38 protein-coding genes and 1 pseudogene (1 of these 39 only partly in view) are annotated in these 53,540 nt (G+C 64.8%); 9 read left to right on the forward strand and 30 right to left on the reverse strand.

What is annotated here, in order from left to right:
• Window positions 1-242, forward strand: the final stretch of a protein-coding gene (locus tag ACO6VK_RS06800) for a hypothetical protein (protein ID WP_422506179.1). 892 nt of this gene lie to the left of the window's left edge; 242 of the gene's 1,134 nt are visible here — the last part of the coding sequence; the start codon falls outside the window, past its left edge; its stop codon occupies window positions 240-242.
• Between the two features lie 9 nt (window positions 243-251).
• On the opposite strand, the gene ACO6VK_RS06805 is transcribed toward ACO6VK_RS06800, so the two are convergent.
• The gene (locus ACO6VK_RS06805; protein WP_422506145.1) at window positions 252-818 is read right to left on the reverse strand and encodes a hypothetical protein; all 567 of its coding nucleotides are present in this window, start codon (window positions 816-818) and stop codon (window positions 252-254) included.
• An 864-nt stretch (window positions 819-1,682) separates the two neighbouring features.
• Between ACO6VK_RS06805 and ACO6VK_RS06810 the strand changes: the two genes are divergently transcribed.
• From ACO6VK_RS06810 to ACO6VK_RS06820, 3 genes are read left to right on the forward strand one after another with little or no spacing between them, the layout of a single operon-like run.
• Window positions 1,683-4,097 carry a hypothetical protein gene (locus ACO6VK_RS06810; RefSeq protein ID WP_422506146.1) on the forward strand — a complete coding sequence of 805 codons (2,415 nt, stop codon included), beginning with the start codon at window positions 1,683-1,685 and terminating at the stop codon, window positions 4,095-4,097.
• Entirely contained in the window at window positions 4,094-5,245 is a 1,152-nt protein-coding gene (locus ACO6VK_RS06815; protein WP_422506147.1) for a hypothetical protein, read from the forward strand. Before ACO6VK_RS06810 ends, ACO6VK_RS06815 begins: the two co-directional genes overlap by 4 nt.
• Window positions 5,246-5,248: 3 nt before the next feature.
• On the forward strand, window positions 5,249-6,409 hold the full coding sequence (locus ACO6VK_RS06820) for a hypothetical protein (RefSeq protein WP_422506148.1): 1,161 nt from the start codon (window positions 5,249-5,251) through the stop codon (window positions 6,407-6,409).
• Between the two features lie 8 nt (window positions 6,410-6,417).
• On the opposite strand, the gene ACO6VK_RS06825 is transcribed toward ACO6VK_RS06820, so the two are convergent.
• Window positions 6,418-7,581: a Druantia anti-phage system protein DruA gene (locus tag ACO6VK_RS06825; RefSeq protein ID WP_422506149.1), complete on the reverse strand. Its 1,164-nt coding sequence runs from the start codon at window positions 7,579-7,581 to the stop codon at window positions 6,418-6,420.
• Window positions 7,582-8,064: 483 nt separating this feature from the next.
• On the opposite strand from ACO6VK_RS06825, the gene ACO6VK_RS06830 reads away from it, so the two are divergent.
• Entirely contained in the window at window positions 8,065-8,445 is a 381-nt protein-coding gene (locus ACO6VK_RS06830) for a DUF3653 domain-containing protein (protein ID WP_422506150.1), read from the forward strand.
• Between the two features lie 34 nt (window positions 8,446-8,479).
• On the opposite strand, the gene ACO6VK_RS06835 is transcribed toward ACO6VK_RS06830, so the two are convergent.
• From ACO6VK_RS06835 to ACO6VK_RS06870, 8 genes are all read right to left on the reverse strand, one after another.
• A complete protein-coding gene (locus ACO6VK_RS06835; protein ID WP_422506151.1) occupies window positions 8,480-9,628 on the reverse strand; it encodes a zonular occludens toxin domain-containing protein in 1,149 nt (382 codons plus the stop codon).
• Window positions 9,628-9,918, reverse strand: coding sequence for a DUF2523 family protein (locus ACO6VK_RS06840; RefSeq protein ID WP_422506152.1), 291 nt, complete (start codon window positions 9,916-9,918; stop codon window positions 9,628-9,630). Before ACO6VK_RS06840 ends, ACO6VK_RS06835 begins: the two co-directional genes overlap by 1 nt.
• Complete coding sequence (locus ACO6VK_RS06845) at window positions 9,918-11,213, reverse strand: hypothetical protein (RefSeq protein ID WP_422506153.1); 1,296 nt, start codon at window positions 11,211-11,213, stop codon at window positions 9,918-9,920. The genes ACO6VK_RS06840 and ACO6VK_RS06845 overlap by 1 nt, the downstream gene beginning before the upstream one ends.
• Before the next feature lie 226 nt (window positions 11,214-11,439).
• The gene (locus tag ACO6VK_RS06850; protein ID WP_422506154.1) at window positions 11,440-11,655 is read right to left on the reverse strand and encodes a hypothetical protein; all 216 of its coding nucleotides are present in this window, start codon (window positions 11,653-11,655) and stop codon (window positions 11,440-11,442) included.
• A gap of 21 nt (window positions 11,656-11,676) precedes the next feature.
• Window positions 11,677-11,883 carry a hypothetical protein gene (locus ACO6VK_RS06855; RefSeq protein WP_422506155.1) on the reverse strand — a complete coding sequence of 69 codons (207 nt, stop codon included), beginning with the start codon at window positions 11,881-11,883 and terminating at the stop codon, window positions 11,677-11,679.
• Window positions 11,884-11,937: 54 nt separating this feature from the next.
• On the reverse strand, window positions 11,938-12,228 hold the full coding sequence (locus tag ACO6VK_RS06860) for a single-stranded DNA-binding protein (RefSeq protein WP_422506156.1): 291 nt from the start codon (window positions 12,226-12,228) through the stop codon (window positions 11,938-11,940).
• Window positions 12,225-13,046, reverse strand: coding sequence for a rolling circle replication-associated protein (locus ACO6VK_RS06865; protein ID WP_422506157.1), 822 nt, complete (start codon window positions 13,044-13,046; stop codon window positions 12,225-12,227). The genes ACO6VK_RS06860 and ACO6VK_RS06865 overlap by 4 nt, the downstream gene beginning before the upstream one ends.
• Window positions 13,047-13,275: 229 nt before the next feature.
• The gene (locus ACO6VK_RS06870) at window positions 13,276-13,434 is read right to left on the reverse strand and encodes a hypothetical protein (RefSeq protein ID WP_422506158.1); all 159 of its coding nucleotides are present in this window, start codon (window positions 13,432-13,434) and stop codon (window positions 13,276-13,278) included.
• A 371-nt stretch (window positions 13,435-13,805) separates the two neighbouring features.
• Here ACO6VK_RS06870 and ACO6VK_RS06875 point away from each other — a divergent pair, with 371 nt between their 5' ends.
• The gene (locus ACO6VK_RS06875; protein ID WP_422506180.1) at window positions 13,806-14,177 is read left to right on the forward strand and encodes a DUF3693 domain-containing protein; all 372 of its coding nucleotides are present in this window, start codon (window positions 13,806-13,808) and stop codon (window positions 14,175-14,177) included.
• A 1,057-nt stretch (window positions 14,178-15,234) separates the two neighbouring features.
• Here ACO6VK_RS06875 and ACO6VK_RS06880 read toward each other — a convergent pair.
• From ACO6VK_RS06880 to ACO6VK_RS06910, 7 genes and pseudogenes are all read right to left on the reverse strand, one after another.
• The gene (locus ACO6VK_RS06880) at window positions 15,235-16,077 is read right to left on the reverse strand and encodes an aldose epimerase (RefSeq protein WP_422506159.1); all 843 of its coding nucleotides are present in this window, start codon (window positions 16,075-16,077) and stop codon (window positions 15,235-15,237) included.
• Window positions 16,067-17,107: a glycoside hydrolase family 43 protein gene (locus ACO6VK_RS06885; protein WP_422506181.1), complete on the reverse strand. Its 1,041-nt coding sequence runs from the start codon at window positions 17,105-17,107 to the stop codon at window positions 16,067-16,069. The genes ACO6VK_RS06880 and ACO6VK_RS06885 overlap by 11 nt, the downstream gene beginning before the upstream one ends.
• A 15-nt stretch (window positions 17,108-17,122) precedes the next feature.
• Window positions 17,123-18,586, reverse strand: a pseudogene (locus ACO6VK_RS06890) (MFS transporter); the annotation flags it as partial.
• Window positions 18,540-21,182: a glycoside hydrolase family 3 C-terminal domain-containing protein gene (locus ACO6VK_RS06895; protein ID WP_422506182.1), complete on the reverse strand. Its 2,643-nt coding sequence runs from the start codon at window positions 21,180-21,182 to the stop codon at window positions 18,540-18,542. The gene ACO6VK_RS06895 and the pseudogene ACO6VK_RS06890, both read right to left, overlap by 47 nt.
• Before the next feature lie 53 nt (window positions 21,183-21,235).
• On the reverse strand, window positions 21,236-22,927 hold the full coding sequence (locus ACO6VK_RS06900) for a glycoside hydrolase family 43 protein (protein WP_422506160.1): 1,692 nt from the start codon (window positions 22,925-22,927) through the stop codon (window positions 21,236-21,238).
• The gene (locus ACO6VK_RS06905; protein WP_422506161.1) at window positions 22,927-24,909 is read right to left on the reverse strand and encodes a sialate O-acetylesterase; all 1,983 of its coding nucleotides are present in this window, start codon (window positions 24,907-24,909) and stop codon (window positions 22,927-22,929) included. Before ACO6VK_RS06905 ends, ACO6VK_RS06900 begins: the two co-directional genes overlap by 1 nt.
• Entirely contained in the window at window positions 24,906-27,062 is a 2,157-nt protein-coding gene (locus tag ACO6VK_RS06910; protein WP_422506162.1) for an alpha-glucuronidase family glycosyl hydrolase, read from the reverse strand. The genes ACO6VK_RS06905 and ACO6VK_RS06910 overlap by 4 nt, the downstream gene beginning before the upstream one ends.
• Before the next feature lie 111 nt (window positions 27,063-27,173).
• Between ACO6VK_RS06910 and ACO6VK_RS06915 the strand changes: the two genes are divergently transcribed.
• Window positions 27,174-28,229 carry a LacI family DNA-binding transcriptional regulator gene (locus tag ACO6VK_RS06915; RefSeq protein WP_422506163.1) on the forward strand — a complete coding sequence of 352 codons (1,056 nt, stop codon included), beginning with the start codon at window positions 27,174-27,176 and terminating at the stop codon, window positions 28,227-28,229.
• Between the two features lie 17 nt (window positions 28,230-28,246).
• On the opposite strand, the gene ACO6VK_RS06920 is transcribed toward ACO6VK_RS06915, so the two are convergent.
• From ACO6VK_RS06920 to ACO6VK_RS06955, 8 genes are all read right to left on the reverse strand, one after another.
• Window positions 28,247-30,811, reverse strand: a complete 2,565-nt coding sequence (locus tag ACO6VK_RS06920; protein ID WP_422506164.1) for a glycoside hydrolase family 3 protein — start codon at window positions 30,809-30,811, stop codon at window positions 28,247-28,249.
• Window positions 30,808-32,217, reverse strand: coding sequence for a sugar porter family MFS transporter (locus tag ACO6VK_RS06925; protein ID WP_422506165.1), 1,410 nt, complete (start codon window positions 32,215-32,217; stop codon window positions 30,808-30,810). Before ACO6VK_RS06925 ends, ACO6VK_RS06920 begins: the two co-directional genes overlap by 4 nt.
• 25 nt (window positions 32,218-32,242) lie before the next feature.
• On the reverse strand, window positions 32,243-33,577 hold the full coding sequence (xylA, locus tag ACO6VK_RS06930) for a xylose isomerase (protein ID WP_422506166.1): 1,335 nt from the start codon (window positions 33,575-33,577) through the stop codon (window positions 32,243-32,245).
• 45 nt (window positions 33,578-33,622) lie between these two features.
• The gene (xylB, locus tag ACO6VK_RS06935; RefSeq protein ID WP_422506167.1) at window positions 33,623-35,116 is read right to left on the reverse strand and encodes a xylulokinase; all 1,494 of its coding nucleotides are present in this window, start codon (window positions 35,114-35,116) and stop codon (window positions 33,623-33,625) included.
• A gap of 65 nt (window positions 35,117-35,181) precedes the next feature.
• A complete protein-coding gene (locus tag ACO6VK_RS06940) occupies window positions 35,182-36,711 on the reverse strand; it encodes a tryptophan halogenase family protein (RefSeq protein WP_422506168.1) in 1,530 nt (509 codons plus the stop codon).
• 13 nt (window positions 36,712-36,724) lie between these two features.
• Window positions 36,725-37,744 (reverse strand): cupin-like domain-containing protein, encoded by a 1,020-nt coding sequence (locus ACO6VK_RS06945; RefSeq protein WP_422506169.1) that lies wholly within the window; start codon window positions 37,742-37,744, stop codon window positions 36,725-36,727.
• Between the two features lie 3 nt (window positions 37,745-37,747).
• Window positions 37,748-38,506 carry a SapC family protein gene (locus ACO6VK_RS06950; RefSeq protein ID WP_422506170.1) on the reverse strand — a complete coding sequence of 253 codons (759 nt, stop codon included), beginning with the start codon at window positions 38,504-38,506 and terminating at the stop codon, window positions 37,748-37,750.
• A 67-nt stretch (window positions 38,507-38,573) separates the two neighbouring features.
• Entirely contained in the window at window positions 38,574-41,705 is a 3,132-nt protein-coding gene (locus tag ACO6VK_RS06955) for a TonB-dependent receptor (RefSeq protein ID WP_422506171.1), read from the reverse strand.
• A 323-nt stretch (window positions 41,706-42,028) separates the two neighbouring features.
• Here ACO6VK_RS06955 and ACO6VK_RS06960 point away from each other — a divergent pair, with 323 nt between their 5' ends.
• Window positions 42,029-43,114: a LacI family DNA-binding transcriptional regulator gene (locus ACO6VK_RS06960; protein ID WP_422506172.1), complete on the forward strand. Its 1,086-nt coding sequence runs from the start codon at window positions 42,029-42,031 to the stop codon at window positions 43,112-43,114.
• 55 nt (window positions 43,115-43,169) lie between these two features.
• On the opposite strand, the gene ACO6VK_RS06965 is transcribed toward ACO6VK_RS06960, so the two are convergent.
• From ACO6VK_RS06965 to fusA, 5 genes are all read right to left on the reverse strand, one after another.
• Window positions 43,170-44,318 (reverse strand): serine hydrolase domain-containing protein, encoded by a 1,149-nt coding sequence (locus ACO6VK_RS06965; RefSeq protein ID WP_422506173.1) that lies wholly within the window; start codon window positions 44,316-44,318, stop codon window positions 43,170-43,172.
• Between the two features lie 86 nt (window positions 44,319-44,404).
• Window positions 44,405-44,785 carry a DUF1622 domain-containing protein gene (locus tag ACO6VK_RS06970; protein WP_422506174.1) on the reverse strand — a complete coding sequence of 127 codons (381 nt, stop codon included), beginning with the start codon at window positions 44,783-44,785 and terminating at the stop codon, window positions 44,405-44,407.
• 111 nt (window positions 44,786-44,896) lie between these two features.
• Window positions 44,897-47,203 carry an arylsulfatase gene (locus ACO6VK_RS06975; RefSeq protein WP_422506175.1) on the reverse strand — a complete coding sequence of 769 codons (2,307 nt, stop codon included), beginning with the start codon at window positions 47,201-47,203 and terminating at the stop codon, window positions 44,897-44,899.
• 102 nt (window positions 47,204-47,305) lie between these two features.
• The gene (locus ACO6VK_RS06980) at window positions 47,306-48,226 is read right to left on the reverse strand and encodes a M14 family metallopeptidase (protein ID WP_422506176.1); all 921 of its coding nucleotides are present in this window, start codon (window positions 48,224-48,226) and stop codon (window positions 47,306-47,308) included.
• Window positions 48,227-48,378: 152 nt separating this feature from the next.
• The gene (gene fusA / locus ACO6VK_RS06985) at window positions 48,379-50,415 is read right to left on the reverse strand and encodes an elongation factor G (RefSeq protein WP_422506177.1); all 2,037 of its coding nucleotides are present in this window, start codon (window positions 50,413-50,415) and stop codon (window positions 48,379-48,381) included.
• Between the two features lie 577 nt (window positions 50,416-50,992).
• Here fusA and ACO6VK_RS06990 point away from each other — a divergent pair.
• Complete coding sequence (locus tag ACO6VK_RS06990) at window positions 50,993-53,191, forward strand: TonB-dependent siderophore receptor (protein ID WP_422506178.1); 2,199 nt, start codon at window positions 50,993-50,995, stop codon at window positions 53,189-53,191.
• The last annotated feature ends 349 nt before the right edge of the window (window positions 53,192-53,540 follow it).

Raw genomic sequence — 53,540 nt, forward strand, 5'->3', positions numbered from 1 at the left:
GGATCGCGCGGACGCTCTCTTATGGGCAGTCCTTTGACAATCGCGTCATGTGGCAGAATCTCGCGACCGGCGCGACCTATGACGGCGGCGGTTATAAAACCTGCAACGTCCGCTATGTGCTGATCCCGGACAGCGCCGGGATGCTGAGGGTTGCCGATGTGAATGTCTTCGGTGAAGCGCGTGGCGACACAAGAGGGTTGGGTGACGCTTGCGCCGACATCTTGAACGTGCCAAACGGCTGACATCACGGCCTATTTTCGAGCCGCGCTCATGCAAGCCGAAAGCTGGCGATACGCCAGCTGCAACTGGACAACCTTTGACCGGAACACCTCTTTCCCCTGAAATTGGATGGCGAGCTCATTGCTGTCCGGCTTTTCCTTCACCGATTTCTGCACGTCGATGGTCAGCAACAACGCCCCACTGGTCTGGCCCGGCAGGCTCACATGGGCGGCCTGAACGTTCTGCGTGGCGTGGTTGGTAGATGACAAGGTGATCGGAGCGATCTCGGACTTTGTCACCGGGGGGATTGCCTTGCTGATGAACCAAACGCCGCCATGACCCTTTCGCGCCATCCCGGCGTCGGCGGGACCGCGAAGCGAAAAGGTGGAATCTGGCGTGATGAAATTAACCGAGCAGTGGTAACCGGTGTTGACGGGTTCGCGTACCAGCACCCAACTGCCCTCAACCCCTTTGTAGAAGGATTCGCTGAACATCGGCTTATCCGGATCTGCGCCGCCGAGCAACTCAGGGGCGACCTGAGCAACGCAGGGGCTGGTCCAAGCCAGGGTGACTGCTACGCCGATCAGCCAATTCATCATCTGAAATCGTTCTCCATTCGTTGGTCCTTGACGTCCGGTTTCGTGCAATTCTTGTCCTGACCCTATGCAAGCGGCTACGGGCCATAGCTTAGCCTTCCAGGAATGCCGTGTAACGCTTTGCACGCCACGTACTTGTTTGAGGGTCTTAGCGGATCAGAGTGGGGGCAATCGGGCAGCGCGGGCGGAAAGCTGGCGATGATGTTCAAGCGCGGCGGGATCAGTCTTCAGCGCCCTCTATTCAGCCAGGATATTGGGGGATCAAGCTGATTATGAGGGTTCATCAGGGGTAGGGCAGGTGCCCGTACGTAGCCAATATGGAACAGACGGCCTGCGGAGAGAGTAGGCAGGCTTGCTAGGTGGAGGTAAAGGAGGGGCGTCAGCTCTCCTCTTAGATGAGCAATTCTGATCAAGGGTCGCAGATGCATGAGGTTTACACTTCTTACTGAAGGGAGGGTCGCAGGTGCCTTGACGCTGCAAATACCGACTTGCGCGTATGCGCGTCGGAGGAACTTGCTCGCCACGTCAAGAAAACGTCACGAGATTGGAGGCATTAGCAGCCGTTGATGGCGTGCGCTGATGTAGTAACATCCGCTCATCGATGCCTAGGGGGGCGCTGGCGTGACAGAGATTCAGCACAAGGGGCCTACTCTTGCTGTAGAGACGGTTGCTTGGCTCGTCCAAGGCGGGCCATTCCCAAAAGACCTTGTCGTTAAGACATTGGACTCAAATGGGGAGACCTATACCCAGCGCTTCGAGATCTTGGACCGAGATTGTCAAGGATTCATTGAGCCCCTCAATCATTCTCGCCGTGGCACGAAAGGCTTCGTTCTGCGGGTTAAGGAGCACTTGGACGGTGGGCGCGAGATGGCCGCAAAGCTGACTCTACCGGACGACTACGATGGGTCAACACCCCTCATCGAGTTGGCGAATGCGAAACGCCTAAAGGGCGCTGGAGGGCTCATACATCTCCCGAGCTCTGTAGGCACCGTAGCTCGCTTCGAAGGCGAACCCAGCGCCAATGGTGCGCGCGACTGGGTATGTTTCATCAGCGACTGGCTTCCGGGCCAAACTATCGAAGAGATTGTGCGCCGGACCCCAAACGTGGTGACTGCAAGCTTAATTGCTCGCGTGGCTATTGAGCTACTTACAGCAGTTCGATTCTTCGAGGCTCGTGGCCTTAAGCACGACGACCTCCATCTGGGTAATTTGATGCTTGTATCGCCTGACCCAGACTTGGTGGCAATCGATCCAGAACGCCGTGACCCTCACCTGACAGTAATAGACATTGGCAGTACGAAGGACATCGATAGGTCAACTAGAAAAGACGACGATGATTGGTCATCAGTAGCACGATGCCTGGCCACGCTCTACAACGTACTGCACCAGAACCGGCGCGAGGCGAGTCGCTATCCGGAGTTCATGAGGCATTTCCGAGCATTTATTGAGCAGATATCGGACGAGGATCCCAGCCGCTTCTTCCCCGACCCTGGAGACTATATTTCTCGGCTTCGCGAAGCCGCCGCAACCATCACCCTTCAGCCACGCCGAGGCAACCAATTCGAGCCATTTAGCGCGATCAGTGCAGAACACCTTGCGAGCGATGAGCTGCTGTTAAAGCTATTTGTTGAGAGCCTGCCTTGGATTGAATTGGTGTCCAAGGGTGATCCATGCCTACTTTTCGGCCCGCGCGGCTGTGGAAAGTCAATGGTGTTCCGCTATCTGAGCGTCCGCACACACGTTTCTGCGCGAAACGCACCAGCAGCTGCATTAAGGAAGACAGGGTTCTTCGGAGTGTACATAGGCTGCGCGAGCGATCTTGGGAATGACCTTCAATGGCTTACCAGAAAGCAAGGCAGAACGGCAGAGCGTGCGCAGGAGATTACCACCTACTTTAACCTTGTTCTAGCTCGTGAATTGTTTCGATCACTGGCCACATGCGCCCAAGCTCCTGCTGTTGCCAATGAGCTTGGATTGTCAGATACCGTGAAGATATCAATAGCAGAGCACGTAATTCAACAGTGCGGTAGCGCACTTAGCATGTTGCGAATCAAGGGTATGGATCTATTCCAATCCTGCGTAGACGCTCTGGATCAAGCGCGGTTAAATCTAAGCCGTGACCTGATCGCGTCCAGACCGCCAACGTCGCCAGCCTTACCAGCTACTTTTATCCGCGACCTGAGCAGGCATATTCTTAGTGTCGCCCCTAACTTCGATCATTGCAGAATTACGTTCTTGCTCGATGACTACACACAGTCACGATTACATGCCGACATTCAGAAGATTCTCAACACGATTGTCTGGCAGCGGGACAGTAGCTTTACGTTCATGGTGTCCTCCGAACCGTACGGCTTTGATACCACTCACTTTGACGGAGCACAGATCGACGCCAATCGTGAGTTCACGCCTATTGATGCAGGCTCATTGACTCTCGGCAATGATAAGCGGGCACAACGTCGAATATTCATTACCAATCTACTGAATAAACGATTGCAAACAGCAAAATATGAAGGAACTGCAGAAGTACTGATCGGAGAGAGCACATTCAAGGAAGACACTGACCTGGCATTGGCCATTCGCGGCGAGAAGCACCAATCTAGGAGTGGAAAAAAGACTCACTATCATGGACTGCATGTGCTCTCTGACGCCTGGAGTGGAGATGTGGCGACCATTCTTCATATCATGCGAGAAATGTTTGCGCGCGCCAAGGTCGATGCGAAGACCGTCCGGCCGATCACGGCAGAGATGCAACACGACTCTATAACTAAAATATCCAGCGGAATGCGCGCGCGCGTTCGAGACCTCCATCCATTCGGCGACCAAATGCATCGGATTATGGCGGCATTTGGCGACACGGCTGCAAGGATTCTCGTTGAAGGGAAGCTGCAGGACGTTGAAGGCAATGCATGCCCTCAGCGCCGCTATCGAATGGAGATGAGCCTCTCCCCGGGCAGTACGTTGGATGCTGAATTGTTGAAAGAGGCCAATGGTGAGCACTTGGTTGCACTGCGAAAGGAGCTTGTCAGGAGGGGAGTATTCATCGAGCACCCGGAAAGTCGAGGCAAGGAATCTCCAGGCCATCGCACAGTTCGCTGGGAGCTCCGCACGTCTGTTTTGCCGAGTTTCGGAACCTCATTGATTCGAAAGGACTACATCGACGTCAAGCGAATCGAGGACTTCGTGGAGCTTCTGATGAAGCCGGACGTTTACATGGAGAAGGTGTGGCTCCGGTACGGTGGCGACAGTGCACTCTTCGAGCATACCCAAGGGGTGTTGCTGTGAGCGCGCGCAAGCCATTCCTCGTTAAGGCTGCCAGTGTCGAAGATGCTGTCGCACAGCTTCCAACGCTTGAAGAGTGGACGGGGTCGTTCGATGATGATGTCGATCTTCTAATCGTTTCACGTGGATTCGAGAAGCGCGCTTGCGCATTCCCGGAGGACCTTACGAAGCGTGGCGCGAAAGTCCGCGGATCCATTCTTCTCGGGCGCTATAGAACCAACGCGCAGGACAACGACCACCGCGCCGAAGAGCTAATGCCTTTTCTTGACGCAATCGCAACTTCCGCCCACACCCAGTGTGATGCAGATACGCCTTCAGAGGTGCGGCAAGCTATCCATGCGGCGCTGGACAAATTGCCTGATTCAGCGCCGTGCCACGTCGCCTTCGACATCAGCGCGTGCTCGTCTACGTTCATCTTGTCGGTGCTATTGACTTTAATGGCGATGGATCGCCCCTTGAAGTTGACTGTGCTATATGCGACGGCCGCCGTCTACCACACGCCGAAGGATGACGATACCGGCCGGCCAGTTATCCAGTGGGCCGAGGCTGACCAGCGAGAACAGGGGGTTTCAGACGTGGGCATCAATGAGCTGCAGACTGGCATTCATCATGATCACCTACCTGGATTCGCCATCGCAGTTCCGTCAATGTTCGGCACTCGACTGCAACGCTGCCTAGCCTATTTGGGATTGGATTCCCTCAGCACCGAAGAGCAGGAGGTATTCTGGCTTCTTCCAGACACGGATAGTGAAGATCACAAATGGCGACACGATTCCGTTATGCGGACGGTCATGAACATCATGAGCTGCTCCGAAGAAGAGGTCGCTGCCGATCTTCCTCCCGAAGCTTTTGGGCACTGCGGAGCCCTAGATTACAAAGAATGCACAAGACTGGTCATGCGCGAAATTGATCGTCGCGCTGGAGCCAATGTTTCGATGATTCACATGGGGACAAAACTACAAGCTGTAGGCATTGCGCTGGCCCTGTCAGCGCGTCCTGAGGTTTCGTTAGCATATGCAAGGCCTGAGGCGTTTACTGCGAAGTCTTACTCCGATGGTGTTGGCACGCTGCGGAAAATTGTGTTCGAAAATTTGCGTCAGAACGTGGAGCGCTTGGCCCGCATTGGAACTTTGCAGGTCGAGGCGTGCTGATTTATGACTAAATTAAATACACCTTGCGACTTGAACTCGACCGGACAGATCCTTCTCTGTTTGACTACTTTGCGTCACCACCGCTTCGTGGAAGACATAATTAATATCGTCGGATTGCCGAAGGGGGCACATCTTCGTTTGCGTTACAGCAAGACTTATGTCTCAAATGGCGTGTGGGGTAAGGTGGAGCAGGGCGCGGTACCAAATGCTCAGATCCTGATTGCTCTCGGGGCAAGCTCTGAAACCGACTGCAACGTCGTGACGCCCCTTCGGACTGCACGCATCGTCAGCGCGAAATGCCAAGGTCAGCTTCTTGTATTGGACGTCGCGCTGTCTGACTTCGCTTACGAAGCGCAGCAAGAAGGTCAGTTTTGGTCAGAAGCGCAGTCCAAAGCAAGCGGGCTACCACAATCTTTTCGCTCATCAGAGCGGGGACCAGGTGACTACTTACAGTTGATTCAAGGCCCCCTCGACAGCTTGACGACCGGCGCATCCGTAGATGCCTGGGAAATCGTCGCCCAACGTGTGCTGGCGCAGGATGACCTTCTCCATGAGGACGCCGCCTGCATTCCGTTTTTGTACCATCTCACCGGTCTGTCCGCCCGGATGCAAGGTGCCTTAGATAAAAAAGGTGCGCTCATGATCGATTCTGGTGCAAGCGTCGCTTTCGACATGCATTCAGTGACACGCAGTCGGCAGAAGATCCTGCGCAATCCCCTTGGTGAAGTGATTCTGGAGCTTTCCCACCCCTCTGCGGCTTTCGTGACTTCGCGCCGTCTCCGCGTCGATTCTTCGCGGGATATAAAGCGTTTGCAGATGTTCACTTCCACACTGTTTAGACGCGCACATGGGCATCTATCCCTCCGACTGATCGAATTCAGAAGCGAGAAAAGTGATGAAGGCAAAGGCCAAGCGCTTGAACGGCTTACTCCGGGAGAGGATCGAGCCAAGGCAGTCATTGCGCGATACGACTTCCCGTTAGCCGTAGGACGATGGCGGCCGGTAGTTGCATCTCTTAGCTTGGCTCTTAGTTCTGCCGTTTTGGCATGGGATAAGCCTGACGCAGGTGAGCTCATTCAATCAAGCTTGATCGTTCCTGCGATCGTAGGCGGGCTCGCATTCTTTGCGCTTGCACTCGGTTTCTGGAAAGAAGGGGCCGGCTAGGCGGCAGTTTAATTTCTAAGAGCCTCCTCGAAGAGCGCATGGCTGTCGATCGCGTTCCATTGGGGGTTGCGTAACACACGCGGACCGCACCACCGCTCCTGCCAATGTTGAGTCCATTCCTCGTCATCGAAATCGATCGGGTCTGCAGTGGCGCCTCTTTGACACACATCGCTTAGGTTGCGTACAAGTGGCAAGATGAAGACTTGGCGTTGTATCCCGTGGGCTAGGCACTGACGTGGCACGCCAAGACCTAGCAAGGTGCGCATTATGTTCTGCCAGCGCACCTTTGGGCCATTCCCGAAGCCAGCCGAAACGTGCTGCCCCGTGGTTCTTAACCAGTCGGCCATCACTGGATAAAGGTGTTCCAAATGAACCGTGCCATAGCCCTTGGTGTAACCTAGGGGCTCCGCAAGTAAAGTGTCTTTGAATCGCAAGCGGTTATAGATAGAGCTACGACCAAAGGCGCTAGCCGTTGTAATGGCGATTAACGGTTGTGGCACCCGCTCTTTAAGCTGGGTTGTGACGCTATTCCCGTAGGCGCGCCAGTATGCCTGCCGGATCTGGTTGGAACACATGAGGCCTGCAACCAACTTTCCGCCGAGCAAGGGCGCATATGCGGGCATTGCACCTACGGTGTAGGCGTCAAGAGTATTGTTAACAACCGCTAGCTTTCGACCTTTCTCGACACCAAGGTAAGAGTCGCGGCACGCAAGATCCGCCGAGGGAGACTGTAGCCCCAGAATTCCGATCACTGCCTCGTGGTGGCGGTCCATCACAAGGAAACGTAAGCGGCGCCCATATCCCTTTGAGAAGGGCATTGACCAGTAGCCACGGCCAATGCGGAATAGGTCACCTTCGAGGGAACGCTGGGTCACCGGCACGAGGATTGGGTCGATCTTCGCGGGTTCGATCGCGATCGGGTTGGGAAAATAGCGGCGGTGACGTACATAGAGCCGCCGCAGTTCGGCGTACGACACTTCCCGATCATGCGTCTTTGCTTGAATGTGTAGGCGTCGCAGAACCGTCTTGTCAGATGTTCGGACCGCCTCTTGGCAAGACTTCCAGGCCTCTTGAATTCGCTCCGCAAGCGCGCCGTCGTCCACAACCGTCCCTGGCAGCCCGCATGAAGAGGGCTTGCCTGTGTCTAGAAGCAGGGTAGGGGTCACGCGCATGTCGCATTTCGCCAGCAATGCATCGATCCTGTCAAATTTTCAACAACTGTGATTTGGATGACTCAATCCTCAAGGAGGTGGGCAGCAGGATTCGCAGAAGCCCCGCCGGCCTGAAAGTATCCCACGACGCTCGAAACAGACAGTTGCTTGGTCAGTTGCATGATCGCTGGCAATGCCACGCCTTGGCGGCCGGCCTCGGTCACAACTCCTGATGCGCCCGTCGCTGTACGATCTCACCGACTGCAGCCGGGATAGGGGCGTTCCCAACCGCTGTTTCCACATCCGCCGGAAACCGGTGCCGCACCGTAGCCAAAGTCCACGGTCCCACACGAGGATGGACATCTTCTCCTGATTCCGAAAAGCCCAGCCAGCGGGGTCACTGCGGTATTTCGCATAATGTATATTATGTAAAGGCGCTGTTGGCGTGGCTGGCCCGGATCTTGCCTCCCGTCCGGTCTCCCCAGCTGAGACGGAACCTCACACATGCGTGATCGCAAGCTGACCGGCCCTTGGGCCGGTTTCTCGTTCAAGGGTAACCGACTGGTGACGCCCGAAGGTCGCGAGCTGTTGCCCGATGACCTGGCATGGCTGTCGCTAACCGCGTGTATCGCCCAGGAATGGCGCGCCATGATGGCAGATACACGCCGCGGCTATGAGCCGAAAGACAGACACGGAAAGCCTTGCAGCAGTAGGCGTCCGGTAAAGGCGATTCCTGCAGGGCGGCGCGCGGCCGTGGTCAACCTGCGCGACTACGTGAGGCGGACATACGAACAGCGGCTAACCGTGGGTGATCCCGGCCCGGGCGCCGACGCCGCTGAGGTAGTCCAGGCCGCCACGGGGCCGATGCCTCGCGTGCGCGTGTGAGGCGCCATCCGTAGGGGCGAAGCCCCTACACCCCTCATTCGCCGCCGTATCGATTCTGGCGCGACTCTGGGAACGTCGACATGGGCCGGTCGGCTACGGAGATGATGGCGCCTGACGGACTTGCCGGAGGGATCTGTGACGGCTGGACCGGTGCTAGCTGCTGAGACGCGGGACCGCGCTGCAGATCGGACTTCTGCTTGTAAGGGTTATAGATGGGACCGTACCGGGCAATGGTGCGGCATTCCGGCTGGCTCAAGTCGTAACGCGTGCCCTGCTCCGTCAAGCACGTACAGGAGCCCTCCGCGCGGTTTCCGAGACCGTCCTGACCTTCCGTGCTCGATATGCAGTAAAGCTGCGGATCGGTGGTCGTGGTTCGTTGATCATAGATCGGCGCTGTCCAAGGCATGGTGCCGAAACGCGGCAGATGCGCCCTTGCATAGTCGATTGGTGTTTCGAAGACGCGAGGCGCGTCCGCACCCGCCACCGCTCCGCTATCGGCTGTTGCGGCCGCTCGCGTCATGTCGAGTGACGCTGGGGGGGAACGATCGGTCTCATACTTCGCGATCTTGGCAGTGAAGTACCAGCGGACGGCGAATAGGATCACTCCAAGCGCGACCACACCGAGGATCACCCAGCGAATCCACATAGGTAGCTGGCGCTTAGTGGTAACCATCGTGGTGCTGGTGTAGTAGTCAAAGACGTACTTAGGACGCACCCAATCCACTACGTCATTGCAAGCGCCCTGAACATTGTTCTGGTATTGATTCCAGCGCTTGAGCTTGGTCTTCGAACGCATGATCGACGTCTGCCGAACATGAACATGCTCCTCGTACAGACCGCGAAGAAATGGATCAAGCTGTAAGCCCTGCTGCGCAATCAGGATGAAGTCGAAGCCACGATGCCGGTGGCGCGCCATCGCTTCAATGTGCGGCGGAACCTTTGCGCCGGGGTTTCGATTGGGAAGGACCGTATAGCACTCATCCAGCAGTACGACAGAGCCATCCGGCAGCTGCTCCCACTCTGCAGGGTTATCAAGATAGTGGAAGTTGGCCTTGGTGTAGTCCAGGTCCTTCACACCATGAGCGTAGATGGTCCTGCCCTCCTTCTGGAGCTTGAACGCTTTGTCCAGGGCGTAGGCGGTCTTACCGTGGCCGGGCTGACCGGTAACGAGATAGAGACCCATCAGGATGAACCCATCTTAGAGAGCATTGCCTTTTGCGCATACGTAGCAGCCCATGCCGACAGGATCATGGTGACGACGACCCCGAAACCAGTCGCGTCGAAGTAGGCAACGAGAACAGGGCCGAGGCCGGAGATCTTGCTCTGAATGAAGCCTTTGATGGCGGGCATGGCGACCTCGTGCGTGACGAGACCGATGCCGAATGCCAGGAGGACGCGCCCGATGATGCCGGGCAAGTACTGGCGCAGCGCCTGCAGCAGCATGCTGACAAGCGCACCGATGATCATGGGCATTAGGACTTACCTCCGCTGCTGAGAATGTAGGCACACGTCACAGCCGCTGACAGAATCAGTACGGCGCGAATGAGGCCGATGTAATTGCAGAAATAGGCAGGCGGCGATGCGAGAGATTGCGCGAAGCCAGACGCAACACCACCGCCCCCGCCCACCACGAAACCGATGCAGCCGCCGCCTCCGCCGCCGCCGAATCCGGAGTGGTCAAGGTCATCAACACTGAGCTTCTTGACGGTCAGGACTCTCGTGTCATTGGCGGTGGCGCCCGCACCGGGGTCCTGTGACATGCCTGCAACACTGGTCCACGCCGGCTGTGAACCGTCACCACCGCCGCTGCCTTGGGCGAGCTTCTCAACTGCACATGCGGTCCGCCACTGCATCAACAGACTGTTGTACTCAACCGCATCGCACTTTTCGCCTGTGCATACGGGCATCGTGGCGCACGTACCACCGGCTATGTTGCGGTTCTTGCGTGTGTTGCAGTCGATACGCCACTGAATCCGCGCTTGGCCGCACATGATCGGTGACCCGCTGCACGAGGGCGGCTTGTTGCAGTCGTCGCCGCCGCTGAATTCGTCCTTGGCCTTCTCACCCTCACCGGGCTCTCCACCCTCCCCGCCCTCTTCTTCCTCATCGGGTTTGCCATCGTTATTACCGTCACGCTTACAGGTGCCGTCCTTGCCGCGCGCCTCACCCTGTGCGCACTGTCCCTCACCGGGAAGGCACTTTCCGTCGGGCGACTTGATCTGCCCTGCAGGGCACTCGTTCTCCTTTGGCTTGCAAGTGCCGTCGGGCTGCATCAACTTGCCGGATGGGCACGGTTCGGGCTTGCACTCGCCAAGCGAGTTGGTCGCCCCGCCACCCGGGCACTTACCCTCATCCGGCTCGCATGAGGACATGGCCGCATTGAAGTAGTAGCCATTGCCGAACTGGGCTTTGCACTTGTCATCATCAAAGTCATTGCAGGTGCCAGGAACGGAGGTGTACTTCCCGTTGAAGTATCCGTCGCCGTTTGAGAACCACGCCTGCTTACAGCCGGCATTGCACGTCACGGAACCATTTCGCGGTTTGCCACCGGTCAGGTAGGGGTACGGGCCGTTCCAATCACCGCGCTTCTCGCACGAGTTCTCAAGTGGCCATACGTAGAAAGGATCCCGCCCACTGCAGCCAACGACCGACGCGCCGTTTGCGCTGCGACCGTAGCAAGTCAACTGAGCATAGTCGCCGAGTCGCTCGCATCTAGTTGTTACAGTCTGGCCGTTGAACAAGCCGGGGTGACCGGACGCAGCATTCATGCAGGCTTGGTAGGCCTCGCCCTGATCGCCGTACATAACAGCGGCCGAAGCGTTGCGAGGCACTAGTACAAACAGCAGCAGGAGAAGCCCGCAAGAGATCAGTTGTCCAGCGCGAGCCATAACCCCCCCAGCAGGCCAATCATCACGAAATATCCCGCGTACGCCATAACGCTCCCCTTAAATGGAAAAGGGCGGGTTTCCCCGCCCTGTGTTGCACCTGGGCTGATTAGCCGCCGGAGGCCCGCTGGCCCTTCTTGACCAGCACGACGACGGCGGACAGGGTCAGCACACCGACACCGATCAGGATGAGTTCCGCGCTGTCCATGCCGCTGGTGGCAGCCGACGCCAGATCGCCAGCGAAGGCGGGCGCGGCGGCCATTGCGGTCGTTGCAACGGCGGCAGCCTTGAGGCCGATGGAGTGCAGGTTGATCGTCTTCTTCATGTTGTTTTCTCAGTTGGGTAGTTAGCCGCCTAAGACCCGGCGACATTGCCGGATCATGTATCCGACCCCCCACATGCCCGCGATCGCAGCGGAGATGAGAAGGCCTTCTTCAACGTCAATGGGCGGCAGCAGCATCGGCGTTGGCCCGTAGAAGGGATACGCGCACTGCCCTGTGCTGGCATCGAAATCTGAGGCCTTGCAGTGCAGTACGAGAATGGTCTCTTCCATCGGAACTCCTGTGGTCCACGCCCGCGCTAAAGCACGAGCGTGGACCTTGATGGGTTACTTGGCGGGGGTGGCGGCGGCAGCCGGCATGATGGGAACCAGAACCACGCGGCGCCCGATTTCGAGGTTGTCGAAACGGCCAACGGTGAACGTGGAGGGATCGACCTGGTATTCGCCAGCCGGGTACGGGGCCTGCACGTCATCCAGCGTCAGGCGGAAGGGGTGCGGGAAATCTTCGCCGTCCTTCATGATCGCGGCGGACTGCTCGCGGAACACCATCTTGGTGTTGTTCTTGGTGGTGATTTCACGCGGGGTGACGGTGGTGCTGCGAACGATGATCTTGCTCATGCGGGTATCTCCAATTTCCAGACGATGATCCGGCCCCTGTCGGAAACGACCTTCCACGGCGAGGGCCAGAATTCGCCGGTGATCTTGTCCACGTAGCCACCGAGGGCCTTGCGGATATCGGCTAGTGCGCCGAGTACATCGCGTGCAGACTTCGGGGCTTTCCACCACCGCAGCTCACGCTTGGATTCGTTGCCCAGGCCGCCAACGGCGTGTGTGCGGAATCCCTTGGGAAACGCGGCTGCCATGTCGGGGACGAACTTGCTTGCGTACTTCGCGAGATAGCCAACCGCATTGCGGGCCTTCTCGATTTTCGTGTGACCGTGTGGCCACCACCCTGCCCTGTCCGCTTTGGGAATGAAGATGCCCCGGGGAATCCAGATCAGAACGTGGTAATGGGGCACGCCGGCTTTAGTGAGTTCACCGACCCAGAGGTAACGGAAACGCGGACGGTGTCGCCGGTAGCGAAGTCGGACAGCTCGATTGAAGAAGCCCCGGACGCGCTTAAGTGTCTCGCTAATGTCACGAGGGCCAGCGTCACTTCCGTTTCGGTAAGTCGTGGTGAGCATGTACCACGCGCCACGGAACGACCCTTGTTTCGCCTCTTGGTCATGAAGACGTGCTCCGGTAATCACTGACTTTTTCAGACGCAGCGCCCGAATATGATTCGGATCGAGCGTGAGAGACACGCGCCGCGTGTCACTTGTTGAAGAATGGACAAGCCCAAGGCGACGGCCTCCGGCCGCCGCTGAGAATCCGTGCTGCTGCACCTTGGCCGTAGCCATTTCGGTACGGCGCGCAGCGGCGTGCAGAACGCCCATTGATGCGTCAAACGCGACGACTGCAGGTGAGGCTTGAGGGGGTGCCGCGTCGAGAGTGATGCGCGCGTTCTTGCCAGTGCACGCAGCGCACAAGCCGCCCGGGAAGAAATAGGAAGTGGGATCGCCACAGAATGTGCACGAGGTCCGGCTCATTCAAACGGACCCCGGCCGTCACGCATCAACTTGAACCACCAGAAGATCGAGACAAGCACGATGGGTACGAGGAAGATCATCGCCGCACCTCGGCGGATGCCTTAGCGGCGAACTGCGCCTCCCGTTCCAGGCGTGAGGCCTCGCGCCGGAGAATGCACAACGCGGCCTTGAAGGATGCAAGGAGGCCAACCATGAAGAGGAAGCCTGCGACTGACAGCACCACGAGCAGTTCCATGCCCTACCCCTACCCCTAGCCCCTAGAACCCCGCCAGCGGCCTAGGGGGACCGGCTGGCGGGAGTGCTTAGGAATCCCTACGCACGGCCGCATGTATAGTTATCCCTGTCTCCACCTGTCAAGGAAAACCTGCCATGCAAGCTGTAAATAATTTGCTTGACACCGTGCGCGAGAAGTGCGGGGTGCCGTCAGACAACGCTTTAAGCAAAAAAATAGGCGTGACCAGAGCGCTGGTCAGCGGGTGGCGCGTTGGGCGCTATCCGGTGCCGGATGAGCGAATTGCGCAGCTTTGCGCGATGGCGAAGCTGGATGCACCCGAATGGTTGGCACGACTGCACGCAGAGCGGGCGGAATCGAAAGTTGAGCGCGCGATGTGGTCATCACTGCTGGACCGGTTGAGCGCGGCGGCTGCGGTGGTCGCGCTGATGTGCGTCACAGTACCAGGCGCGGCACGAGCTGAAACCCTTGCGGCACAAGGCTTTGCGGCGAGTGCAGCAACACATTCTGTATATTATGTTACGCGGTGCCCGGTACTACCTGGGCCTGCTCAAGCTCCCGCTGGCATCGGTCTTGCCTGTCCCCGGCTCCAAGGACAACTCGAGCATGGTCAAGGTTGTTGTCGTGGACCTCGGCGAGTTCCGGGAGCGCCATTTCTGGCAGTCTGCTGGTTGAAGCGTCTTCGTAGGGGCTGCGGCCCCTACACCCCGGCCTCATTCCTCGCGGCACCGCTGCCAGCCACCTGATGGTGCAGATACCTGCGCCCAACCATTGGGCAGCTTGCGCATCGCCTGACCACCAATGCACGCCAATCCTGATCGCCGCGCGCCATCGGAACCAAGGGGTGGCAATCGCACAACATCTTCCGACGGACCAGGCCGACCCGCGCGGCGGGCTTCGTCCCGAAGGGTCCGGGCCTCAAGGCCGTCACAGAAGCCTTTCATTCCCGGATGCGGATGCTTGGGCCAACGATAATCCTCACAGTTAAATGGCGTAGTGCTTTTTGCCATTGAATTGTGGTGAGCTTTCGGAACTGCTGCGAGCGGCTTTGGCTTGGGGCCAGTTGCTGTGTGGATCTGCGCCGCGGCTGGGTACACCATTGCCAGACAAGTGCAGAAAATGACGGCTCGGATATCCATGTCCCCCCCCTATTTGTGGGCGGCAGCATATCAAAAGGCATCAGCGAGATCTGCCACCTACCCCGCGACCCACGCTACAACGGCCAGAACTGACGAATGCCCTACGTACGCGGGAGCCTCCACGACACCTCACCGAGCTACATCTGCTAGTCCACCACCCTAACTTCCCGTGTAGCGATGGTTGAGCAGGATCTCAAGCTCGAAACAGGAAAACGGCAGCTGATCTCAACGCTCAAGACGCAGTATGTCAGCGCTCGATCCACGCACAATATAGAAACGTTCTACGTAGTTCTGTGCTGTGACGGGGGCAAGTTGCACCGCGATTTCGTTCGGCGGGTATGCGCAGAGCTGACCAGCCTGCCCGAGGTGAAAGTCATCGCGCCTGCTTGCGCGTGGGCGTTTCACGACATGGAGGCCGACAGCGTCCTGGCGTACTGCACGCGCGTCCCCGGTCGATAGCTCGACATTTAGGCTTGCACACGACGCCTTTCTGCCACTTCGCGCGCTCTACTACGACACCAGGGTTCGGCACGGAACATCAGATGCTGCAATGGTTTCATTTCTCATGCAGCTTACGGACGAGTCCGACTGAGTAGCTGCTACTGAGGGAGTGCCCAGCCGCGACCATGCAAGGCGTGTTCCCAGTCCGGGATCCACTAAGGCGTCAACTCTCCCATCCAAGCTCAACCTTCAGCTCCAGTCGCTGGCCCGGCTCCAGTCGGTTCGGCGCCAACGTAAAGCCATCAGGCGGACCAGTCTGGGGCTCTACACAGGTCGCGTGCGGTGCACCGTCGTAGACCACCCAGTGATCGGTATCCGCCCGAATCCGCAGCCGCTGGCCGGCAGATATGAGCGTCACGTCGGCCTGGTTGATGAAACAGTCATCCCACGGCCCCGGCACCGGGCTGACACAGGGCAACGTGGCAATGCCTTCGTCGTCCCGTGGATACATCGCATCGGGGGCAAACAGCAGTTGATCCGGCTTGCGGAACCACGGATGCCAGCCGAGCACGGCCGGCATTGCCTGGTGGCCCGCCTCAACGGAAAGATGGAGATGCAGGCGATCCGGCTGCAGGTGCAGGGTCTGCGTTGCGCTGCCGCCGAATGGCCAATAGTCGTCTTCGGGCAGTGCCAGTGACAGCGTGGCGGTGTCCGCGTCGAGGCTGTCGATATGCCACGGCCGTGTAAAACCGACGCCGTGAATGGCGTGCGCATCGAAGTTCGCTGGCAGTGAACATCGCCTGCCATCAAAGGTAAAGCGCCCATGCCGGATGCGCCCCGCCCACGGCACCATCGGATAGCACCCCCAGGCGATGGCTGACGCCCCCGCCCCACCCTCGTGCTCGCCCACCAGCCACTCCACACCGTCGTAGCGTAGCTGGGCAATGCGTCCGCCGGCGTCAGGTGCAAGTGCGACCTCCAGCCTGCCGGCCCGCAACCAGTGCAGGCGGCCGGCCGGCAGCGCGGCCCGCGCATCGTCCTTCGGCAAGGGTGTCTCAAGCGCCATAAGGATCGATGCTCCGGATGCTGCCGTCCGCCTCGATGTGCAGCGGCGTGCTCTTGATCGAGCGCAGGTGGGTCACGCCGCCGGACAGCAGCGCGTCGTGGTAGAACAGGTACCACTGCCCCTCGAACGCGCAGATGGAGTGGTGCGTGGTCCATCCAACCACAGGCGTGAGGATCACGCCACGGTAGGTGAACGGCCCGTACGGGCTGTCGCCCACGGCGTAGCACAACAGATGCGTATCGCCTGTGGAGTACGACAGGTAGTAACGGCCCTGGTGTTTGTGCAGCCACGCCCCCTCGAAGAACCGCCGCGCATGGTCATCGGCGCGCAGCGGCTGCCCGAGCTCGTCCAGAATGAGCACTTCCCTCGTAGGCTCGGCGAGCTGGGTCATGCCCGCGTCCAGCCGGCCGACACGCGGGCCCAGCGCGGGCGCATCGCCGGTGGGCTCGTCGTGCATCGTGTCATGGCGGTTGTCACGGTACTTCTGCAGCTGGCCACCCCAGATGCCGCCGAAATAGAGGTAATGCGCGCCGTCGTCGTCCTCGAACACCGCCGGGTCGATCGAGTACGTGCCGGCCATCGGCTCGGCTTCGGGGGTAAATGGGCCCTCCGGTCGATCGCCCACCGCAACGCCGATGCGGAACCTCCCCTGCCCGTCCTTGGCCGGGAAGTAGAGGTAATAGCGGCCGTCGCGGCTGGCCGCGTCCGGTGCCCACATCTGTTTCGCGGCCCAGGGCACGTCACGCACATGCAGTGCCATGCCGCAGTCGGTTGCCGGCCCCCCGGGCGTGTCCATCCGGAATACGTGATAGTCCTCCATGCCGAAGTGACCGCCTTCGTCGTCGAACGGCGCGCCGCCGTCGATGTCGTGCGATGGATAGACGTACAGGCGCCCATCGAACACATGGGCCGACGGATCGGCCGTGTAGATGTGGGTCACCAGCGGCTGGGAAATGGCGTGTGCTGCGAGGTGGTCAAGGCTGTTCCCCTGGCGGCGCTGCAGCAGTTCCTGTTCGATGCGCGTCTCCATGCGCTTGTCGATCCGGTAGAGGAACAGCAATCCAACCGCTACCAGGAACGGAAGCGAGCAGTACACGCTCACGGTCAGGCGGATGCCGTCCACCACGGCCTGGGGCTGCTGTTCGGCCCCGGCCTGGTAACCGTGGTGTGCGAGGATGCCGGCGACCAGCGCACCACCGATGCTCAACCCGATCTTCAACCCGCACAGCATCGCGGAGAAGATGATCGCGGTGGCGCGGCGATGGTTCTTCCATTCGGAGTAGTCCGCGACGTCGGCGATCATCGCCCATAGCAACGGGATGGTGATGCCGTAGCAGAACCCGTGCAGCATGAAGGAACCGAAGGTCACGCCCACCGCCGTCGGCGGGAAGAAGTAGAACACCAGCAGGAACACGGTGGATACCAGCAGTGCACCGCCAAACACATCGCGTTTGCCGAAGCGGTCGGCCAGGCGGCGGGATACACCAATGCCCAGGATCATGCAGAGGATGCCGCAGGCGTTGAACAGGCTGAATGCCGAGGTTGCCGGATCGGTGGGCCAGGTGAAGCCGGACAGGCCCCACCCGTTGAGTACGGCGTTCAACCCAGCGATGAAGCGGTTGAAGCCGGAGCTGTCGAGGAAGCCGGCCAAGGCAGCCTCGCTCATGTAGTGCTGGAAATAGTAGACGTAGGTGCCGCCCTTCAGGGCCAGGTTGATGAAGACCAGGATCGTGAGGGCCAGCATCACCTGCCACGGCCGGTTCCGCACCAGGTCGGTCAGATCCTGCAGCACGCCGCCGGTCTGTTCCTTGGCCGGCACGATGCGCTCGCGCGTGGTGGCGAAGGTGATCAGGAAGAAGACCGTTCCCACCACCGCGAACACGGTCATCACCCGCTCGAAGCCGAGCACGCGATCGCCATCGCCGAGGATCAGCACCAGCGGCAGCAGCAGAACCTGGATGATGAACTGCGCGATCATCACCGCCACGAAACGGTAGGCCGACAGGCTGTTGCGCTGGGCCATGCTGCCGGTCAGGACCCCGCTGAGCGCGGAGTACGGCAGGTTGTTGGCTGCGTACACGAGCATCAGTAGACCGTAGGTCACCAGGGCGTAGATGACCTTGGCGCGCTCGCCCAGTTCGGGCGTACTGAAGGCAAGCAGCGACAGGACGCCGAACGGAATCGCCGTCCACAGGATCCACGGCCGGAACTTTCCCCAACGACTGGCCGTGCGGTCGGCGGCAATGCCGATCAGCGGCGTGAACACGAAGGCGCCCATAAGGCCGATCACGAAAATGATCGTCGCCGCCGTGGCGGGCGGCAACCGGTAGACGTCGGTATAGAAGAACGCCAGGTAGGTGATCAGGGTCTGGAAGATCAGGTTGGCCGCGAGATCGCCAAGGCTGTAGCCCAGCTTTTCCCGGATCGAGAGCGTGTGGTCGGTGGTCTCCGCGCGGCGGGGATCAGTCACGGCTCTCCTCCACGGTAAATCCGGCGTGCACGCGAGCATCGGCGCTTGAGCCGCCTATCCTCACCTCGTACGCCCCCGGCGGCACGACATATGCGCCGCGCGCCTCGTCGTACTGGCGCAGCGCCTGGTGCGCATCCAGATCGAAGGCCACGGTCCGCCGCTCGCCCGGGGCGAGATGGATCCGCTGGAAGCCGCGCAGTGACTGCTGCGCATCTGCCGGCGCGGCCTGCAGGCGCCGCACATACAGCTGCACGACCTCATCGCCTGCGCGCTTGCCGGTGTTGGTCACCTCCACCTGCACCTTGAGCGTCCCGTCTGCGGCGATGCGCGGTGCATCGAGGCGAAGCCTGCCGTAACCGAACCGGGTGTAGGACAGCCCGTGTCCGAACGGATACAGCGGTGTGCCGCGGAAATAGCGGTAGGTGCGGCCTTCCATCGTGTAGTCGTCAAACGCGGGCATGGTCTGGTCCGCCGTGTAGAACGTGACCGGCAGGCGGCCGGCGGGATTGATGTCGCCGAACAGCGCGTCACCCACGGCCGTGCCGCCGCGTTGCCCTGGATACCACGCCATCAGGATCGCGGACAGATTCGCCTGGGCCCACTCGACGGCCAGCGCCGACCCGCCGGTCAGCACCACCACCACCGGCGTGCCGGTGGTGTGCAGCGCTTCCAGCAGCGCCCGCTGGGTGGCGGGCAGGCGCAGGTCGGTGCGGTCGCCCCCGGCGAAGCCCGGGTAGTTGACCGTCATCTCTTCGCCCTCGACGTCGCCGGTCAGGCCGCCAACGAACACCACCACATCCGCGCTCCGGGCGGCATCCAGCGCCTCCTCGAATGGCGGTTTCGCGCCGGGCATGCGCCAGCCCAGCCGCACGGCTGCGTCGCGCTCGGCGTCGAAGTACTCAAGGGTGAGGTCGTAGGCCCTGCCGGCCTGCAGGTCCAGCTCGACGCCATCGCCATGCAGGCGATCCCTTTTCTCCCAGTGATCCAGCACGCGCTTGCCGTCCACGTAGAGGCGGAAGCCGTCGTCGGCGGCCGCCTCGATGCGGTAGCGGCCCGATACCGGTGGCAGCAGCTGTCCGCGCCAGCGGATGCTGAAGCCGTCGTTCGGAATGCCCTGCCCCGGTGCTGCCTCACCACGGGCCAGCAGGTTGTCGGTCGGTGACCCCCGGTCCCAGCGGAACCCGATCTGGGCATCGGTGCGGACCAGCGCCGGCGTCCCGGTCAGGTCGGCCGTGCGGAAGTACTCACCGCGCAGGCCGCGTTCCGGGGAATCGGCCGACGGCCGCAGGTACGCGGCCTCGATCAGCGGGGTTGCAGCGGGATCGTCGCGCCCTTCCACCAGGTCCACCCCGCGCGCATAGCGCACCTCTACGCCCTTGGCCGCGTCGCGTATCCCCTGCAGGATCGTCACCGGTGCGGCGGGGGTGCCGAAGTAGTTGCCGAGCAGCGCCATCGTGTCATCGGCGGTCGGGCCGACCACGGCAATGCGTTTGAGGGTGCGTGACAGCGGCAGCACGCCATCGTTCTTCAGCAGCACCAGCGATTCCTGCGCGGCCTTCAACGCCAGCGCGTCGTGCGCGGGGGCCTGGTTCACCGACGCGGGAATGCGCGCCCATCGCACGCGCTCCGGCGGATCGAACATGCCCAGCCGCATCCGTGCGGTGAACAGGCGCGTCACCGCATCGTCAATCTCCGCTTCGCTGATCAGGCCCTGCTGGACGGCCGCCGGCAGCGTGGCGTATTCCTGGCCGCATTCGAGCTCGGTGCCGTTCTTCACCGCCAGGGCGGCGGCGGCCTCGCGGGTGGGCACGATGTGGTGATGTTTCCAGATGTCGACGATGGCCCAGCAGTCCGACACCACGTAGCCCTTGAAACCCCAGTCACGGCGCAGTACGTCGCGCAGCAGGAAGTGGCTGGCGCTGGCGGACTCGCCGTACACGCGGTTGTAGGCGCCCATGACGGCGTCCACCTGCCCTTCCTTCACCAGCACCTCGAATGCCGGCAGGTAGGTATCGTACAGATCGCGCCGGCTGGGGCGGGCATCGAAGTGGTGGCGGTCGGCCTCGGGGCCGCTGTGCACGGCCAGGTGCTTGGCCGTGGCGTCCAGCTTGCGGTACACCGGGTCATCGCCCTGCAGGCCATGCACGAAGGCCACGCCCATGCGCGCGGTGAGGTACGGGTCCTCGCCGTAGGTTTCCTGGCCCCGCCCCCACCGCGGGTCGCGGAAGATGTTGATGTTCGGCGACCAGAAGGTCAGCCCCTGATAGCGGCCATGCGACCCCTCGCGGAGAAACTGGTGGTGCTTGGCGCGCGCTTCGTCGCTGATGGTGGTCGCCACCTGTCCCATCAACGGCACGTCGAAGGTGGCGGCCAGGCCGATGGCCTGCGGAAACACGGTGGCCTGCCCTGCCCGCGCGACCCCGTGCAGGCCTTCGTTCCACCAGTCGTAGGCCGGCACGCCCAGACGCTCGATGGCAGGCGCGGCGTTCTGCATCTGCGCGGCCTTCTCCTCCAGGGTCATCTGCGCGACCAGCGCGGCGGCGCGGGCCTCGAAGCTGGCCGATGCATCGAGCCACGGCGGGGGCGCCGCGGCGTGCACGGCGGTGGCCAGCCCGAGGGCGGCACACAGCACCACGGTGCGGAAGACGGGGCCGCGACGGCCGCTGCAAAGGGTAGGTCTGCGCGTAATCATCTGCTCCTCAAGGCACGCTCGTCGCGTGCGAATGGTCCCAGCAGCGCGCCCACGAAGCCGCCTGCACGATCCGTACTCAACACTGTTCCATCCACGTCATCTGCGAGGGTCTGCCACCCTCGGCCATCGCCCGTGTCGAACGCGAACGCATAGCGCCCCTCGTTGCCGGCGATCTTCAGGCGCAGCGATGGGCGTGTGTCCAGTGTCCGGCTGGCCAGCGTCCGGGTCACGCCGCTACCGTCGCGCGCGTCGAGGAAGACCGTCACGCGCTTTCCGCCCAGGCTGCGCACCCCAAGGAAGTACCAGTACGCCTCGCTTTGGAAGGCGGCCAGGCCTGCCGCCACGCCCGCCCCCGGACGCGTCAGTTCAGTACTGGCCTCGAAGCGCAGATGCTGCTGGCGGCGGCCGAGGAAGGCGGGATTGCGCAGCGTATCCAGATCCTCCGGCAGGGGATGTACGGCCAAGGCCCCCGGGCGCGCGCGCAGGTCTGCCCAGGGCTGCTTGGGCACGCGCACGCGCAACCAGCCGTTGCCGAGGGTGGGTGCATCGAAGTCGTCGCGGTCGATGAAGTTGCCGGTGGACGGTGCCTGCGTGGCCTCGCCCTGCATCCACGACGGGGCCTTGACCGCATAGGGGATGGTCTGGCCAGGCGGCAGGATCACCGGCCAGCCGTCACGCCATTGCACCGGCAGCAGGAAGGTTTCCCGCCCCGTGTTGTAGTGGCGCGTCTGGTAGTTGCGGCTGGCGAGGAACACCGCCCACCAGGAGCCGTCCGGACCTTCGACCAGGTCGGCATGCCCGGCATTGGTGATCGGCAACGGCCGGTCGTCGGGCAGATCGCGCTGGGTGAGAATCGGGTTGCCCGCATACGGGACGTACGGCCCCCAGACCTCGCGGCTGCGCAGAACGACCTGGGAATGCTGCGGGCCGGTACCTCCTTCGGCATCGGAGAGGTAGTACCAGCCCTCGCGCTTGTAGAGGTGCGGCCCCTCGATCCAGATCGGGTTGCTGGCCGGGTCCACCCCGCCGTCGATCAGCACCCTGCGCGGCCCCACCGGCGCGAGCGACGGCAGGTCAAGCTGCTGCATCCAGATGGCGCGATGGCCCTCGTAGCGCGGCGGGCCGGGCGGGACGTCATTGTTCAGCAGGTACACGCCGCCGTCCTCGTCGAAGAACAGCGACGGGTCGATGCCCTCGATGCCCGTCAGCCAGTGCGGGTCGGACCAGGGACCGGCCGGATCGCGCGCGGTGGCGACGAAGTTGCCGCCGCTGTCGACCGCCGTGGTGACCACATAGAACACGCCGTCGTGGTGCGTGATGGCCGGTGCAAAGATGCCGCGCGACACGCTCAGGCCATCGAAGTCCACCTGCGTCGGGCGGTCGATGACGTTGCCGATCTGCTTCCAGTGCACCAGGTCAACGCTCTTGAACACCGGAATGCCCGGGAAGTAGGTGAAGCTGGAGTTGACCAGGTAGAACCGGCCCTCCACGCCGACGATGCTCGGGTCGGCGTGGAAACCGGCCAGGATCGGGTTGCGGTAGTACCCGGCCGGCAACGGCGTCTCAAAAGCGGCATCGCGACCGACGTATTCGAACCAGTCGAAGTACACGGGCTGCGCAGGCGTGGCCCCGAGCGGCGGCGCCGCCGCGGACAGCAGCAGGAACAGTGTGGCCATCAGCAGACGCATCAGCGGTCCTCCGCAGGGGTGAGGGTAAGGTCGAAGGGCCCTGCCGGCGCGCCACGGCTGTCGCGCAGCGTGCACACCGGGCCGTCCGCCCAGCAGTAGCGGACGCGTGCGCCTGGCCCTGCCTGCGGGCCGCGCAGGACCACATCGCGCCCGTCCAGGACGGCGTCGGCATAGGTGCAGTGCCGCGCCTCGGCATCGCAGAGTTCGAAGCCGATGGGGCCGTTTGCACCGGTCGTGACCAGGGTGCCGGCGACGTCGTCGAACACGATCCGCACCCCGCCCTGCAGGCGCGATGCCGTGCGTGCGGTGGGCCCGGACGGATCGACGGTGCGGTCGCCGTAGACGACATGCCGCGCCACGCGCGCCAGGCGCCGGGCCAGTTCCTGTTTGTTGGGCGGGTGGATGTCGTAGGCGTCGCCAATGTCGATGGCCAGCGCCAGCCCGCTGTGCGGGTCTTCCGCGGCGACCTGCCGCTGTGCCTCGCGGACCTGTGCCCAGCCACTCTCCGCCGGCGCCACGGGCGGCAGGCCGTAGCCGGCCAACTGCACCACCAGCAACGGCGTCTGCGCGCCAAACCGGCTGCGCCAGTCATCGCGCAGGCTGCGCAGCTTCGCCGCGTAGGCCAGGCCGTCCGCCGTGTTGGATTCGCCCTGGTACCACAGCATGCCGCGCACGCCATAGTTGCCCAGCGGCGCGATCATGCCGTTGTACAGCGTCGACAGGCCCGTGGCGGCATGCCACGGTGCTGGTGGCGGCGCCGGTGCACCGGGTGCGGCGCGGTACTGCCACGTGACGTCCAGGGCGATGCGCGTGCCATCGTCCAGGTGCACGGCGTGGTCGCTCGCAGGGCCTGCCAGCCCGCCGTCGCCATAGGTGTCCAGCACGTTGATCACCACCGTGTTGGCGCCGGCGTGCAGCAGTCCCGCCGGCAACGCATACGACCGCGCCTGCCCCGGGCCGTACTGGCTGCCCACCGCCACGCCGTTCACCCAGGTCATGTCGGTTTCGTCGACGGCCCCCAGCACAAGTCGCGCGCCCTGCGCCGCCTGCGCGGCGGTCAGGGTCACCTGCGTGCGGTACCAGACCATGCCGTTGTAGTCCGACAGCGCCGGCACGCCCCAACGCTCCCACGCGCCCAGCGTGGACGGTGCAGCCTGCCACCCGGTGTGGTCTGCATCTGGCTGCCAGGGCGCATCGCCGGCGATGGCGCCTTCGCGCGTTGTCCACCATTGCTGCCAGTGCCGGCCCCATTGCTGGTGCGCCGCAGCGGGATCGTGGGCATACAGCGCCAGAACATCCAGAGCCTGTCCCATGCCGCCCTGCGCGCGCAGGGCATCACCGCTGGTCCATGCCTCGATGCGCGAGCCGCCCCATGCCGCCTCGATCAGGCCCATCGGCACATTGACGGTCTGCTGCAGCTCCCGCGCGAAGTAGAAGCACGCGGCGGAGAAGTCGCGCACCGAGTCCGGCGACGCAGGCTGCCATGCAACGGGGCCCTGGAAGTCGCGCTGTGGGGTGACGGCTGCCGCGTTCGGCACGGTGAACAGACGGATCGACGGGTGCGTGGCGGCGGCAAGCTCGCTGTCGGCGTTGAGCGTGCGCCACACCGGAAGCGCCATGTTCGACTGCCCGGAACACAACCAGACGTCGCCCATCTGCACGTCACGCACGACCTGGGTCACCTGCCCCGCCCGCACCGTCATGTCATAAGGGCCGCCAGCGGCGGTGGCCGGCAGCGTTGCCTGCCACCGTCCACCGGCATCGGCGCGCGTGGTGACGGTCCGCCCTGCGAGCGCCACGGACACCGCGGTGCCGGGTGCGGCATGGCCCCAGACGGGAATCGGCTGGTCCCGCTGCAGCACGGCGTGGTCCTGGAACAGCGGGTGCAGCAGCGTGGTCGCCGCCTCCTGTGCCATTGCCGGCACGGCGCAGCACGCCAGCGTAGCCGCGAGGATGCCGATCCACCACGTTCTCGCCTTCATCGCCCATCTCCGGGTGCGGACGGAAACTGCAGGGCCTGGTACCAGGCCAGCGGGTGTGGCGGCGCGGCTTCGCCGGCCGGCAACGGCCTGCCGCTCACCGACTGGAAGTACGCCACGCTGGCGTCGCGCCACCACTGCGCTTCGCGCAGCTGGATGCGCAGAAAGGCCGCGACCTGTTCGTGCCGCTGCGCGTCCACGCCATGCGGCTGCGGCGCGCTCCCCACGGCGGTGTTGGGCGCGCCGGGGCCCAGAGTTGCCCAGGTGGCCTGCATGGCCTGCACCTGGCGCACGCCCTGCGAATAGCGCCCGACCAGTTCATCCCACAACGGCCGTCCGGAGGCCATGCGGTGGTCCCACGGAACGTGGTGGAACCACAGCAGCAGTGGTTCCGGGACCTGCGCCAGGTCGCCATAGCGGGCGGCCACCTCGGGCGCGTACTGGCTTGCGGCATTGCTGCCGCGCGCGGTCCGGTCGAAGCCGATGCCGTTGCGGTCGGCGCGGTGGTAATACACCGAGGTCCAGTCCGCGCGCGGCCCGCCATCGACCCAGGGGCCAGGCCCGTAGTGGTGCCCGCGCGCCATCAGGTGGTGCAGGCCCAGCGGGGTCATGTAGTTCACCGCGGCCTCGCGCGAGCCCATCATCATCTCAACGATGGGCTGCACCACGCGGGGGTCCTGCGCGAAGGTCATCGCCGCCCAATCCGCCGCGATGTCGCGGGCCGATTGCTGCGGGTTCCATGCGAGACGGCCGAAGGCGTACCAGTTGGCCGGGTCGAAGTGCGACCCACTCCAGGTCCGGTCGTTGCCGATGTTGGCGACGCCGGCCATGCCGGTCAGCGACTGCGCCACGGTGGCACCCTCGCCGCGCACGCGGGTATCGGACTGCAGCACTTCCTCGTAGAGCGGGCCGAGGTACACCAGGTGAGTGGCGAAGCCGAGGTATTCCTTGGTGATCTGGACTTCCATCATCAGCGGCGTGCGCGGCATGGCCCCGAACAGGGGATGGAACGGCTCGCGCGGCTGGAAGTCGATGGGCCCGTTCTTGACCTGGAGGATCACGTTCGGCAGGAAGGCCCCGTCCAGGCCGGCAAACTCCGTGTACGCCTGGGTGGCGCGGTCGGCAGGCACATCGTGGGCGTAGACGAAGGCGCGCCACATCACCACGCCGCCGTGCGCGGCCAGCGCGCCGGCCAGCAGGTTGGCCCCGTCGGCGTGCGAGCGGCCGTAGTCCTGCGGGCCGGGCTGCCCTTCCGAGTTGGCCTTGACCAGGAAGCCGCCGAAATCCGGGATGCGCGCGTAGATCTCGTCGACCTTGTCGCGCCACCAGCGTTGCACGCGTGGATCGAGCGGGTCGGCGGTGTCCAGTCCGCCCAGCTCGATGGGAGCACTGAAGCGCGCGCTCAGGTACACGCGGATGCCGTACGGCCGGAACCTGTCGGCGAGCGCGGCCGCCTTGGCAAGATAGTCCGGTGCCAGGCTCTGCGCGCTCGCGTTGACGTTGTTCAGCACCGTGCCGTTGATGCCGATCGAGGCGTTGGCGCGTGCGTAATCCGTGTAGCGTGGGTCGTGCCACTCCGGCAGCGTCTGCCAGTCCCACAGCGAGCGGCCTGCGTAGCCGCGTTCGACATGGCCATCCAGGTTGTCCCAGTGGTCGAGCACGCGCAGCCGGAGCCGGGGCGACTCGCGTACCTCAAGCGCGTCCAGCGACGCGCCCGTCTGCAGCAGCCGCAGCAGATGGAACACGCCGTACAGCACGCCGATATCGTGGCGGGCCGCCACCAGCAGCACCTCGCGCCCGTCGATCCGTGCATGCCGGAGCAGATAGCCTTCGTCGCCCAGCGATTCGATCTCGTGGCGGAGCGGCGCGATCATGGCCGAGGAGCGTGGTGTGCCCAGCACCACGGTCGCGTCGCCGGCTGCCGCGCCCGGCATCTGCGGTGCGCTGCCCAGCAGGCCGGTCAGGCCGCGCGCCAGCTCATCGCGTGCGGCACGCTGCGTGGGCGTCTGATCAGGGGCGACGATGTGGGCCAACCGGGTGCGGTAGTCCGCTGCGAGCGCAGGTTCGAGCGGCACGTAGCGCATCCAGAGGGCGTAGCCATCCTCTGCGTGCGCGTTGCCCGCGCAGGCGAAAAACACCATCGCGGCACCCAGCATCCAATGACACCGCTCGACAACCGAGCGGGCCCGCAGCGCGGACAACAAACCTTGTAAGCTCGATCCGTGCGTTGGCTGTGTCAGCGTCACAGCGAAGAACGGGAGCGCGAATTGGACAAGCCGAAGAAGTCGGTCCGCCGCAAAACCAGTGGCGTGACGATCGACGAGGTGGCGGCCCTGGCCGGGGTGTCGCCGATGACCGTGTCGCGGGCGATCAACCAGGGCAAGGTGCGCGATGCCACCCGCGAGCGCGTGATGCGCGCGGTGCGCGAACTGGGCTATACGCCCAACCTGGCCGCCAGTTCGCTGGCGGCCGCACAGCACACGCGCATCGCGCTGATCTACACCAATCCCAGCGGTGCCTACCTGCGCGAACTGCTGGTCGGTTTGCTGCGTGTGGCGTCCAACGCTGCCATCCAGCTGGTCGTCGATTACTGGGACGATCTTGACCCGACCGCCGAGCGCAAGGCAGCGCGGGCCTTGGCCGGCCGCGTGGACGGCGTCATTCTGCCGCCCCCGCTGTGCGAATCGCGGCCTGCCGTGACCGAACTCGTCAAGGCGGGCATCCCCGTCGTCGGGATCGCACCGGGTCACCTCGGCAACGACATTTCCTGCGTGCGCATCGACGACTTCCAGGCCGGCAGGGAACTGACCGAACACCTGATCCAGCAGGGTCACAGCCGCATTGGCTTCATCCGCGGCCGCAACGACCTCAGCGCGAGCGAGCGGCGTTACGACGGCTTTGTTGCCGCCCTGGGTGCGGCCGGGCTGCAGGTCGAACCCGGCCTCGTCCAGCAGGGGGACTACACCTACCGCTCCGGGCTTGCCGCTGCCGAAAAGCTGCTGTCCCACCGCCGGCCGCCGACCGCGATCTTCGCCAGCAACGACGACATGGGCGCGGCGGCGATTTCCGTCGCACACCGGCGCGGCCTGGATGTTCCCCGTGATCTGTCGGTGGTGGGCTTCGATGACACCTCGGCCGCGACGACGGTCTGGCCGGAGCTCACCACCATTCACCAACCCATCGCATCGATGGCCGATGCCGCCATCGACATCCTGCTGCGTACCATCCGCCGCCGGCACGACGACGCGCGCGTGTTGACCGATCACGTCATGCCGCACCGGTTGGTGGTGCGCGACTCGGTCGCGCCCCCACCCAAGCGGTGACCGCACACGCCGCGGGGTCATCGGCCCGGGCATGCGATGGTGGTCTCCGCCTCGTTCAAGGCCCCCAGGGCGACGCGTGACACCGAGAGCGTCATCGCACCGGCCGTGCCGATTGACCACGGGCGCTCCAGCTTGCCGACATCCGCACCGGCCGCGGCCAGGCACTTCAACGGTACGCCCACCCGCGTCCATTGGCCCACCGGCAGCGATGCCAGCGTCGGGCCGAGCGCAATGCGTGCCGAGCAACCCGTGCCGCAGCCCACCGACAGCCATGCATCGCCCTGGGGTGCGGCCTCAACCCGCAGCGTGGTCAACAGCATCAGGTCGCCGTTGCTCTCGCGCTGCAGGTCCAGAGCCGTATGCGACTGCAGCGCGGCGACCGCCTCGCCCTTGCCGGTCCAGGCGAGGCGGCGACCATCTTCCTGCGCCAGATGATCCACCCCGGTGACGTTCAGCAGGCCGCCGTCGAGGGATTCCGGCACCTTGGTGACGGTCACGCCCTGCCCCGTGCCGTTCTCCAGCCGCAGGGCCATGCCGGACCCGGCGTCACCGCGCGCGAAGAACACACCGACCGCGCCTTCATTGCCGGTCACGCCGGAAACCTCCGGCAGCGCGGCGAGATCGCCGTTGTCGGCATAGGTGAGCCCGAAGCCGAATGCGAACTGCGGGGCGTAGTCCTTCTGCCCCACGTTGTTGGCGTACTGGACCGCTGTACGCGGCCAGCTGAAACTCAGTTTCCCCTTGAAGTCGTGCTGCGCGCTGCCGTCGGGGCCGCGCAGCAGCACATCCGCAATGCCGGCGCCTTCCGACCCGGGCAGCCACGCCGCCACGAACGCGTCGGCGGCATTGATCTCGCGGTTCACCCACAGCGGGCGCCCGCTCAGGAACACCGCGACCACCGGAATGCCGTCGGCCTTCAGTCGCTTGATCAGCGCAAGATCCGAGTCGTCGCCGGCCTTGTAGGCCAGTGTCGGCAGATCGCCCTGGAACTCCGCATAGGGATTCTCGCCGAACACCACCACGGCCACATCCGGCTTGCGCGTGTATTTCCCATCCACGGCCAGCACCGCTTCGCCGCCGCCGGCCTTCGCCTGCTGCGCGATGCCCTCGAAGATCGTGTCCGCATTCGGGAAGTCCTTGCGGGTGGTGCCGGTGCCCTGCCAGTTCAGCGTCCAGCCGCCGGCCTGCTTGCCAACGTCATTGGCCCCGTCACCGGCCACCAGGATGCGTTGCTTCGGCGACAGCGGCAGCACACCGCCCTGGTTCTTCAGCAGTACCAGCGATTCGCGCACCGCCTGGCGTGCCACCTCACGATGCTCGGGCGCGCCGACCAGTGCGAACTGCCCACCGACCGCGCGCGACGACGGCTTACCCGCCTCGAACAGCCCCAGCCGCATCTTGACCCGCAGTATCCGCCGCACCGCATCGTCCAGACGCTGCTGGGAAATGCTGCCGTTCTTCACCGCGGCCAGCGTGGTGTCGTAGAAGCCCTTCCAGCTGTCCGACGCCATCGCCATGTCCAGGCCGGCGTTGATGGTGGCCGGGCAATCGGTGGTGGTGCAGCCCTTCACCTGCCCGTGGCCGTTCCAGTCGCCCACCACGAAGCCACCAAAGTTCATCCGCCCCTTCAGCGCCTCCGTCAGATACGGCCGGTGGCCATGCATCTTCTCGCCGTTGACGCTGTTGAAGGACGCCATGACGGTCTGTGCGCCCGCGGCGATGGCCGGCGGATACCCGGCCGCGTGGATGCGCACCAGGTCCGCCTCGCTGATCCGGGTATCGCCCTGATCCTTGCCATCGACCGTGCCGCCGTCGCCGAGGAAGTGCTTCACCGAGGCGATCACGTGGCGGCCATCAAGGAACGTGGGCGAGCCGACCTTGCCCTGCAGGCCCTCGACCATCGCGCCGGCATAGCTGGCCACCACGTCGGGCGATTCGGAATACCCCTCGTAGGTGCGCCCCCAGCGGTCGTCCTGCGGTACCGCCACGGTGGGCGCGAATGCCCACTCCATGCCGGTCGCACGGGTTTCCAGCGCGGTGATCTCACCGATCCGCTTGAGCAGCGCAGGGTTGCGTGTTGCCCCCAGGCCGATGTTGTGCGGGAACAACGTCGCGCCGATGATGTTGCTTTGCCCGTGCACGGCATCGATGCCGAACAGTACCGGAATCGCCTTGCCGCCCTGCGAGGTATCCATCGAGGCCTCGTAGAACGCATCGGCCAGGGCCAGCCATTCGGCAGGCGAGGCATCGTACCGGCCGCCGGGGTCGGAATTGCCCCCCGCCAGGATCGAGCCGAGCCGGTACCGGCGGAGATCATCCGGGGTGATGCTGGCGATGTCGCCCTGCACGAGCTGGCCCACCTTCTCCTCCACCGTCATGGTGGCCATCAGGTCGGCGATGCGCGTTTCCAGCGCAGGATCCTCGGGCAGTGGCCAGGCGACCTGTGGCCACGGATCCGGAGCGGCCGCCGCAGGGGCAACTGCCTTGTCATCGTTGCCGCAGGCAGCCAGCGCGAGCATCAGCGTGCCCAGCAGCAGGCCGCTGCGGACGCAGGTAAACCGTTGATTGGTCATCGCGTTCATCCTTCCATCTGCTCCAGTTCCTTGCCCTTGGTTTCGTGCACGTAGCGCAGCACGAAGAAGACCGAGATCACCGCCGACACCAGGTAGAGGCTGTACGTCGCGGCCAGCCCGATGGCGGCCAGCAGAATGGGGAACGTCACCGTGACGGCGAAGTTCGCGGTCCATTGCGCCGCACCGGCCACGGCCAGCGCCGACCCGCGTATCTGGTTGGGGAACATCTCGCCCAGCATCACCCACATCACCGGCCCCCAGGAGACGTTGAAGAACACCACGTAGGCATTGGCCGCCACCAGCGCCAGCGTGCCCATGCCCCCGGGAAGCTGCAGGCGGGAATCGACCAGCGAGCCACTGGCGAATGCCACCACCAGCAGTGCCAGCGACACCGCCATCCCGGCCGAGCCGACCCACAGCAGCGGCTTGCGTCCGATGCGGTCGATCAGCAGCACGGTGACGATGCACGCGCCGATGCTGAGCGAACCGGACAGCACATTGATCAGCAGCGCGTCGTTCTCGGAGAAGCCTACCGCCTGCCAGAGCACGGCGCCGTAGTAGAACACCACGTTGATGCCGACCAGCTGCTGGAAGATGGCCAGGCCGATGCCCACCCAGACAATCGGCCGAACCCTGCCGGTGGCCGTGCTGCGCAGGTCCGACAGCCGCGGACGGTGATGGTCGGTGGACAGCGAGGCGCCGATCTCGGCGAGCTTGGCCTGCGCCTCGGCACCGCCGAACAGCCGCGTCAACACCTGCAGCGCCTCGTCCGTGCGGCGTTTCACCACCAGGTAGCGCGGGCTTTCCGGGATGGTCAACAGCAGCGCCAGGAACAGCAGCGAGGGCACTGCCTGCATCCAGAACATCCAGCGCCACGCCGCATGCCCGCCCCACAACGGCTCGGTCGAGGCACCGGCCGAGGCCGCCAGGAGATAGTTGGACAGGAAGGCAACGGTGAGCCCGCTGATGATGGCGATCTGCTGGACCGTGGCGAGGCGGCCGCGGTAGCGCGCCGGCGCCACCTCGGCGATGTACGCCGGTGAAATCACACTGGCCGCACCCACCGCAAAGCCGCCCATCACCCGCGCGATGATGAACATGATCGACGAGGACGCCGCACCCGCGCCGATCGCCGACAGCAGGAACAGAACCGCCGAGACGATCAGCACGTTGCGGCGCCCCAGGCGGTCGGCCAGACGGCCGGCGCTGAAGGCACCGATGGCGCAGCCCAGCAGCATCGAGGCGATCTCGAACCCCTGCATCCACTCGCCGGACCGGAACGCCTGGTGCAGGCCGTCCTGCGTGCCATTGATGACGCCGCTGTCGAACCCGAACAGGAATCCGCCAATCGTCGCCACCACGCTGATCACCACAATCAGGCGGGTGTTCTCGCCGTCCCGCATTGCCTGTTTCATTGCCATTCCCCTCCCCGGTCCGGTGTCAGCGCAGCAGATGCTGGTTGAGCAGGTTCTCGTAGCGCTCCTGTTTGCCACTGATCTGCGCGGGCTCGCCGAGCGTGGTGGCCAGCGTCGCCAGGTCGGCCAGGCCGAGCGTGCCGTTCTCGAAGTCCCTGCCGGCGCCGCTGTCAAAGCTGGCATAGCGTTCCGTACGCCACTGCTCCCACGGCGAGTCGGTCAGCAGCGTGTGCGCCACCTCCAGGCCGCGGGCGAACGCGTCCATGCCGCCGATGTGGGCGATGAACAGATCTTCCAGGTCGGTCGACTCCCTGCGCAGCTTGGCGTCGAAATTCAGGCCGCCCTCCAGCCCGCCCTGCCGCAGCACGACCAGCATCGCGCCAACGGTGTCGTACAGGTCGGTCGGGAACTGGTCCGTGTCCCAGCCGTTCTGGCCGTTGCCGCGGTTGGCATCGATGCTGCCCAGCAGACCGTGGTCGGAGGCGACCTGCAGATCGTGTTCGAAGGTGTGGCCGGAAAGCGTGGCGTGGTTGGCCTCGATGTTGAGCTTGAAGTCCTTGTCCAGGCCATGCGCTTTCAGGAAGCCCGCCACGGTGGCGCTGTCGAAGTCGTACTGGTGCTTCATCGGTTCCATCGGCTTGGGCTCGATCAGGAAATTCCCCTTCAGCCCGATGCTGCGGCCGTAGTCCCGCGCCATCGTGAGGAACCGTGCGAGATGGTCGACCTCGCGCTTCATCTGCGTGTTCACCAGCGAGGCGTAGCCTTCGCGGCCACCCCAGAACACGTAATGTTCGCCGCCCAGCTCAACGGTCGCCTCGAGCGCCGCCTTCACCTGCACGGCGGCACGCGCCACCACGGCAAAATCGGGATTGGTGGCCGCACCATTCATGTAGCGCGGGTGCGAGAACAGATTGGCGGTCCCCCACAGCAGCTTGATGCCGGTCGCCTCCTGGCGCGCTTTGGCCAGGCCGACCATGTGCTTCAGGTTCTTCTCGTACTGGCCGACATCGTCGGCATCCGGCGCCAAGTCGATATCGTGGAAGCACCAGTACGGCACGCCCAGCTTGGTGAAGAATTCGAATGCGGCGTCCACCTTCGCTTCGGCGGTGGCCATCTGCGAGCCGGCCTCCCACGGGAAACGGCGGGTGCCTGGACCAAACGGATCATGCCCGGCGTTGCAGAAGGTGTGCCAGTAGCAGGCCGCGAAGCGCAGATGCTCCTGCATGGTCTTGCCACCGATTACCCGGTTCGCGTCGTAGACCTTGAACGCGAGGGGGTTGTCCGACCCCCGGCCTTCGAAGGGGATGCGGCCAATGCCGGGGAAGTATTCCGTGGCGCCGATGAAGGGCTGGTTGCTCATGGTGCGTCGTCCTGTCGTTGTGGGAGGTGTCGGCAAAGCGGGCGATCAACCGCGATACAGCGGCGTGATGGCATCGAGATGGCGTAGAAAACCGGCATAGGCGGCGGCATAGGCGCGCGTACGCGCCGGGTCCGGGTGGGCGGACTGCAGCGGATCAAGTGCAACGTGCCGGTCCGCGATCTCGGCGATGGTCGCGGCCTCGCCGCGCGCGTGGCCCAGCGCCCACAGGGCCTGCAATGCCGCACCGAACGCCGCGCCCTCGGATTGGGTCGGCACGTCCACCGGAAGGCCGAAGACATCGGCCACCAGTTGACGCCACTGCGCGCTGTTGCTGCCGCCGCCGGTCAGCACGATGCGTTCGAACTGCATGCCCGCGTGGACAAAGGCGTCGTAGCCAACCTTCAGGCTGTACGTCGCCCCTTCGACGGCCGCACGGTAGAAGTGCGCCGGGGTCATGTTGGTCGTGTCCATGCCCGCCAGTACCCCCTTGCCCAGCGGCAGGTCCGGCGTACGCTCGCCATTGAGGAAGGGCAGCATCACCAGGCCGTCGGCACCGGGCGATGTAGCGCGCAGGTGCCCGTCGGCATACCGGGTGCTGAAGCCGAACGCATCGGCGACCTGTTCGGTCACCACCGTGCAGTTCATCGTGCAGATCAGCGGCAGCCAGCCGCCGGTGGACGAGCAGAACGCGGCCCATCTCCCGTCCGGGTCGATCACGGGCGTGTCCGAGTAGGCGAACAGGGTGCCCGAGGTGCCCAGGCTCATCGCCAGGCGGCCGGGTACGACGCAGCCGGTACCGATCGCCGCCATCATGTTGTCGCCACCGCCAACGGCGACCTTCACCGTCGCGCGCAGCCCCAGTGCTGCCGCGACGGCCGGGTCGATGTCCAGCATCTCTTCGGGTGCGGCGATGCGCGGCAGGCACGCGGCAAGGTCCCGCTCGGGATCGGTCGCGCGCAGCAGGTCGGCCGACCAGGTGCGGGTGCGCACGTCCAGCCAGCCCGTGCCGGACGCATCCCCGTACTCGCAGAAGCGCTCGCCGGTCAACACGAAATTGAGGTAGTCGTGCGGCAGCAGAATGGTGGCAAGCCGCGCGTAGGCCTCGGGCCGGTGGGTCTTCGTCCACGGCAGCTTGGACGCGGTGTACCCGGTGAGGATCGGATTGCCTGCGAGCGCGATACTGCGGGCTGCGCCGCCCACCGCGTCCATGATCTGCACACACTCGGCCGACGTGCTGGTGTCGCACCAGAGTTTGGCCGGTGCCAGCACCTCCCCTGCCGCGTCGACCGCGACGAATCCGTGCTGTTGGCCGGACACCGCCAATGCGGTGATGCGCGAGCGCACCTTGGGTTCAATCGCATGGAAGCAGGCATGAAGTGCGGCGACCCAATCGGCCGGCTGCTGCTCACGGCTGCCATCGGCGGCGGACGTCAGGTCCAGCGGCGAGCTGGTGCTGGCAACGAGCCGACGCCCGGCAGGGTCGTACACCACGATCTTCAGACTCTGCGTCCCTGCGTCGATTCCGGCCACCAGATCCATGTACTGCACTCCCGTCCGTGATTGAAGTTAGCGCTACCATTTCCAGACAACAGCATGCCGCTGCGTTACGTCAGGGCTGGCACCCGTGGCCATACGTCCTGCGCCGCCTTGCAGTAGCGCTCGATGAAGGCGGCCTGCGACGGCATCGTCGCCACCGCCTGCTGCACCGGCTGCCGGATCCGCGCCAACAGCGTGCGCAGGTCCGCGTCACCGATGGCACGTGCCAGCGGGTGTGGCGGACCCGGCTGGATGCCCTGCCCCATCAGCACGCTGGTCCAGGAATCCACACGGAACAGCTCGCCGGGGTCCTGCCAGGCGTGTGCTCGTTCGCGCCAGGCACGCAGCCGGATCGCGAGCGACTCGGGCAGCGGCATCTCGCGGCACGCCTTCCACATCGGCTCGTCGCGCTGGTTGGCGTGGTAGTGCAGGATGATGAAATCCCGCACATGCTCCATCTCCTGGCGGCTGACGTCGTTGTACAGCGCCATCAGCGCCGGGCTGATGCCGTCGAACGGGAACAACTGGATCAGGCGCACCACGGCACTGATGGTCAGGTGGATGCTGGTCGATTCCAGCGGCTCGATGAAGCCACTGGCAAGCCCCAGCGCCACCACGTTCCGGTTCCATGCTTTCAGCCGGCGCCCGCTACGGAACGGCACCAGCCAGGGATCCCGCAGGGGCCGGCCCTCGACGTCACGCAGCAGCTTGGCCTGCGCCTCGTCATCGGACATGTGGCGGCTGGAGAACACCAGCCCGCAGCCCACCCGGTGCTGAAGCGCGATATGCCACCGCCAGCCGGCCTCGTGTGCGATCGCGCGGGTGTACGGCACCGGCGGCGAGACCGACTCGGTCTGCACCGCCACCGCGCGATCACTGGGCAACCAGTCGTGCCAGTCCTCGTAGCCGGTATGCAGGGTCTGTTCGGTCAACAGACCGCGGAAGCCGGTGCAGTCGATGAACAGGTCGCCCTCGATGACCTGCCCGTCCTCCAGCACCAGTGACGCAACGGAGCCGTCATCGGCATGTTGTCGCACTTCCCGGATCTTGCCCTCGACCCGCCGCAGGCCGTGCGCTTCGGCCCTGCGCCGAAGGAACTTCGCATAGAGGCCGGCGTCGAAGTGGTACGCATAGTTGAGCTGCGGCCGGGTGTCCAGCGAGAACTGGTCGCCGAGTGACGCGACACTCTCCAGGCAGAAATCGCCCAGCGCCGACGGCATGCCGCGGCGCAGGCTGTCCAGCCAGAAATGGTGGAACGGTGTTGCCCACGTTCCCTGCCCGATGGTGCCAAACGGATGGATGAAACGATCCCCGGGACGCCGCCAGTTCTCGAACGAGATCGAGAGCTTGAACGTGCCGGCAACGGCGCGCAGGAACTCCTGCTCATCGATCTGCAGAAAACGGTGGAAGGCGCGGATGGGCGGCACGGTCGACTCGCCGACGCCCACCGTACCGATCTGCTCGGATTCCACCAGGGTAATGTCCAGCTGATCGCGGAACTGGTGGGACAGCGCACACCCGGCCAGCCAGCCCGCCGTGCCACCCCCGGCGATGACGACCCTGCGGATACGTGCGTGTGTTGTGTCAGCAACGTTCAATGCGGTGCTCCCATCAGCGGTTGAGTCGAGACAGCAGCTGTGCGCGCGTGCGCCGCGCCTGCGTCTCGTCGAAGGGCGCCAGCTCGCCGCGGGCCGCTTCGGGCAGGTGCTGCCCTGCGCGGTCGCCTGGGCCGAATACGTAGTAATGGAAGATCGCCGACCAGGCCTGCTTCTCGCGTGCAGGCAGATCGCGCAGCGCCCACATCGCATGCTGGAGCGCCGGCAGCGGCGAGGACAGGAAACCGGGCGAGCTGCGCCACCAGTAGTTCACCAGCACGTTGAACGGCTCCAGGCTGCGCACGTGGTGCCACCACATGCTCGGGATGAAGATGGCGTCACCCGGCTCCAGCACAGCCGTCTGCGCGCTGGCGAGGGCATCACGGAAGCGCGGATGGCGCGCGAAATCCGGGCGCTCGAAATCCACCACGCTGATCACCTGGCCACCCGGCGTGGGTTCCAGCGGCCCGGGGTACAGGTTGTCGATCTGCTCCGGCGGAAAGAGCGTGAAGCGGCGCCGGCCGACTGCACAGCACGCGAGGTTGTCCGGCGTGTCGAAATGGCACGACGCCGTGACGCGGTTGCCCATCCAGATGCTGGCCGACGCCTCGATGCCCTGCCCCGCCAGGCCGGCATCGTTGGCCAGCGCGAACCCGGGAAGCGCCCGCTCGATCAGCAGCGAGGCGACATAGTACGTGGGCGGCCGGGGGTCCTCGAAGGTCGCGGCAATCCCGTCCAGCACCTGCGTCAGCAAGCCGCGCCGGACCTCCACGTTCAACTGCGTAAAGTCCTCGTTGTAGAACGGACGCCCTTCAATCTCCGGTCCGCCGAAGGAGTACGGCACCGGCACGCCCGCATCGAAACCGCGCAGATAGTCCAGCGCCTCGTGTGTGGAACGCAGCCCGGCCTGCACGATTTCCCAGTCACGCGCGATGCCACGCAGCACCACCGGCTCGCCGGCGGTCACCAGTGCCTCCAGCGGGAGCGCATCGGGCGCAAGACCGTCGAGGACGCGCATGGCAACGCCGTCAGGCATGGCTCAGTTCCTGCCTGCCGCCACGGCGGCATCCTGCATCCGCACGCGCCGCTGTTTCTCGGCGATCAGGCGCCGCATGTTGTGCAGCGACGCCAGCATCAGATATGCACCTTCCAGATAGCCGGCGCGGTTGAGGTCGGCGAGCGCGGGACCGTCCAGCTGCGCCAGGCGGTCACGGTCGATCGCGTGCAGGCCGTTGACGCCCACCCGATGATCGGCGTCGATGGTCACGTCGAGCGTGACCGGCTGGATGAGCCCGTACGTCTCGAGCATGGCAAACATGTGCGCGCCAACGGCATGGCCCTCGTGGATGCCGCGCAGCACGCCTGCGATATGGTCGAGATAGGGGCTGTTGCCGCCCTGCGGCAGGAACACCGGCTCACCCTGCAGCGCACTCACCCGAGGGTGATCGAGGTCGACGTGCAGCACCGCCTCCTGCGCAGGCGCGCCATCGATGCGCGTCTCCTGGAAGCCGATGAGGAACGGCCCCTTGGCTGCCGCCCCCGGCAGATAGGCCGCATTCCAGCGCCCGTCGTGCAGGAACAGATTCTCGTGCTGCTCGAACCCCAGCAGCGCAACGGACTGCCAGTCACCCGTCGCCGGGTCCTTGCGGAGAAAAATGGGATATTCCCGCTGCAGCTCGGCGAACTCGCTCGGGTAGGCCGGCACCATGCCCACCGCATCACCGAACTCGGCGCCGAAAGCGGTGGCCACGCGCAGGTCCCGGTGGGCGATGTTGTTGAGCATTTCGTAACGCGGCATGGTCTTGTCCAATCCCATCAGGAGCCTGGAACAGGTGCCGCTGCACAGGCAGCGGCACCCTTACGGTTCAGAACCTGTAACGCACGCCAAGCATGTAACGCGGACTCTGGTCGGCCAGCTTCACGATCATCTGCGACGTGCGCGAACGCCAGCGAACGTCCTCACCGGTCAGGTTGATCGCCTCCAGGCCGAACGACCAGTGATCATCCAGCTGGTAGTTCACGCTGAGATCCCACTGCTCGTACGCTTCCACGTAGTACGGATTCCGGCTCGCCCCCTGGTTGGCCAGGATCAGATACTGGTCACGCCAGTTCCACGCCAGGCGGACCGACCAGCCGTACTTCTCGTACATCAGCATCGCATTGGCCGTGTCGCTGAGTCCAGTCAGCGAGAACTGGTCGATGCCCGGGTCGCCGCCGTTGTTGAACCCCACATCGCCCTTGACGATGGTGTAGTTGGCGAGGACGCCAAACCCGGTGTCGCCGAAGAAGTACTGTCCCCCCAGCTCCCAACCGTGCAGCTTGGATTTGTTCTGGTTGATGGGGCGGTTGACGTTGAACTGGTACAGCGGGTCGGCGGCCGTTCCGTACAGATCGTAGGCAGCTTCGGTGGCCAGCACCTGTGCGTCGGTGCCGTTGTAGGCCCCCAGCCCGGCGGGGTTGTTGCGCAGCAGGGCCAGCGCAGTGAACAGCGAGGTGTCGTTGGCCGAGCAGGCGGCCGCATTGGCCGCCCCGACCTGCGCGATGCAGGCCCCGCTGGTCAGGAACGCCAGCGCCGCCTGCGCGTCCGGCCCGGAGCTCGGGTCGCGCAGGCCGTACAGGTTCTCCTGCACGACGGTGTTGCCGACGAAGTTGTCGACCTGCTTGTTCCAGAACGTCACCGACACATAGCTGGCATCGGCGAAGTACCATTCCAGCGCCAGGTCCAGGTTGTCCGATTCCAGAGGCTTCAGGGCCGGGTTCTGCGCGGTGCCGCTGGCCCGCGAGGACGGGTCGATCAGCACCGAACCGAACGGCTGCTGCGCCGTTGGACCCGCGTACAGATTGCCGATCGGCGCGCGGGCGATGCTCTTGCCGAACGACACGCGGCCCTTCAGGTCGTCCAGCAGGTCGATGCTGAAGTCCAGGTTGGGCAGAACGTAGTTGTAGCTGGTCTTCTCGGTGAAGGGCTGCTGCTCATCGGACAACAGCACGCGGAAGTCGTTGTTGGACTGCCACTGGATGGCCTCCGGAATGGCGATGATCGAGGTCGACACCACGTCGGTGGTTTCATAGCGCACCCCCAGCCGCGTGTTGGTGCGCAGGCCGCCCAGATCGCCGTCCAGCTCGACCTGGAAATACGCCGACCGGGTCTTTTCCTCCACCCTGTTGTCGGCAGCGAGCTGCGGACTCACCCCCAGGCTGGCGCCATAGTTGTCTGCCGCCCACTGCGCAATGCGGCCGGCATCGCCGCGCCAGGCAGTGAAGCTGTTGGCACTGTAGTCCTTGAACAGCCCGACGATGTTGACCGGCTGCAGCAGGTCCATCAACCCGTTTGCAACGTCCCCGTCAACGTTGGCCACACCCCAGTCGCCCAGGGTGTTGTAGTTCTCCGCGGCCTGGATGCGGTGGGTGGTCTGCTTGCTGGAGTCCACGCCAAACTGGAAGCGGCCCTTGTCGAAGCTCCACTCGCCGTCGACCCGGCCCTGCTTGATCTCGCTGACCTGGGTCTGCGAATTGATGCGCAGCACCTGCGAGCCGATCTCACCCGGCACGAAGCCCGGGTTGACCACGCCGTTGGTCTTGGCGATGGCGTCGGCCGTGCTCGGGTACCAGACCTGGGTGCCCACCGGCAGGCCGTTGTTGAAGATCATTTCCTGCACCCAGGACCCACCGCAATGCGGCCCGGTGGTGCAGTTGTTGGTGCCGGCGATGCTGCTGAAGATGGAGCCGCCGCCGGTCAGCGGATCGTTCGGACGGCTTTCGTTCTTCGAGTCGTGCGCATCGAAGCTGAGCTTGAAGCGGTCGGTGACGTTCCACACCGCGTTCAGGCCCAGCGAACCCAGCTTGTACTTCTGCATGCTGCGCTGCTGCTCGAGGCCGAAGTCCTTGGTGCCGGCGATCTCACGGATGTAGATCGGCGTGGCAACCGCCCCGCTGGTGTCGAAGGTGACGTCGGTGTAGTTGCTGTTCTGCAGCCACATGCCCTGTTCGCCACGATTCTCGGTGATCTCGTTGGTCGAATAGGTGTAGTCCAGGGTCAGCGTGACCGCGTCTGTCGGCGCGAACTGCAGCACCGCCTGGCCGTTGATGCGCTCACGCTCGAACTCGGAGAACGCATAGCGCAGGTCGTTGGGGCGCCCGTACAGCGCACCGATCGCCGGGGCGTTGACCACGGTCGGGTTGCCGGGCATCGTGCCGGTCCACGGCTGTATGTTCCAGTAGTTGTCGGTGGCCTGTACCGAACCGCCCTTGCGCTTCTGGTAGCTCGCACTCACGCCGACACCGAGGGTCCTGTCGGGGTTGGTGTAGCTGAAGATGCCAGACAGTTCCGGGGTCAGGTCGTTGTCGAACGGCTGGCTCCTGTCGGAGACGACTTTGGCGCCGGCACTGGCGACCACGCCTTCATGGTCGAACGGACGTGACGTCAGGATGTTGATGGTGGCGCCTATACCACCGCTGGGCACGTTCGCCTGGCTGGTCTTGTAGACCTCGATGCCATTGATCGCTTCTGCGGCAAGCTGGGCGAAGTTGAACGCGCGGGTGCCGCCGTCGACACCGCCGATCGCAACCTGCCCTGCCGCGCCGAAGGCATCGGCACCGGGCATCTGGCGACCGTTGAGCGTCACCATGTTGAACTGCGGGCCAAAGCCGCGCGCCGTGACCTGGGCGCCCTCACCATCACGGCGTTCGATGGAGATGCCGGTGATGCGCTGCAGGGACTCGGCCAGGTTGGTGTCGGGGAACTTGCCGATGTCCTCGGCACTGATCGCATCGACCACGCCGGCCGAGTCGCGCTTGATGTCCATCGCCTGGCTGAGGCTGTTGCGGATGCCGGTGACCTGCACGGCATCCAGCTGCGTCGGGCTTGGCTGTGCCTGCGACTGCGCGTTGGGCGCAGGCGTTGGCGCGTCCTGCGCGAATGCGGGATTGATGACCAGAACGCCACCTACAAAGGTAAACATGGCCCTGGATGTGAACTTCGCCAGCGTCCGGCTCATGAACGAGCCCTCCGGCCTGGGGTACGACGGAAAGCAGTAGCGCTCATGACTCTCCCCTCTGACATACGATCGAATGGATGTACCGCCCCTCCTGGGGGCACGTACGGGCGATGCCCGTCTTCCACACCGAACATCGCAGTGCGCGTTGCGCTCACTGCGACGCCAACTCGCTTGCAGGCTTGCCAGAACAGCCGCGTGGTAAAGGGGGGGTACCTGCTGGCCTTACTCCGGCCGAGTGGTAGCGCTACCATCACGTCACGGGCGCAGACTAATCATCCAGGGTTGCGCTTGTCATCATGCAGCGCAGCAAAGGAACCGATGCCGTGAAGAACAGCCATAAAGCGGTCCGTCGCAAGGCAAGCGCGGTCACCATCGATGACGTTGCGGCGCACGCCGGGGTCTCTGCGATGACCGTCTCACGCGTGATCCACGGCCATGCCGGCGTGCGCGAGGGCAACCGCGAGCGCGTCATGCGCAGCGTGCGCGAACTGGACTACCGCCCCAACCTCGCGGCGAGCGCCCTGGCCGCGGCGCAGCACACCTGCATCGCGCTGATCTATACCAATCCAAGCGCCAGCTACCTGCGCGAACTCCTGGTGGGCGCGCTGCGCGGCTCCACCCGTGCCGCGGCGCAGCTGGTGATCGCCACGTGGGATGACCTGGGGGCCCAGGCACGCCGCCACGCAGCACGGCAGCTCTCCGGCAGCGTGGCCGGCGTGATCCTGCCGCCGCCCCTGTGTGAATCGACGGCCATCGTCGATGAATTCCTTGCCGCGGGTGTCGCGGTGGTGTCCATTGCGTCGAGCCATTTCAGCGACAGGCTGTCCTGCGTGCGCATCGACGACCGCCAGGCAAGCCACGACGTGGTGTCGCACCTGATCGCCCACGGACATACCCGCATCGGCTACATCACGGGCGACCCGAACCAGACCGCCAGTGCGCACCGCTGGCAGGGCTATCGGGATGCGCTGGCCGACGCGGGCATCGGCTACGACGACGCACTCGTCCAGCCCGGCTACTTCACGTACCGCTCCGGCCTGGAGGCCGCCGAACGGCTGTTGAACGTGGACGCGCCGCCCAGTGCGATTTTCGCCAGCAACGATGACATGGCGTCGGCCGTGGTCTCAGTGGCGCATCGTCGCGGCCTGGTGGTACCGGGCGACCTCTCGGTAGTGGGGTTCGACGACACCTCCGCGTCAACGATGGTGTGGCCGGAGCTCACCACGGTGCATCAACCGGTCTCGGACATGGCCGACACCGCCATCGACATGCTGTTGCGCGAGATCCGCCATCCGGCCTCTCCGGCGCGCGGCACGGTAAACCATGTGCTTGCGCACCGGTTGATCACGCGCGCCTCCGTATCCGCACCCTGGTCAAGCCGCTGGAAGCCTGCCATCGCACGACCGTGACGCGTCACGCAGACGCCCGTGATGTGCACCCTGCTCCACCAGACCGCCATGCCTCTTAAAGGGACAGCCCAGCGGCCTTTTCCCGTGCAGCGATCCGCTCGACCAGCGTATCAACTGCCGCCTCCATCGCGCGCGCCGTCTGGTCGCCGCTCTGGTTGGTGATGACGAATACGCCAAGCTCGTACTTCGGCAGGATGTACACATAGCACTGCGATCGCGGCACGCCGCCATGATGCGCGTAGTAGACGCCCTTCAACCGGTCGCCGCTGACGATGTTCCAGAAATAGCCGATGCTGAACTCGGGATCGAACGCGACGAGCGGCCGATGCGATTCCGTCACCACGGGCCCGCCGGCCAGCTGGAACTCCAGGTACTTGACCATATCCGGCACGGTCGCCTTGACGTTCCCGGATGCGCCCCAGGGCAGTTTCGGCATCGGTGTGGTCGGCACCGGGTTGTCGCTGTGATAGCCCACCGCAAGCCGGGCGGCCTCGGCGTCGTCCAGCCGGATGCGGACGCCCGTCATGCCCGTCGAATCGCGCAGGAATCGACGCAGGAGCGACTCGTAGTCGCTCGTATAGGCGCGCTCCAGAATGTGCGCGGCAAGTTCCGTCCCGGCGCTCGAGTACGCGTATTCCTTCCCGGGCATGCGGGGAATGTCGACCGTGTGCAGGTCGTTGAGGAAGTCAGCTTTGCCGTAGTTCGCATAGAGGGCATTGAGGGCGCGTGGCGTACTGTGATCGGTGAAGTCCGCGAGCACCGTGTTCGCCTGCTCCGGCAGCATGTTCGGCAGGCCGCTCGTATGCGACAGCAGGTGGCGGATGCGGATGGGCTCGCCCTGGTACGCCAGGTTCGGATAGGCGCCGTCAAGATACATCCGGACGTCGTCGTCCAGACTCACCTTGCGCTCCAGGACCGCCTTGGCCATCAGCATTCCGGCCAGGGTCTTGCTCAGCGAGCCGATCTCGTAGAGGGTCGCATCGGTGGGCGCACCTGGCTGTCCTGCGACCATGTCGCCGCGATGCCGGATGAACGCCTCGCCCCGGTACACCACCGCGATCGAGGTCGAGTGGAGCAGCGGCTGCTCGATCAGCGTTGCGGTGACCTCATCGATGTCCGCCCCCAGGTCCTTCGCCGGGGGTTGTCTGCTGGTGCATCCTGCCGCGAGGAGCACGGCGGACGCTGCAAAGAGGTTCAACCACATCCTGTTTCGGGCGTTCAACAAAGCGTGCATGCGTCGGCTGGGAGGGCACTGTGGAGAGTGCGCCTACGATAGCCGAACATCCGCCGCTACGGCGGTGCGTCCCGCGCCGCCTTGGGCCGGTTCCACGGCCAGAATCCCTCCACCTCCAGCACCACCGACCAGCTCAGGAAGGTGCGGATGATCACCAGCAGGCCCAGCGAGAGAATCGCGCGCAGGGTGCTGTCCAGCGCGACGGTCCGCACGATATCGGCTGCCACCAGGATCTCCAGCCCCAGCAGCAGCGCCCGCCCCAGCCGGCGCCGATACTGCTCGTAGCTCTCGGCCCGGTCTTTGTGCTGCGCGGCCAGGGCCACCAGATAGACGGCGGTGGAGACCAGGATGGTGCCGAGGATCAGGGCGATGGCGAGCAGCTCGATGCCGAGCGCGGACCATTCCACCAGTTGGATCGCGGCTTCTTTGCTGAACATGTTCGCCTCATGGCTCGGGTAACCCTGCCAACCTACGCCGTCCCGGCCAGCAGTGAGGCCGGCCGCACCCTCCGGGCTGCGGGTGGGGTGGCACGCCTTACTCTGCCAACGCTATCGGGGCGGTGTGATGTCCAGTTCGCCCAGTTCGATCGTGACGTGATCGATCCGTCCGGTGAAGGCGAACGGCAGCGTGTAGGTGAAGTCGATCGGCGAGCCGACGTCGCAGCCGATGTCCAGACCTTCGCCCAGCGAGAACTGGATCGGAATGCTGCGCTCCACCCTGCCCTCGGCCACCGTGCTGCCATTGGCGCTGAGGGTGAAGGTGCCGCCCTTGCCCATGCCGCCGCCGTCGTACGCGAAGTCCACCACCAGGGTGGTGCTGCCGGCGGGCAGCGGGTCCCTGGCGGTGAACGTCGGGCGGTCGATGCTCAGGAAGTTGTAGACGAAGGTTGGCCGGCCATCGCGCAGGTAGAGGCCGTAGCCGCCCTCGAGGCCCCCGTGGGTGATGATCATGCCGTTGGCATTCTCCGCCGGCACATCGATCTGTGCGGTGATCGTCCACGACTTGTTGCACATCGGCGGTGATGCGGCATCGGGCAAGCCGATGATGCCCGGGTAGTAGGTCATCGTCCTGCGATGCCCGATCAGGCTGGGGCGGCCCATCAGCTCGGCGTTCATGCGGATGGTGGCGCGCCAGTCGAGTGGCAGCACGCTGTACTTGGCCGCTTCCACCCACCACAGGTCCTGCAGTTCGCGCAGTTTGTCCGGGTGCTCGGCAGCGAGGTCGTTGGCCTGGGAGAAATCCTCCGCCACGTTGTACAGCTCCCATACGGCCTTGTCCGGGTCCCATTCCTGCCGGTTCGGGTCCCACGGCACGAAGGACGGTGCCGAGGCCATCCAGCCATCATGGTAGAGGCCGCGATTGCAGCCCAGCTCGAAGTACTGCGTGCGCCGCGGGCCGGCCGCACCGGCGTCGTCGAACACATGCGCGAAGCTGGCGCCTTCGATCGGCTTCTGTGGGATGCCGTTCAACACGCTGGGTGCGGTGATGCCGCACAGCTCGTACAGCGTTGGCACGATGTCGATGGTGTGCAGGAACGCGTCGCGCAGGCCGCCTTTGTCCTTGATCCGCGCCGGCCAGGACATGATCAGCGGATTGCGGGTGCCGCCAAAGTGACTGGCCACCTGCTTGGTCCACTGGAACGGCGTGTTCATGGCGTGCGCCCAGGCCGAGGGGAAGTGGTTGAAGTGCTTCGGCCCGCCGAGCTCGTCGATGGCCTTGAGGTTGTCCTGCCAGTGTTCCGAGAACCCGTTGAAGAACAGGTTCTCGCACAGCGAGCCTTCCAGGCCGCCTTCGGCGCTGGCACCGTTGTCGCCGGCAATGAAGATGATCAGGGTGTTGTCCGCATCCGGAAGGGCCCGGCACGCCGCCACGATACGGCCCATCTCATGGTCGCAGTGCGCGCCGTAGGCAGCGAACACTTCCATCATGCGGGCGTACAACCGCTTCTGCTCGGCGTTGAGCGTGTCCCATGCCGGCAGGCCTTTGGAGCGTTCGGTGAGCGCGGTGTCGGCCGGCACCACGCCGAGCGTCTTCTGGCGTGCCAGGGTCGCCTCGCGGTACGCGTCCCAGCCATCATCGAACTGACCGTGGAACTTCGCGATCCAGTCGGTCGGCGTGTGGTGCGGGGCGTGCGTCGCTCCTGTGGCGACGTAGAGGAAATACGGGCGGTCCGGCGCGATCGCCTTGGCCTGGCGCACCCAGTCGATGGCCTTGTCGGCCAGGTCGGTGGTGAGGTGGTAGTCCGGGTCGGCGGATGCCGGCACCAGGTCGCGGTTCTGGTACAGGATCGGGTTCCAGTGGTTCATGTCCCCGCCCATGAACCCGTAGAAGTAGTCGAACCCCATGCCGTTGGGCCAGCGGTCGAACGGCCCGGCCGCGCTGGTTTCCCAAGTGGGCGTGTTGTGGTTCTTGCCGATCCACGCGGTCATGTAGCCGTTCTGGCGCAGCACTTCGCCCAGGGTGCCGCAGTTGCGCGGCAGGATGCAGGTATAGCCGTCGTAGCCGGTGGCCAGTTCGGTGATGCCGGCGAACGAGGTCGAATGGTGGTTGCGGCCGGTGATCAGCGCCGCCCGCGTCGGGCTGCACAGGGCCGTGGTGTGGAACCGGTTGAAACGCAGGCCCTCGGCCGCCAGGGTGTCCATCGTCGGCGACGGCACAGCGCCACCGAAGGTGCTGAACTGACCGAAGCCGGCATCGTCGATCAGGATCAGCAGGATGTTCGGCGCACCGTCGGGCGCCTTCACCGGCTGCGGGAACCGAGCCGGGTCCGAATCGAGATAGGTGCGCCCCACTTCGCCGGGGAAGTGGAAATCCGGGCGCGGCAGAATGTCGGGCGTGCGGGAAGGCGTGGACATGCCGGTCTCCAGGTGGGTGCGCCAGAGCCCACCCTATCCCCCACTTCCCTGCCCCACTACCGTAGTTTCACCACTGCCTGCTCGGTAAAACTGCGGGCCGCCTCAGCGGTTGGCCAGCGCGAAATCCAGCGCGGCGCACACCGCGGCCACCTGGGCGTCGTTGCACTGCGCCGGGGTGGTGAGCGGGCTGTCCGGGTAGACCTCGGTGGTGGTGGCAAAGCGCGCATCGGTGAAGCCGGCGCAGGCGCCGATCGACCGTGAGGGCCCCCACACCACGCCCGGGGACTGCAGCGGCATGCCGACCAGGTTGCCGTGTGCGTCGGCCTGGGCGATATGGGTGATGTTCTTCACGGCCGCGATCAGCGCCCGCTGGAACGCCGGCTCGGGATTCTCGCTGTTGCCGATCACATAGAAGCCATCCGGAATGGTCTCCGGCACCAGCATCTTGCCGTCGCGCGAGGCCAGCGCCGGGTCGAACTCGTTGGCGTCGCTGTCGGTGGTTTCATGCAGGTCCACGTGCACCAGCAGGGTGTCGCCACGCGCGGCGATCCAGCGCATCAGCGCACCGGCTTCCTCGGCGGTGTCGCCGGGGCGGAAGGCGCGGTTGGTGTCCAGCGCATCCGGGTTCCAGCGCTGGATGCGCTCATAGCCCCACGGGCTGACGCACGGTGCCACCAGCAGGTTGATGCGCCCGGCATAGTCGGCCGCCTTCTGTTCCAGGAACAGCAGCGCGCCATGCACGCCACTGGTTTCATAGCCATGCACGCCCCCGGTGATCAGCGCCGACGGCAGCGCCGGGTCCCAGTCGCTGCTGACCGCGGCGAACAACGGGTAATGATCCGGCGGGTAGTCCAGCTGACCGTACTGGACAATCTCGACGCGGTCGCCGAGGCGCTCCAGTGCCGCCACGACATCGTCGTGATAGCTGCGCTGGGGCTGCTGGCGCGCACGCCAGGCGGCGCGCTCGGCGTCGCCCCACGGCTGGCCGGGGGTCCCGATCGGATAGAAATGCGCGCTGCTCATCGAAGACTCCAGGACGTTGGACGCGCATTGTATCCGCGCACCGCGATCCACGGCGTGGCCGTGCCCGACGCCGCCCGACGCGGCAAAGGGCGGCGGCCACAAAAAAGGAGGCCGGTTGCCCGGCCTCCTCCTCTGTACTGCGCGATGGCACCCTACGCGACCTGCACTTCCTCATACCCATTGAAGCGCATGTCGCTGGAGGCGCGCCCCTGGGTCAGCGAGCGCAGGGCCGTGGTGTAGCCTGACAGCTTGGCCAGCGGTGCATACCCGAGCACCTCGACCTGGGCACCGTGGTCCTCGATGGACGCCACCCGCCCATTGCGGCGGTTGAGATCGCCCACCACGTCGCCGACGTTGGCCGACGGGGCATGGATGGCCACTTCCATGACCGGCTCCAGCAGGCGTGTGCCCGCCTTCGCCAGCGCTGCCTTGATCGCCTCGCTGCCGGCGCGATGGAACGCCATGTCCGAGGAGTCCTTGGCATGGGTCTGACCGTCGGTCAGGGTCACATCGAGCCCCACCACCGGATGCCCACGCGGGCCCTCTTCAAGCGCCGCACGGACGCCCTTCTCCACCGCCGCCACAAACGCCTTCGGGATCACGCCGCCGACCGTCCGGTCGATGAAGCGGATCTCGCCGCCGTCGGTGGGCGCCACGTCGATCAGCACCCGCGCGAACTGGCCCTGGCCGCCGGTCTGCTTGGCGACCTTGCCTTCCACGCCCTGCACCGCCTGTGCGGGGGTCTCCTGGTACGCCACGCGTGGCGCCCCGGTCCGTACCGGCACGTTCCACTCGCTGCGCAGCCGCTCAACCATCACTTCCAGGTGCAGCTCGCCCATGCCCCAGATCAGGGTTTCCCCGGTCACCGCGTCGGTGGAGACGTGGAACGAGGGATCCTCCTGCGCCAGGCTCGACAGGCCCTGGCTCATCCGGATCAGGTCGGACGCCTTGTCCGCATTCAACCGCCAGGCCAGGACCGCGTGCTGGGCCTGGATGGCGTCGAGCAGCAACGGCGCGGACGGGGCGCTGAGCGTTTCGCCGCTCACCGCATCCTTCCACCCGATCACCGCGACGATGTCGCCCGCCACGGCTTCCTTGATGTCGTGGGTCTGGTCGGCCTGCACACGCACCAGCCGGCCAATCCGCCGCCCCTGCGCATGCTGCGAACTGGCCACGGTGTCGCCCACCTTCACGGTGCCCGAGTACAGCCGGATGAAGCTCAACGCCCCGTGGTTCTGGTGCGTGATCTTGAACAGCAGCGCCGCCAACGGGCCGTTCGGGTCCGGCGGCAACAGCACCTCGCTGTCACCGCGCATGGCCACCACCGGCGGGCGGTCCAGCGGCGACGGAAGGAAGTCGACGACCGCATCCAGCAGCGTATCGATGCCCTTGCTCTTGAACGCCGCACCGGCCAGCACCGGCACGCCGGCGCCGGCCAGCGTGGCCCGGCGCAGGGCCGCTCGCAGCTGCGCATCGTCGACCTCGCGGCCTTCCAGCCAGGCTTCGCCGAGGGCGTCATCGTGGTCGGCAACCGCTTCAATCAACTGCAGCCGGCGAGGCTGCCACCGCGCGATCTGCTCGGCAGTCCAGGCAGTGCGCACGGGCGTGCCGGTGTCGTCCCATTCGACGATCTCACGGGCAATCAGGTCCACCCAGCCGTGGAACCGGCTTTCCACGCCCAGCGGCCAGCCGATCGCCCACGGACGCGCCTGCAGCTTGTCCTGCAGCTGCGCCAGCACGCGCTCGAAGGACGCACCGATGCGGTCCATCTTGTTGACGAACGCAATCAACGGCACCCCATGACGGCGCGCCTGGTGCCACACGGTCTCGGACTGCGGCTGCACGCCATCCACGGCGGAGAACACGGCCACGGCGCCGTCGAGCACGCGCAGCGAGCGCTCCACTTCGATGGCGAAATCGATATGGCCGGGCGTGTCGATCAGGGTCAGGCGATGGTCGCCCTCGCCGCGTGGCGACCAGTGCGCCTGCACGGCGGCCGCGCCGATGGTGATGCCGCGCTCGCGCTCGATCGCCGAGAAATCGGTGGTGGCGGCGCCGTCATGGACTTCGCCGACGCGGCGGATCTCGCCGGTTTTCCACAGCAGGCGTTCGGTAAGCGTGGTTTTGCCGGCGTCGATGTGGGCAATGATGCCCAGGTTGCGCCAGTGGGACAGGGAATGGGTGTTCATGGTGTGTGCTCTCGTCGCCAACATCGGGGAGCCGCACGCCGCCGTTGGCTAACGGGCGTGCGGCCAGGTTTGGGGCTCGGCGGTCTGGTGCATGGCACGTTCTCCTTTGCATCGGTTGTGTAACGCGGAAACGAAAAGAGCGCCCGGTGGGCGCTCTGTCTGGGGGTCTTCAGGTGACCGGAAACCGGTCAGCCGCCTGATGAGCCGCAGGGCAGACGCGCCCGTCCCGCGCTTTCGCGGGTCTGGGTAAAAAACGTCAGGAGCGGCATCGAAGTCATGGCGGCGGGTTCAGTGTGTGGGCGCATTGTAGGCCTCTGATCGCGACGCGCAAGTGAGTTTTACCAACACTGACGGAACAATGAGTGCAGAGAAGCGAAGGCACTGCTCCGCATGGAACAAACCAAGCCCATTCCGGTCCGCATATGCGAATGTGTCGCAATTGCATATATTCGCCAACAACCTAAAATGGCGGGGCAACCGCGTCATCCGACGACGGTATCGACGCTGGTGGCGGCCGCAGGCCGTGCGCGTATGGCCAGCGCCTGCGCCCCCTCCTTCCGTGTCCCGAGCTCTGTCCATGTCCCCCACCCCCTTCCCGTCCCGCAGGCTGCGTCCCGACCTGCTCGCCCTTGCCTGTGTGCTTGTCTGCCTGCCCGTCGCCTCGGCCCTGGCGCAGAGCGCCACCGATCTCGATGCCGTACGGGTCAATGCCTACCGTGCTGCCAACAGCACCAGCGGCGCCACCAAGACCAGCACCTCCATTGCCGAAACACCGCAGTCGGTGTCGGTGATCGAGCGCGCCGAACTGGATGCGCGCGGCGTGCAGTCGCTCAACGATGCGATGCGCTATGTGGCCGGTGTCAGCCTCGAAAGCAGCGGTATCGACAACCGTGTCGACGATTTCCGCATCCGCGGGTTCGACGCCGGCAGCTGGGCCAACAACGTCACCCTCGATGGCATGCGCGCGCCACAGGGCAGCCAGTGGAACCGCAGCATGTTCGACAGCTGGAACCTGGAGCGCGTTGAAGTGCTCAAGGGCCCCTCGGCCGTGATGTACGGCCAGGTGGCGCCGGGCGGCATGGTCAACCAGGTCAGCAAGACCCCCACCCCCGACCAGACACAGCAGCTGCGCCTCGGGCTGGATGCCAACGGCCAGTACAGCGCCGCCTTCGACGTGGGCACCGGCAGCACCGACAACGATCACCTGGTCCGCCTGGTGGGCCTGTACCGCGATGGCGATACGCAGATCAAGCACACCGCACAGGAGCACTGGTTCCTGGCGCCCAGCTACACCTGGCAGATCGCCGAGCGCACCCGGCTGACCCTGCTCGGCATGTACCAGAAGGACGACGGCGGCTCGACCTACCAGTTCCTGCCGATGGCCGGCACGCTCAACGCGACGCCCTACGGCCACATGAAGAACAGCACCTTCATTGGCGAGCCTGGCTGGAACACCTTTGACCGCACGCTGTGGACGGCCGGCTGGATGTTCGAGCACCAGTTCAACGACCACATCACGCTGAGCCAGAGCGCGCGCCGCACCCATGTCGATTCGCTGTATCGGGGCGTGGTCACCTTCGGTGCGCTCAATGCCGATGGGCGCACGCAGAACCGCCGCGGTGTACAGGGCACCGGCGATTCCGACGGCGACACCTTCGACACGCGCCTGCAGGCCCGCTTCGCCACCGGCGCCGTGGACCATACCGTGCTGCTGGGCTGGGACTGGCAGCGTGCGGACTGGGAAGGCGTGCGCACCGCGATGACCAGCCCGCGCGCCATCGACATCTTCAACCCGGTGTATTCCGCCTACGCGCCGACGGCCACCACCGAAACCCCCACCGCCGGCGTCAACCGCCAGAGCGGTGTGTACCTGCAGGACCAGATGGCGCTGGGCAACTGGCGTCTGACATTGGGCGGCCGCTACGACTGGACCAAGGACGACTCCACCAGCGCCAACCGCAACATCGCCACCGGCATCTCCCAGCCCGGCGGGCGCAACGTGATCAAGAGCGAGGCCTTCACCGGCCGTGCCGGCGTGCTGTATGTGTTTGAGAACGGCCTGACGCCGTACGTCAGCTATGCCGAGTCCTTCCAGCCGTCGACCAAGTCGCCGCTGGACAGCTTCACGCATACCGCATTCGAACCGGTGACCGGTTCGCAGTGGGAGGCGGGGGTGAAGTACCAGCCGGCGACCGTGGATGGCCTGGTGACGCTGTCGGTGTATGACCTGCGCCAGCAGAACATGATCGTCGACGATCCAATTGCCAGCCACCGCAACTGCGGCGCTACCGGCACCGCGACCTGCTCCATCCAGGGCGACGAGGGCCGCGTGCGCGGCATCGAGCTGGAGGGCCGCATCACCCCGATCGAGGGCTTCAGCCTGATCGGTGCCGCGTCGCGCATGGACTCGGAGATGATCCGTTCGGCGCCGTACAAGGGCAACCAGTTGGCGATGGTGCCGGACTACACCGCCTCGTTCTGGGCCGACTACACGTTCCAGGGTGGCGCGCTGGCCGGGCTGAGCCTGGCGGCGGGCGCGCGCTACAACGGCACCAGCTACGGCGACAGCGCCAATCTGTACCGCATTCCGTCGTACACGCTGTTCGATGCGGCGATCCGTTACGACCTCGGCCAGCTTGGCAGCACCCGCGTGCTGCTCGCGCTCAACGCAAGCAATCTGGCCGACAAGCGCTTCGTGTCCACGTGCACCGGCGTGTCGTCGTGCTACTACGGCAGCGGCCGCAGCGTGATGGCGACAGCGACCTTCGGTTGGTAACCGCAACGCCGGTAGAGCCGACCGTTGGTCGGCTGCATTGGATGGTGAAGGCGCATGGCGACCGCAGCCCCGTAGAGCCGACCTCTGGTCGGCTGCATTGGACGGTGATGGTGCGTCGGTGGCCGCAGCCGGGCAGAGCCCGGCTCTACGGGAATGTTGACGCCGCGCGGGTAGAGCCGACCGTTGGTCGGCTGCCTTGGACGGTGATGGTGCGTCGGTGGCCACAGCCGGGCAGAGCCCGGCTCTACGGGAATGTTGACGCCGCACGGGTAGAGCCGACCGTTGGTCGGCTGCATTTTGGACGGTGATGGTGCGTCGGTGGCCGCAGCCGGGCAGAGCCCGGCTCTAC

Source organism: Stenotrophomonas sp. GZD-301 (assembly GCF_049310345.1).
Taxonomy (GTDB): Bacteria; Pseudomonadota; Gammaproteobacteria; order Xanthomonadales; family Xanthomonadaceae; genus Stenotrophomonas.

Excerpts from the sequence above, each read along its gene's own strand:
- ACO6VK_RS06805 (WP_422506145.1), bottom strand. The coding sequence starts at position 818 with ATGATGAATTGGCTGATCGGCGTAGCAGTCACCCTGGCTTGGACCAGC.
- ACO6VK_RS06810 (WP_422506146.1), top strand. The coding sequence starts at position 1,683 with ATGGCCGCAAAGCTGACTCTACCGGACGACTACGATGGGTCAACACCC.
- ACO6VK_RS06820 (WP_422506148.1), top strand. The coding sequence starts at position 5,249 with ATGACTAAATTAAATACACCTTGCGACTTGAACTCGACCGGACAGATC.
- ACO6VK_RS06825 (WP_422506149.1), bottom strand. The coding sequence starts at position 7,581 with ATGCGCGTGACCCCTACCCTGCTTCTAGACACAGGCAAGCCCTCTTCA.
- ACO6VK_RS06830 (WP_422506150.1), top strand. The coding sequence starts at position 8,065 with ATGCGTGATCGCAAGCTGACCGGCCCTTGGGCCGGTTTCTCGTTCAAG.
- ACO6VK_RS06835 (WP_422506151.1), bottom strand. The coding sequence starts at position 9,628 with ATGGGTCTCTATCTCGTTACCGGTCAGCCCGGCCACGGTAAGACCGCC.
- ACO6VK_RS06840 (WP_422506152.1), bottom strand. The coding sequence starts at position 9,918 with ATGCCCATGATCATCGGTGCGCTTGTCAGCATGCTGCTGCAGGCGCTG.
- ACO6VK_RS06845 (WP_422506153.1), bottom strand. The coding sequence starts at position 11,213 with ATGAATGCTGCGTCCGGTCACCCCGGCTTGTTCAACGGCCAGACTGTA.
- ACO6VK_RS06850 (WP_422506154.1), bottom strand. The coding sequence starts at position 11,655 with ATGAAGAAGACGATCAACCTGCACTCCATCGGCCTCAAGGCTGCCGCC.
- ACO6VK_RS06855 (WP_422506155.1), bottom strand. The coding sequence starts at position 11,883 with ATGGAAGAGACCATTCTCGTACTGCACTGCAAGGCCTCAGATTTCGAT.
- ACO6VK_RS06860 (WP_422506156.1), bottom strand. The coding sequence starts at position 12,228 with ATGAGCAAGATCATCGTTCGCAGCACCACCGTCACCCCGCGTGAAATC.
- ACO6VK_RS06865 (WP_422506157.1), bottom strand. The coding sequence starts at position 13,046 with ATGGGCGTTCTGCACGCCGCTGCGCGCCGTACCGAAATGGCTACGGCC.
- ACO6VK_RS06870 (WP_422506158.1), bottom strand. The coding sequence starts at position 13,434 with ATGGAACTGCTCGTGGTGCTGTCAGTCGCAGGCTTCCTCTTCATGGTT.
- ACO6VK_RS06875 (WP_422506180.1), top strand. The coding sequence starts at position 13,806 with ATGTGGTCATCACTGCTGGACCGGTTGAGCGCGGCGGCTGCGGTGGTC.
- ACO6VK_RS06880 (WP_422506159.1), bottom strand. The coding sequence starts at position 16,077 with ATGGCGCTTGAGACACCCTTGCCGAAGGACGATGCGCGGGCCGCGCTG.
- ACO6VK_RS06885 (WP_422506181.1), bottom strand. The coding sequence starts at position 17,107 with ATGGAGACGCGCATCGAACAGGAACTGCTGCAGCGCCGCCAGGGGAAC.
- ACO6VK_RS06900 (WP_422506160.1), bottom strand. The coding sequence starts at position 22,927 with ATGCGTCTGCTGATGGCCACACTGTTCCTGCTGCTGTCCGCGGCGGCG.
- ACO6VK_RS06905 (WP_422506161.1), bottom strand. The coding sequence starts at position 24,909 with ATGAAGGCGAGAACGTGGTGGATCGGCATCCTCGCGGCTACGCTGGCG.
- ACO6VK_RS06910 (WP_422506162.1), bottom strand. The coding sequence starts at position 27,062 with ATGCTGGGTGCCGCGATGGTGTTTTTCGCCTGCGCGGGCAACGCGCAC.
- ACO6VK_RS06920 (WP_422506164.1), bottom strand. The coding sequence starts at position 30,811 with ATGAACGCGATGACCAATCAACGGTTTACCTGCGTCCGCAGCGGCCTG.
- ACO6VK_RS06925 (WP_422506165.1), bottom strand. The coding sequence starts at position 32,217 with ATGAAACAGGCAATGCGGGACGGCGAGAACACCCGCCTGATTGTGGTG.
- xylA (WP_422506166.1), bottom strand. The coding sequence starts at position 33,577 with ATGAGCAACCAGCCCTTCATCGGCGCCACGGAATACTTCCCCGGCATT.
- xylB (WP_422506167.1), bottom strand. The coding sequence starts at position 35,116 with ATGGATCTGGTGGCCGGAATCGACGCAGGGACGCAGAGTCTGAAGATC.
- ACO6VK_RS06945 (WP_422506169.1), bottom strand. The coding sequence starts at position 37,744 with ATGCCTGACGGCGTTGCCATGCGCGTCCTCGACGGTCTTGCGCCCGAT.
- ACO6VK_RS06950 (WP_422506170.1), bottom strand. The coding sequence starts at position 38,506 with ATGCCGCGTTACGAAATGCTCAACAACATCGCCCACCGGGACCTGCGC.
- ACO6VK_RS06955 (WP_422506171.1), bottom strand. The coding sequence starts at position 41,705 with ATGAGCCGGACGCTGGCGAAGTTCACATCCAGGGCCATGTTTACCTTT.
- ACO6VK_RS06965 (WP_422506173.1), bottom strand. The coding sequence starts at position 44,318 with ATGTGGTTGAACCTCTTTGCAGCGTCCGCCGTGCTCCTCGCGGCAGGA.
- ACO6VK_RS06970 (WP_422506174.1), bottom strand. The coding sequence starts at position 44,785 with ATGTTCAGCAAAGAAGCCGCGATCCAACTGGTGGAATGGTCCGCGCTC.
- ACO6VK_RS06975 (WP_422506175.1), bottom strand. The coding sequence starts at position 47,203 with ATGTCCACGCCTTCCCGCACGCCCGACATTCTGCCGCGCCCGGATTTC.
- ACO6VK_RS06980 (WP_422506176.1), bottom strand. The coding sequence starts at position 48,226 with ATGAGCAGCGCGCATTTCTATCCGATCGGGACCCCCGGCCAGCCGTGG.
- fusA (WP_422506177.1), bottom strand. The coding sequence starts at position 50,415 with ATGAACACCCATTCCCTGTCCCACTGGCGCAACCTGGGCATCATTGCC.
- ACO6VK_RS06990 (WP_422506178.1), top strand. The coding sequence starts at position 50,993 with ATGTCCCCCACCCCCTTCCCGTCCCGCAGGCTGCGTCCCGACCTGCTC.